Here is a 43675-nt window from a genome sequence, read left to right as displayed (position 1 = left end):
GGGGCGGCTCCGGCGGCGGGACGGGGCGCGGATGACAGGCGGCGAACAGGAGCAGCAGGAGGGCGGCGTGGCGCATGGGCGGGGGGAAACTCTACCTTGCACCCGTGATTCGGCGGCGCGTAGATTGCCCGGCGCTGCCATGGCCCGGGAAAAGGACAACATCGCGCTCTCCGACGAGCACAACACTCGTGGAATCGAGCTGGCGGACCGGGGGTGGCTCGACGAGGCCATCAAGGAGTTCAAGAAGGCCATCGACCTGGACCCGAGCTCCGCCCACGCTCACGACAACCTGGCCACCGTCTACGCGGAGAAGAAGCTCTTCCGCGAGGCCCTGTCCGAGTACCTCACCGCCCTGAAGCTGGAGCCGGACAGCGCCACCGCGCATTACAACCTGGCCTGCTTCCTCTCCACGCACGCCGGGGAGATGGCGGTGGAGGAGTACAAGGAGGCCATCGAGCTGGACCCGGAGTATCCGGACGCGCACCTCAACCTCGGCCTCACCTACGCGGACCAGGGCCGCGTGGAGGAGGCCATGCGCGAGCTCCAGACGGCGATTGAACTGGACCCGCAGGACGCCTTCCCCCGTCACGAGCTGGCGGCGCTGATGATGGACGAGGGCGACTACCGCTCCGCCATCACCCAGCTGAAGGAAGTGGTGCGGCTGGAGCCGGACAACTTCGAGGCGCAACTGGACCTGGGCATCTGCTACGCGCAGAAGGGCTTCTACGCGGAGGCCGAGCGCGCGTACGAGCGGGCCCGGGCGCTCAACCCCGAGGACCTGCTGCTCAACTACAACCTGGCGGCGCTGTACGCGCTCTGGGGGCGGCCGAAGGACGCGGTGCAGTACCTCCAGAAGTCGCTGGTGGCGGACCGCCCCAAGGTCCTGGGGTGGCTGTCCACGGACCCCATGTTCGACTCGCTCAAGGGCGACGCCGACTTCGAAGCCCTCTTCTGAGCCATGGGAATGGAATGGGTCTTCCTCGGACTGGCGCTCCTGTTGGTGGTGGCCAACGGGTTCTTCGTGGCGACGGAGTTCGCCATCGTGAAGGTTCGCGCCACGCGCATCCAGGCGCTCGCTGACGAGGGCGCGCCGGGCGCCTCCACCGCGCTGAAGATGGTGGAGCACCTGGACGCGTACCTCTCCGCCACGCAGTTCGGCATCACCCTGGCGTCGCTGGGGCTGGGCTGGCTGGGCGAGCCGGCCTTCGCGAAGCTCCTGGAGCCGGTGCTGGTGGGGCTGGTGCCGGAGGGCTCGGCGGCGACGGTGGCCCACACGGCGGCGGTGGTCATCGCCTTCAGCATCATCACGTTCCTGCACATCGTCATGGGCGAGCTGGCGCCCAAGAGCCTCGCGATTCAACGCGCGGAGGCGACGACGCTCGCCGTCGCCCTGCCGATGCGGGTGTTCTACTTCCTCTTCTACCCGGCCATCGTCCTGCTCAACGGGCTGGCGGCGAGGGTGCTGCGAGCCTTCGGCCTGCACTCGGCGGGCGAGGCGCACGAGGCCCACAGCGAGGAGGAGCTGCGCGTCATCCTGCACAGCTCGGCCCAGGCGGGGGCAATCACGACGGCGCGCGCGGAGCTCCTGGAGCGGGCGCTGGAGATGGCGCAGAAGACGGCGCGGCAGGTGATGGTGCCGCGCAACCAGGTGAAGTTCCTCGACATCGAGGAGCCGCTGGAGAAGTGCATCGCGGACGCGCGCGCGGCGGGCCACACGTGGCTGCCGGTGTGCCGCGGCAACCTCGACGAGGTCGAGGGCGTGGTGAACGCCAAGGACCTCTTCTTCCTGCTGTCGCGCGGGGAGCTGCGCAGCCTCGCGCAGGTGCAGCGGCCGGTGCTCTTCATCCCCGAGCACGCCACGCTGGAGCAGCTGCTGGCGGAGTTCCGCAAGCGGCGCCGCCAGACGGCGCTGGTGGTGGACGAGCACGGCGGCACGTCCGGCCTCGTGACGATTGCCGACGTGGTGGCCGAGGTGGTGGGCGACGTGGCCGAGCTGGGCCGCCGGGTGGAGGAGGTGCGCTCGCTGCCGGGCGGCCGCTTCGAGCTGCCGGGCACCACGCAGCTGGACGACCTCGAGGAGCGGCTGGACGTCAACTTCGAGCTGGACGAGGACGAGGAGGGCGAGGTCACCACCATCGCTGGCTACCTCATGGCCCGGCTGGGGCGCGTCCCGGAGAAGGGGGACACGCTGAAGCTCGACATGTGGCGCATCCTCGTGGAGGAGGTGGACGGGCCGCGCGTGGTGCGGGTGACGGTGGAGCCCCAGTCCCGCGCCACGCCCGCGCGCGCCACGCCGGATGCCGCGGCGGCGCCGTCCTCGGACTCACCGGCGGGGCCCTCCTCGGGCGAGACACCGCCGGTGGTGCCTCCAGGCGAGTCGGCTTGAGCCGACCCGCCGCCTGAGGCGTCCTCAGCCCTTCGGGTCCTTCTTCACCGCCACGGCCTTCTTCACCGCCTTGCCGCCCTTGGCCGCGGCCTTGGGGGCCTCGGCGCGCTCGACCTTGAGCAATTCCAGGTCGGTGCTGCCGGCCGTCTCCAGCTTGATGATGCCCACGCCGGGGGCGAACCAGAGGAAGCTCTCCATGGAGCGCCCCTGGGCGCCGGGCCGGCTGGAGCGCGCCGTGGTGATGTTCTTCACCTTCAGCGCCTTGAAGGTCCCGGCGGCGACGGTGACCTCCTCCTCACCCACCACCGTGGCCTCCTTGTCGAAGGTGGTGGCGATGGTGGGCCGCAGGCCCCCCGTCTTCGACGCGGGCGGCTGGAGCTTCACGGACAGGCTGTTCTTCCACGTACCGCCGGGCACCATCTGCGCGGGCGAGGGCACCACGACGCCCTCCGCGCTCACCACCTGCACGTCCATGCCGGACGCGGACAGGAGCGTGCCCTCCAGGCCGCCCAGGCCCGTGCGGATGCCCTCGGGCGTGCAGGTGGCCTCCGTCTCGCCGTGGCGGCTCTTCAGGTCCACCGCGACGGTGCCCTTCAGGCCCTCCGGCGCCGGCTTCACGTCCTTCGTGGAGAGCACCATCTCCGAGGACTTGCCTGCCCGGTAGGTCAGCTTGAGGCCGTCCTCCAGCGGGAAATAGGGGTGGGGGCAGGCAGCCGGGGCTGCGACTGCCGCCGTGTCAGACCGGGGTGCTACTTCCGGCGTAGGGGACGCTCCCACGAGGAGCGTCAGAGCAAGAAAGGGCTGGAACGTAGGCAACCTCCAGAAAAAGCAATTGGAAGGTAGGGTGGGGCTCCCACTTTGCAACCCCACGGCACGACCTGGCAGGGGCTCTGGCCGCCTCGTTGAAGGGCAAGCGACCAGACGTATGGCCACCTGATGCAGGGTCACGCTTGATCGCCAGGGGGGCGACTGGTACTCCTGCCGATCGTTCCGGGGCCGATTTTTCGGCCTCGCGCTCGCTTTCTCCCTCGTACTCCGCGCGTCCCCCAGGAGCCCGCTGGCATGCGAATCAAGCGGTTGGACATCACCGGCTTCAAGTCCTTCATGGAGCGGAGCGTCTTCACGTTCGATGAAGGAGTCACGGGCATCGTCGGGCCCAACGGCTGTGGAAAGTCGAACGTTGTCGACGCCATCCGCTGGGTGATGGGTGAGCAGAGCGCGAAGAACCTCCGTGGCCGCGGCATGGAGGACGTCATCTTCAACGGCTCGGAGAACAAGCCGCCCCTGTCGATGGCGGAGGTGTCGCTCACGTTCCTGGTGGACGAGACGGACCAGCTGGCCCCGCAGTACCAGGGCTTCTCCGAAGTGACGGTCACCCGGCGCCTGTTCCGCAACGGCGACTCCGAGTACCTCATCAACAAGACGCCGTGTCGCCTGCTGGACATCACCGAGCTGTTCCTCGGCACGGGCGTGGGCACCAAGGCCTACTCCATCATCGAGCAAGGCCGCGTGGGCCTCATCGTCTCCAGCAAGCCGGAGGACCGGCGCCACCTGCTGGAGGAGGCCGCGGGCGTCACCAAGTACAAGGCCCGCCGCAAGGCCGCCGAGCGCAAGATGGAGGCCACCGACGCCAACCTCCTGCGCGTCACCGACATCACCAACGAGCTGGAGAAGCGGCTCGACGCGCTGTCGCGCCAGGCGAAGAAGGCGGAGAAGTACAAGAAGCTCAAGGCGCGCATGCGGGACATCGACCTGCATGCGGCCACGCACCGCCACCTGGAGCTGCTGGCCGAGAAGAAGGTGCTCCAGTCCCGCCTGGAGAACCTGGGCTCCGAGGAGCGCGACAGCCTGGACCGCGTGAAGGAGCTGGAGGAGACGATTACCCGGCGCCGCGCGGAGCTGGACGCCGAGGCCGCCGCCCTCCAGACGCTGGCCGCCGAGGTGCACGCGATGGAGAGCAGCGTGCAGCGCGACACCCAGGAGCTGTCGTACGGCAAGCGGGATTTGGAGGAGACGCGCGCCCGGGTGGCCGCGGCGAAGGTGGAGCTGGACGGCCTGCTGGCGCGGCAGGCGGAGATGGCCGAGGCCATGGCCGCGCGCGAGGCGGAGCTGTCGGGCATCGCCGGCTCGTGGAAGGAGGACGAGGTCGCGATGCAGGTGGCGCAGGAGGAGCTGCGCCGCGTGTCCCAGCTGCAGACGGAAGTCGCGCTGCGCCTGGAGCAGGAGCGCGCCGGGCTGGTGGCCGTGGCGGGGCGCCTGGCCAACCACGAGAGCAACCTCGTCAACCTCGCCCGCCAGCGCACCGATTTGGAGACCCGCCGGGCGAAGCTCCAGGGTGAGCTGGAGAGCTTGCGCGCGCAGGAGTCCCAGCTGGAGGCGGTGCGTGGCGAGGCGGCCAGGCGGGTGGAGGACACCCGGCACCTCGCCGCGGAGCTGGCCGAGCGCAAGGGCCAGGAGGAGGAGGCCCTCAGCCGCACGCGCGCCGACTTCACGGAGAACGAAATCCAGGTCATCGCCCTGCGCGAGGAGCTGAGCGACAAGCGCAGCCGCCTGGCGTCCCTGGAGGACATCCAGAAGAACTATGACGGCTTCGACCGGGGCGTGCGCGCGGTGATGATGCGCGCCGGCGTGGCCGCGCGCGAGCAGGGCATCTTCGGCCTCGTGTCGGACGTCATCACCGTGTCCCAGCGCTACGAGCGCGCGGTGGAGGCGGCCCTGGGCGAGCGGCTCCAGCACGTCATCGTCGAGAGCCGCGACAAGGGCGTGGAGCTGGTGGAGTACCTCAAGGGCCACGCGGAGGGCCGGGGCAGCTTCCTGCCGGTGCCCGCGCTGGACTCGCTGCCGCCCCCGATGGAGCCGGACTTCAGCCGGCCCGGCGTGCTGGCCCATGCCCCGCGCGAGGTGACGTGCGAGGAGGCCCTCCAGCCGCTGGTGCGGCTGCTGCTGGGCGACGTGGTCATCGTCCAGGACATCGGCGCCGCCCGCGCGTACGCGGAGGCCGGTGGCCCGGCGTGCACGCTCGTCACGCAGGACGGCGAGGTGTTCCGTCCGGACGGCACCATCGTCGGCGGTGAGCGCGAGGGCGCGGCGGTGGGCGCGCTCCAGAAGAAGCGCGAAATCGCCGAGCTGGCCGCCGAGGTGGCCCGGGTGGAGGAGCGCTACAACGAAATCCTCACCCGGCACTACACGCTCCAGAAGCAGATGGGGCACGCGGAGAGCGTCCTCAAGGGGCTCGCCAAGAATCAGCACGCCGAGGAGGTGAATCTCGCCAGCCAGGAGAAGGACCTGCACAAGGCGGGCGAGGACCTGGCCCGGGTGCGCGAGCGGCTGCGGGCGCTGGAGTCCGAGGACGCCCAGCTGGCGCAGAGCCAGAGCGCGCTGGCCCACGAGGAGGAGACGAGCCGGGGCGAGGTGGCCCACGGCCAGGCGGACCGCGAGGGCCGCGAGGAGCGCGTCAAGCAGCTCGCCGCGGAGCAGGAGTCGCTGCGCCAGCGCGCGGAGACGGCCAACAATGACCTGACGGGCCTGCGCATCAAGGTGGCCGCCGGCAGCGAGCGCGGCGAGTCCGCCCGCAAGGAGCTGGAGAGCCTCGTCACCCAGCGCAAGGACATGGAGACGCGCGTCGCCCGCCTGCGCACCACGGTGCAGGAGGGTGGGGCGCGCACCGAGGAGCTGGAGCGCCGCATCTCCGAGACGGAGGGCGGCCTGTCCAAGCGCGCCGAGGAGCACCGGGTGGCCGCGGAGGGGCTGGAGGCCCGCCGCACCGCCCACACCACGGCCTCCGCCGAGGTGCGTGAGCAAGACACCCAGTTCCGCGAGCTGCGAAGCCGCGTGGACGAGCTGATGCAGGGCCTGTCGCAAATCTCCCTGCGCGAGCGCGAGATTGCCCTGGAGCTGGAGCACCTGGCCGCCGGCATCCGCGAGCGGCACCAGGTGGACCTGGCGCTGGAGCTGCACCGCTACCACCTGCTGGCCCCGCTGGCCCCGGAGACGGAAGCCGAGCTGAAGGACTTGCGCGCCCAGGTGGAGAAGATGGGGGAGATCAACCTCACCGCCATCGACGAGCACGCGGAGCTGGCCAAGCGCTACGACTTCCTCAACGCGCAGAAGAAGGACCTGCAGTCCTCCATCGAGCAGCTCAAGGAGGCCATCCAGCGCATCGACGCCACCAGCCGCGAGCGCTTCAAGCAGACCTTCGACGTGGTGAACGAGAAGTTCCAGGCCATCTTCCCGCGCCTGTTCGGTGGCGGCCGGGCCAGCCTCGTGCTCACCAACGGCGAGGGCCCCAACGCGGAGCCGGGCGTGGAAATCGTCGCCCAGCCGCCCGGCAAGAAGCTGCAGAGCGTCAACCTGCTCTCCGGTGGCGAGAAGGCCCTCACCGCAGTGGCCCTCATCTTCGGCATCTTCCTCATCAAGCCCACGCCCTTCTGCCTCCTGGACGAGGTCGACGCGCCGCTGGATGAGGGCAACGTGGGCCGCTACAACGACATGGTGAAGGAGATGAGCAAGCAGTCCCAGTTCATCCTCATCACCCACAACAAGCGGACCATGGAGGTCTCCAACACCCTCTACGGCGTCACCATGGAGGAGCCGGGTATCTCCAAGCTCGTCAGCGTGCGCATGCGCGAGGCCGGCGCCGCCAACGACGACAAGGTCACCGCCGCGTAGTGCCCGGAGGTGGGGGCACCGGGCCGCTCCGGTGCCTGCCTCCGGCGGGAAACACATCGAGGCGCGGGCTCCCGGCTCCGGGGCTCGCGCCTTCTGTTTTTTCCGGGCCCCGCCAGCACGCGCGCGGCCCCCTGAAACGCGCGAAGGCGCGGGCCCCTGGAGTCCGGGCACCCGCGCCTTCGTGCTTCTCGCGGCCGTCAGGCCGTGACGGCTACTTGTACGACTTCTTCGGGCAGGCGGCCTTGTCCTGCGCGGCCAGCTTCTGGGCCTCGGCGATTTCCTTCACCGTCTCGTCGAAGTTCTTCTGCGTGGCGGCCTCGGCGTCCGTCCAGCCCTCGGCGTCCTTGGTCTTCATCTCCTGGGCAATCGTCAGCGCGGCCTGCTCGGTCTGCTGACGGGCCTGGAGCGTCTCGACGATGCGGCCGTCGGCGGCCACCAGGGCGTTGCACTTGCTCTCGAGCTCGTCGAAGAGCTTGTAGTTCTTCGTCTTCTGGTAGCGCTCCACCACCTCGGCGAAGGCCTGGGCCGCGGCGGCGCGGGCGCCGTCGGCCATGGCCGCGTCCGCCGCGCGCTGCGTGCGGACCAGGTCCATCTGCAGGAAGCGCAACTCGGGGGTGAGGCTGGCCGCCGCCGTCTCCGGGGCGCCCGAGTTGAAGTGCACGAAGCGGTAGGCGAAGCCCAGCTCGTCGGAGGTCAGCTTCGCCGGCAGCGCCATCATCTTCTGCTGCAGGCACGCGGCCACCTGGTCACCCTCGGTGCTGCCGGAGGGCTCGAACGTGACTTCGGAGGGCGTCTGCTGCGCCTTCACCAGCTTCACCTTGGCCGTCAGCGTCGGCGGCACGCCGGCCTTGAAGTTGGCGTAGCAGTCGCACCAGGTCGGCAGGCCCAGGCGCACCGCGCCGGTGAAGTCCGAACCCTCGTTGATGCCGAAGGTGACGGAGTTCAGGCCGCTGACGGTCTGCTCGAAGGGAATGGTGGCCTCGACGGGCGCGGCGCCCTTGGCCAGCAGCGCCGGCTGCACCTGGGTGTCCAGCAGCTTCTGGATGCAGGCGGTGCCCTCGGGGGTGAGGTTCTCCCCGGTGACGGCGTGGGTGGTGGCCGCGTCGGTGACGGTGGTCTTCACCTGCAGCTTGGTGGTGGGCGCGGGACCCCGGTTCTTCGGGTCCACCAGGCACTCCTGCACCTGCGGGCGCACGGTCAGCAGCGCGCCGAGCACGACGCCCTGGCTGGTCTGCGCGGGCATCTTCGCCTCGCGCGGGAAGCAGGCCACCAGGTCGAACGGGGGCTGGTTGGTGATGCGGACGCGCTCCTCGGTGGAGGTCGGGCCCTGGGCGGCGGCGTCACCACCGGTCTTCTGCTGACCGGCACAGGCGGCGGTGAGGGCGAAGGAGGCTACGGCAAGACGGCGCAACATGCGGTTGTTCTCCCTGGGGTGGGACTGCGTGCGGGCATCCAACTACTTCTCCAGGCCCTCGGCGTTCTTCAGGTCCTTGAGACGAAGCCCGTTCTTCTTCAAGAGTCGGTAGAGGCTCTGCATCGACAAGCCGGTGCGCTGCTCGGCGGCCTTCATGTCGAAGCCCACCGTGCGCATCACCTCGGCGAAGTACAAGCGCTCGAAGTCCGCGAGCACCCGGTCCTTCGCCTCGTGGTACGGCATGTTGGTGACGATCGAGGCCACGTTGGTGGCCGGCGCCTGCCCCTCGGGGCGGCGCGAGGGCTGGGCGAGGAAGTCCAGCCAGCTGGTGTTGCCCGTCTCCTCCATGAGGGCGCCGCGCTCGAGCACATTGCGCAATTCGCGCACGTTGCCCGGCCAGTCATAGCCCTCGAAGAGGGCGAGCGTCTGCGGGGTGAGCGTCACGCTGGCGCGCAGCGACTGGGACAGGGCGCGGGCCAGCACGGGAATGTCCTCGCGCCGGGTGCGCAGGGGCGGCAGGCGCACGCGCGCCACCGCCAGCCGGAAGTAGAGGTCCGCGCGGAAGCGGCCCTGGCGCACGTCCTCCTCCAGGTTGCGGTGCGTGGAGGCGATGACGCGCACGTCCACCGCCACCGGCTGCCCGTCCAGCGAGGGCACCTCGCGCGTCTCCAGCACGCGCAACAGCTTGCCCTGCACCGGCAGGGGCAATTCGCCCACCTCGTCCAGGAAGAGGGTGCCGCCCCGGGCGGCCTCGAAGACGCCGCGCGCCTCGCGGTCCTCCGCGTCGGCCGCGCGCAGCCCGCCGAACAGCTCGCGCTCGGCCTTCTCCTCGGAGATGAGGTTGCAGTCCACGACCTTGAAGGGGCCGTGCCGCCGCACCGAGTGCTGGTGCACCGCGCGCGCCGCCAGCTCCTTGCCGGTGCCCGTCTCACCCTCGATGAGCAGGCTCATGTCCTCGCGGGCGATGCGGCGCAGCTCGGTGAAGACCCAGCGCATCTTCTCCGAGGCGCCCACCAGCGTGCCGAAGGACTCGGCCCCCGCCACCTCCACCTCGGTGGGGCGCGGGGCCACCTTCACGGAGAGCTTCGTCTTGCCCAGCTCCACCTTGTCGCCCGAGGCCAGGTACGCCTGCACCACCTGACGCCCGTCGAGGAAGGTGCCGTTGCGGCTGCCGGTGTCGCGCAGCAGGAGGCCTCGCGCCGTGCGCTCCACCTCCAGGTGGCGGCGGCTCACGGTGGCGTCCGTCAGCACCAGGTCGGCGGCGGGGTCCGAACCCACGCGGACGAGGCCGTCCGCCGTCGTCACCTTCTTGCCTTTGTCCGGGCCGGCCACCACCTCCACGGTCCACTCGTGGATGGGAATGCGCGTGGGCTGGCCTTCTTGTTCGCTCTGGGTGGTCTGGGTGACCTCGGGCCTGCGTTCCATCATGGATCCTCTTTAGGTGCGAGGAGACCGGGCGGGCAAGCCCGACGAGCGTCTCTTCACCTCTGAAAAACGTCAGGGCAGCTGGAGTGAAACAATCCTCCCCGAAGACCTCCTGACGCTTGCTTCGGCGGGAACTTGCATCATGCGCACGCGTTCCAGGGCCTGGGGCGGGGCGGGACGCCCGTCGAGCGAGAGGACCAGGTCACCCGCCGCCAGCTTCGCGCCCGGAGGCACCGCGCGCACATGGAGGCCCGCGGGGAGGCCCGCCAGCGCGTCCAGTTCGGCGGGCGCCACGCCCGGGTTGGCGAAGCGCAGGCGCTGCCGGCGCAGCACCTCCGCGTCGAGGAGGTCCTTGCCCTCCAGCTCCGCCGCCAGCCCCGGCGTCTCCCAGGGAATCCACGCCACCTCGGTGGCCAGGGGCGGGGAGGGCGCGCGTGGGGGCCGGAGCGCGCCGGACAGGCCCTTCAGGGCCTCGCGGGTGAGGTCCTCCATCAGCCGCGTCAGCTCCGGGGCGGGGTCCGCGCCGTCGTCCGTGACGTCCGCGAACGGGTCCGCGGTGGCTTCGCCGGACACCTCCAGCACCACCCGCTGGCTGGCCGGGTGCAGCACCTCCACCGTGCCCAGGTACACGACAGTCTCCTGCGCGCTCCTGCCCATGGTGCGCCCGTGACTGTCCACCAGTTCACGTTCTCCGCTCTGGACGCGCCGCTCCGCCCGGGGGCGCAGCACCAGGGCGGCGTCCGGCCGGACGCCATGCGGGGCCAGCACGGCCACCGCGTCACTGGCGGCCCAGGCGTTGTCCTCCTCGGGGCGGTAGACGCGCACCTCGCCGGGTCCGAAGAAGAGGGTGGCGTCGCCGGCCTCGGCCAGCCCCACGTCCACCAGCCGCTGGGACAGCTCCACCGCGCGCCAGGGAGGCGCCTGCCAGCGGAAGAGGAACGGGTACACCACCACGGCGGACGCGCCGAGGTCCTCGGGCACGTCGCGCTTCACCTGGACGGACGGCCCCCGGCACGCCAGGGCCGCGAGGGCCACCAGCGGCAGGAGTCCACGCGCGAGGAGGGACGGGCCGAGGCGTTTCACCGCCCGCCATCCAAGACGAACGTCCGAGAGGAATCCAGAAACCGGTGCGGGGCCAGGACCCTGACACGCCGGGTCACGGCCCCGTCAGGCGCCGCGCCTCAGTAGCGCGCGGGCGAGTCGCTGGCGGGGAAGGACTCCTTCGACTCCTCGTCCACGATGTCATCCGAGGCGTTGCCCCCGGACTGTACGCTCGCGTTGACGGGTGCCTTCACGGAACGGGTGGGCGCCTGCTTCCCGCCGCCCGCGCTGGCCTTGCGGCCGGTGCCGGCCTTCTGGCCCCCCATCATCCGGCTGCCCAGCAGGTTCTTCGCGCGCTCGGAGAGGTTGCGCTGCTCGTCCTGCCAGTCGCGGAAGAACTGGGCCAGCTCCTGGTCACCGGACTCCTCGGCGTCGCGGATGTACTCCTCGCACGTCGAGGCGCCCTTCAGGAGGTGGTACAGGGCGCTGATGAGGTTGTAGTGCTCGTCCCGGGTGCCCGTCTGCTGCTCTTCGCCTGCCATGGTCCGCCTCCCGTGAAAGGGTGTGTGTCACGGGAGGGAAGGTATTCATGACGCTCTCCGGGCAGCCGGGGGAGGGCACCCGCCCGCCTGCCTGTCAGGCCCTCAGGCCTGGAGCATCGGGTCCAGCTTGCCCTCGGAGTCCAGCCGGGACAGGTCCGAGTAGCCGCCCACGTGCGTGTCGCCGATGAAGATCTGCGGCACGGTGCGCTGGCCGCCGCTCATCTCCACCAGCTTGGAGCGCATGGAGTCGTCTCCGGTGACGTCCACTTCTTCGTAGTCCACGCCCTTGCGCTTGAGCAGGTCCTTCGCGCGGACGCAGTACCCACAGTAGGTCGTCGTGTAGATCTTCACGGGCTTCACAGGTCACTCCTCCTTCTTGCTTCCAAGTTAAGAGCCGCGAGCGCCCGCCGCCACCTCGGCCGCCATAAGCACGACGGCCCCCGGCTCCCCGCGAGGGAACCGGAGGCCGCTGTGTCAGGCAGTCACCCCGGCCTGGAGGCCGGGGTGGGGGGCAACTACATGCCCATGCCGCCCATACCGCCCATACCGCCCATGCCGCCGCCCGCCGGGGCCTCCTTCTCCTCCTTCGGGCGGTCCGCCACCATCGCCTCGGTGGTCAGCATGAGGGAGGCCACGGACGCCGCGTTCTGCAGCGCGCTGCGGCTCACCTTGGCCGGGTCGATGACGCCGGCGGCCAGCAGGTCCTCGTAGGTACCGGTGGCGGCGTTGAAGCCGAACGGGCCGGTGCCCTCCTTGACCTTGTTGACCACCACGCTGCCCTCCAGGCCGCCGTTGCCGACGATCTGGCGCAGGGGCTCCTCGAGCGCCCGGCGGATGATGTCCACGCCGAACTTCTCACCCACGGAGAACTGCTGGCCGTCCAGCGCCTTGAGGCAGCGGATGAAGGCCACGCCGCCGCCGGGCACCACGCCCTCCTCGACGGCCGCGCGAGTCGCGTTGAGCGCGTCCTCCACGCGGGCCTTCTTCTCCTTCATCTCCGTCTCGGTGGCGGCACCGACGTTGATGACGGCCACGCCGCCGACCAGCTTCGCCAGCCGCTCCTGCAGCTTCTCGCGGTCGTAGTCGCTGGTGGTGTTCTCGATGGTCGCGCGGATCTGCTTCACGCGCGCCTCGATCTCCTGCTGGCTGCCCGCACCGTCCACCACGGTGGTGTTGTCCTTGTCCACCGTGATGCGCTTGGCGCGGCCCAGGTCCTGGAGCGACAGCGTGTCCAGCTTGATGCCCAGGTCCTCGGCGATCATCTTGCCGCCCGTCAGGGTGGCGATGTCCTCGAGCATGGCCTTGCGGCGGTCACCGAAGCCCGGCGCCTTCACCGCGCAGACGTTCAGCACGCCGCGGATCTTGTTCACCACCAGGGTGGCCAGGGCCTCGCCCTCGACCTCCTCGGCGATGATGAGCAGCGGCTTCCCGGCGCGAGCCACCTGCTCCAGGATGGGCAGCAGGTCCTTCATCGACGAGATCTTCTTCTCGTGGATGAGGATGAGGGCGTCGTTGAGGACCGCCTCCATGCGCTCCGGGTCCGTCACGAAGTACGGAGACAGGTAGCCACGGTCGAACTGCATGCCCTCGACCACGTCCAGCGTGGTCTCCAGGCCCTTGGCCTCCTCCACCGTGATGACGCCCTCCTTGCCGACCTTCTCCATCGCGTCCGCGATGATCTGGCCGATGGTGGCGTCGCCGTTGGCGGAGATGGTACCGACCTGGGCAATCTCCTTCTTGTCCTTGGTCGGCTTGGCCAGCTTCTTCAGCTCGCCAACGATGGTCACCACGGCCTTGTCGATGCCGCGCTTGATCTCCATCGGGTTGTGGCCCGCGGCGACCAGCTTCGCGCCCTCGCGGAAGATGGCCTGCGCCAGCACGGTGGCCGTGGTGGTGCCGTCACCGGCGACGTCAGACGTCTTGGAGGCAACCTCCTTGACCATCTGCGCGCCCATGTTCTCGAACTTGTTCTCCAGCTCGATTTCCTTGGCGACCGTCACACCATCCTTGGTGATGGTGGGCGAGCCAAAGCTCTTCTCGATGACGACGTTGCGGCCCTTGGGACCGAGGGTCACCTTGACCGCATCGGCCAGGATGTTGACGCCGCGGAGGATGGCCTCGCGGGCGCGCACGTCGAAAAGAATGTCCTTCGCCATGTGGGTGATTCCTTGAAGGAAAGGGGTGGGAAGGGACGGACTACTTCTCGATCACGCCGAGCACATCCTCCTCACGGAGAATGAGGTGCTCCTCGCCATCGAGCTTGATCTCCGTGCCCGCGTACTTGCTGAACAGGATGGTGTCACCGGCCTTGATGTCCATCGGACGGACCTTGCCGTCCTCGAGCACCTTGCCGTTGCCCACGGCGATGACCTTGCCCTCGAGGGGCTTCTCCTTCGCCGTGTCAGGGATGAAGAGACCGCCCTTGGTCTTGGTCTCCTCGGCGACGCGCTTGACGATGAGCCGATCCTGCAGGGGACGAATCTTCATGATCTGCTCCTTTATGTGGCGCCCGTCCCTTGGATGCCCTCCGGCCGGGACGCCGCTTGGGGGTAATTGGGGTCGTGAGACCCGGGGCATTAGCACTCGCACCTCGTGAGTGCTAACGCCCAGGCGCGGCGGATAATAACCAGCGAAGTCGACCCGTCAAGCGATGCCGGACACGCGTCGCTTGTGCTGCCAAACGCCCGTCATTGCTGTGTTTTTCCTATTCCCAGTCACCGTGGCGACAGTGCGCCCGGACGCGCGGCCGGTGGGTCCGGATTAGCACTCGAAGGGGTCGAGTGCCAGCGCAAGTGCCCGGAATCATTGGGGCTCGCTTTTGCCAGCGTGGGAGCCCGTTGGTACCTTTCAGGGTGCGCTCCCGGGTGGATTCACCCGGGTGGAATGACGGGAGGTGTCAATGAGTGAACTGGTGGCGTCCCTGTCGCTGAAGGAGTTCTTCAAGTCGCTCCTGGACGAGGTCATCGGGCGGCAGCGGGTGGTGATTACCGAGGGGACCGAGTTCTACCTGGTCAACCTGCTGTCGGAGTTCGCCCTCACGGACAAGCTTTTCACCCGCGAGGAGGACGGCCGCAAGGACCACGAGCCCCTGGCGGTGCTGTACCACCGGGCGCTGCAACAGGAACGCAATGAGCGCATCCGCACGCTGCGCCGGCTGGGAGACGTCTCGCTGTACACGGCGGGCTTCTTCTCGGGCGCGCTGCAGGGCGGCGTGGTGGGCCCGGACTACTACATCCAGATGGGCGGCACGGCGTACGGGCAGGTGGCGGAGCTGTCCCCCGCGGCCCAGGTGTACCGCGAGCTGCATGACAAGTTCCGCGCGCTGGTGGAGGTGCTGGAGGAGATTGCCGCGCGCGGCATGGTGAAGGCCGGCCCCAGCGGGGCGCTCAAGGTCTACGAGTCCTGGGAGCGCACCGGGAGCGACCGGCTGGAGCGGGTGCTGGTGGAGGCGGGGATGATGCCCCCGCTCAAGGGGCAGCTGCCCAACTAGGTGTCCACGGGAGGGTGGCGATGATTGGTCGCGTGCAGGACCACCTGGAGGCCATCTACGGCTTCACGTGCGAGGCCCGGGCGGAGGTCTTCGTGGTGGACACCGAGGCCGCCGTGCAGCTCGGCGGCACCGGCCGGGGCGAGGAGGAGCTGCTGGTACACGAGGACGGGGACGCGCTGGAGCTGGCGCTGTACCTGTCCCCGGCGCTGCTCGACAGGCTGAAGCCCTACGCGGCGGGCCCCCTGGGGTACATGCTGGACGGCGACCTGGACGGGTACTGCCAGGTGGCCGAGGGCGTCAGCCACTTCCTCTACGTGGCGCACACGGCGGCGCACGGGCGGACGGTGTCGCTCCTGGAGCTGGAGGCCCAGGCGGAGGTGGACAAGTTCGCGGTGTGCCTGCTGCACCGCTGGGGCGAGGGCGTGGGGCCCTGGGCGGAGGAGCTCCTGAAGCGGCTCTTCGAGCGCGTCTCCTATCGGGAGCGGCTGTCCCCGCAGGAGCGCTGGCGCTACGAGGAGGCCAACCGGCTGTCCCGGCGCTTCTGCACCCGGCTGATGGGGCACGTCACCGGGCGCCGGCTGGACAGGCTGCTGGGGGACCTGCGCTACGCCTACCGGCTGGGGGCGGAGGCCAAGCTGCGCCATTTCGCGCACGGCGGGTGAGCACCTTTCCGCCCGCTTCGGCTAGGGTGGGCGGGCACATGCCACGCGAGGCGTCCGCAGGAGGGGTCGTCATCCGGGAGAGTGGGGGCACCTGGGAGGTGGCCGTCATTCGTCCCCACGGACGTCCTTTGTGGGCGCTGCCCAAGGGGCACGTCGATCCGGGAGAGAGCCCGGAGCAGACGGCGAGCCGCGAGGTGCACGAGGAGACGGGGCTCACCGCGACGCTCATCGCGCCGCTGGGGGAGATTCGCTACGTCTACCAGTTCCGCGGGCAGCGCATCTTCAAGCGCGTCCACTTCTTCCTCTTCCGCTACCAGGAAGGCGCGCTGGGGCCGCTGCCGGGGCCGCGCGTGGAGGTGGACGAGGTGCGCTGGGTGCCGATGGCACAGCTGGTGCCGATGCTCGGCTACAAGGGAGAGAAGGCCGTGGCGTCTCGCGCGGTGCGGTGGATGCGCTCGCAGGGTCTGCTCCCCGAAGCCCCCGTCCCGGCGGTCAGGACACCGGAGAAGGACGGGGGCTGAAGGGGTACGGCGGTACGGCTGACTACGGCTTGCCTTCGGCGGGGGTGTACTTGCCGGAGAGCGCCTCGCGCACGTCGCGGTCGAACTTTACGTGACCGGTGGCCACCTCGCGCAGGGACAGCACGGGGGGCTTGTTCTTGGACTGCTCGATGAGGGGCCGGGCGCCCGCCATGAGCTGACGCGCGCGCTTGGCCGCGAGCAGCACCAGCGCGAACCGGTTGTCGACGAGGGGGAGGCAGTCTTCGACGGTAACGCGAGCCATGGAACGTCCTTCGGATTTCGTTGGGACTACTGGAAGAGGGGGAACCTAAAGAGCACGTCCCGTCGAGTCAAGGAAGGACGCATGGGCAGGGCCGCCGGGCGGACAGGCGCCTCCAGGGCGGCTCAGGTGTACCACCAGGCCCAGAGGATGAGGACGCCCTGCAGGGGCAGCCGCAGCCACAGCAGCGCCCGGGGAATCTTCCGGAACTTCTCCGGCTGGGTCGCCATGTAGAGGTTGGCCGGGAACACGGCCACGAACAGCGCGATGAGCCCCCACGCCGCGAGCTGCTGTGTCCTCGGCACCACCAGCCCCACGCCCAGCAGCACCTCCGCGACGCCGCTCCAGAACACGAGCGGCCCGTGCCACGGCAGGTACGGCGGCATGATGCGCAGGTAGACGCGCGGGTTGACGAAGTGGTTCACCCCCGCGGCCACCATGAGCAGTGCGAGCAGGTACTGCAGGACGGGCTTCACGGTTTCCATGCGCGGGCGGGACTCCTCCAGTGCCATGCAATCGCGCCGGAGGGGCCGGGTCCAGCACCGCGTGGGCTCCCGCCGGTGAGCGCACCACCGACGGAGGAGCCCGGGTCCAGCACCGCGTGGACTACTTGCCGGCGAAGGCGTCGCTGACGATGGCGCGCGCCTCCTGGACGAGCGCCTGCAGGTGGGCCTCGTCGCGGAAGCTCTCCGCGTAGATCTTGTAGACGTCCTCGGTGCCGGAGGGACGGGCGGCGAACCAGCCGTTCTCCGCCACCACCTTGAGGCCGCCGATGTCCGCGTTGTTGCCGGGCGCGCGGGTGAGGCGCTGGAGGATGGGCTCGCCCGCGAGCGTGGTGGCCTTCACCGACTCGGGGGAGAGCTTCTTCAGCGCGGCCTTTTGAGCGGCCGTGGCCGGCTGGTCGATGCGCGTGTAGTGCGGCGCGCCGAACTTCGCGGCCAGGGCGCGGTAGTGCTCGCCCGGGTCCTTGCCGGTGCGCGCGAGGATCTCCACCGACAGCAGGTCCAGGATGATGCCGTCCTTGTCGGTGGTCCACACGGTGCCGTCGCGGCGGAGGAAGGACGCGCCGGCGCTCTCCTCGCCACCGAAGCCGAGCGAGCCATCGACGAGCCCGTCCACGAACCACTTGAAGCCCACGGGCACCTCGATGACGCGGCGGCCGAGGTCCTTGGCCACGCGGTCGATGAGGCTGCTGCTCACCAGCGTCTTGCCGATGGAGGTGCCGGGCTTCCAGCCGGGCCGGTTGGCGAAGAGGTAGTTGATGGCGACGGCGAGGTAGTGGTTCGGGTTCATCAGCCCCATGCTGCGGGTGACGATGCCGTGCCGGTCCGAGTCCGCGTCGTTGCCGAAGGCGATGTCGTACTGGTCCTTGAGGCGCACCAGGTTGGCCATGGCGTACGGCGACGAGCAGTCCATGCGGATCTTCCCGTCATGGTCCAGCGGCATGAAGCCGAACGTCGGGTCCACGGTGGGGTTCACCACCTGGAGGTTCAGCCCGTAGCGCGTGGCGATGGGCTCCCAGTACGCCACGTTGGAGCCGCCGAGCGGGTCCGCGCCAATCTTCAGCTTGCCGCCGCGCAGGGCCTCCATGTCGATGACGCTGCCCAGGTCCTCGACGTACGGGGTGATGAAGTCGTACGGCTTGACGGTGGGGGCGGTGCGGGCGCGCTCGTAGGGGATGCGCTGCACGCCCGCGTTGCCGCTGGCGAGCAGTTCATTGGCGCGGCGCTCGACTCCGGCGGTGACGTTGGTATCGGCGGGGCCGCCGTTGGGCGGGTTGTACTTGATGCCGCCGTCCTCGGGCGGGTTGTGGGACGGGGTGATGACGATGCCATCCGCGAGGCTGGAGGTGCGGCCCCGGTTGTACGTGAGGATGGCGTGCGAGATGACGGGCGTGGGCGTGGCGATGTCGCTGAAGCGCACCTGCACGCCGTTGGCGGCGAGCACCTCGAGCGCCGTCTTCTGCGCGGGGTCGGAGAGGGCGTGGGTGTCCATGCCCAGGTACAGCGGCCCGTCGATGCCCTGGGCCTTGCGGTACTCGCAGACGGCCTGGGTGACGGCGACGATGTGGGCTTCGTTGAAGCTGCGGCGCGCGGAGGAACCGCGGTGCCCGGAGGTGCCGAAGGCGACGCGCTGCTCCGCCACGTTCACGTCCGGACGGTCGGAGTAGTACTGGGCGCGCAGCTTCTCGGGGTCGATGAGGAGGTCTTTGGGAGCCGGCTTGCCAGCGAGAGGGTGGGCCATAGGGCCGCCACCATAAACACGCCGCGCCGGAGATGGATCCGCCTTGTGGGCGACCTGTACGGCGGTGCACCCTCGCGCTGCCTCCGGGGGCGTGTTGGCGCCCCGGGAAGGATTTGACTCAGCGCGCCTGGGCCGCGCCCGTGGTGGGGGCGGAGGGCGCCTCCTCGTCGGGGATGTGGATGGCGCCGGAGCGCGCGGCAATCGCCGCCGCCGTGAACAGGCCCACCATCACTCCGAAGATGACGATGCCCACCAGCGTCACCCAGTCCGTGGCGGACGCGGGCTGGAGCAGCGCCCCCAGGGCCGCGCCGAAGTCGAAGCCCCCAGCAGGATTGGTGCGCACCGCCTGCATCGCCGCGAGCAGCGCCGTCACCAGCCCGCCCAGCACGATGCCCGTCACGCTCGTGAGTACCGCCGTCGTCGTCAGCGCCCCGCGGCTCATCGCGCGCGCGGCAGGACGGACCTGGGCCTCGACGTCGAAGTTGGGGTCCTTCACGCCCGGAGGTACGAAGCGCGCCAGCAGCAGCAGGCCGGGGATGCCCGCCACCATGGTGACCCAGAAGAACTGTTCCCAGCCCATGGCGTGCACGGCGTAGCCGCTGATGGGCCCGGCCACCACGCGCGGAATGGAGAACAGGCTGGAGAGCAGCGCGAACTGCGTGGCCGAGAAGCGCTTCTGCGTCAGCCGCATCAGCAGCACGGAGAAGGCTCCCGTGCCCAGGCCCTGCGTCACCTGCTCGAAGCCAATGGCCGAGTACATCAGCAGCTCATTGGGAGCCCCGGCCCGCGCCACGAACACGTAGCCCACGTTCGAGACGATCTGCACCACGCCGAAAATCCACAGCGCCCGGCCCAGCCCCAGCACCGTGGTCCACGCGCCGCCGATGAGCGTCCCGATGATGGTGCCGAACAGGCCGATGGTGCCCAGCGCCACGCCGCGGTGCACCGCGCTGTAACCCATGTCCACCAGGAAGGGCCGCAGCAGCGAGCCGCCCAGGTTGTCCGCCAGCTTGTACGCGAAGACGAACGCGAGAATCTCCAGCGCCCGGTGCCGCGAGAGGAAGCCCACGAAGGGATACCAGACGGCGTCCTTGAGCGACCGGGGCGGGGGAAGCCGCTCCTCGGGCTCCGGCGCGAAGCGGGTGATGACGAGCATCGGCAGGTAGATCGCCGCAAGACCCACGGCCACCCACTTCCACGAAATCCGTCCCGCCAGCGTGATGGCCGCCGAGCCAGCGATGAACATCGCGGCCCGGTAGAGCGCCACGCGAGCACCCACCGCGACGCCCTGCTCGTCCTTGCGCAGCACCTCCACCGAGTACGCGTCGATGGCGATGTCCTGCGTGGCCGCCGACAGCGCCACCGCCATGGCCAGCGCGCCCACCACCCACGCCGCCTCCGGATGGTCGCTCACGCCCGCCAGGGCGAGCGTCGTCGCGAACAGCGCCACCTGTGCCACCGCCATCCAGCCCCGCCGCCGGCCCCAGAAGGGCGGCACGTAGCGGTCCATCAGCGGCGACCAGAGGAACTTGAAGGACCAGGGCGCCTGCGCCAGCGTGACGAGGCCCACCATGCGGATGTCCACGCCGGCCGTGCGCAGCCAGTCGGGAATGGCGATCCACACCAGGCCCAGGGGCAGGCCCGAGGAGAACGAGAGCAGCGTCACCGCGGCCGTCCGCCAGGACGCCATCGCCAGCGCCAGGCTCTTCAGGGTTCCCGGACGCTGTGCGCGCTCCTCGGTCTTCCGCCCATCACTCATGGCGCGGCACTATACCAGTCGCGTTTCGCGCAACAGGTTTCACGTTGGCCCTCGCCTGACGGGCTGCCAGCCCGTCGACACGCCGAGGCCGCCCGTCCGCTGCGTGACACCCCGGGGCGTGCGGCCGGGCACGCTCGCTCCTGGCTACTCGTCCAGCGCCGAGAAGTCCGCGCACGAGCCGCGGTCGCCCTCGGTCGGGTTGAAGAAGTCCCAGCTCCGCGCGAGGAAGGTGACGCGGCCGAGCGCGTTCCAGCACTCGGTGTACTTCGCGCCCTTGATGTCGCCGTCCAGCACCTCCAGCACGCCCATGCCCCGGCCGTCCGGGGCCCAGCGGGTGGTCAGCGCCACGTCCTCCAGCCGGCCGCCGACCACCAGGTCGATGTCCGGGAGCGTGAACCGCATCTCCCCCAGGCGTCCCGCCGCCTCGCGGTACATGTAGCGCGTGGGCTCCGTCAGGCTTCCGCGGGGCGTGAAGGCCATCTCCACCCGCGTGGGCAGCGCCTTCGTCTGGTAGTCGATGTCCAGCCGGTCCAGCGTGAACAGGCCGCCCACGGGGAAGGTCTCCTCCGTCGCGCGCTTCACGTCCAGGGACAGCGCCCCCACGCCCTTGCGGATGCCCGCGTCCGCCTGGAACCAGCCCATCAACAAGGCCCACCACGCATCGTCGCCCTCGCCCGTGCGCCGGTACTCCAGCCGGTAGTCGAAGCGCAGCTCCCGGCGCTCCATCACGAAGCGCACGTCGAAGCGCGGGTGGTCCTTGTCCTTGAACGGTCCCCACACCCGCCGGTCCGGCTCGCGCGAGGTGGGGGACGAGTTCCGGATGTTTTCCAGCAGCGACAGCAGTCCGTCCACCGCGCCGTTGAACTCGCGCCCCGTCTTGTCCGTGTCCCCGGAGACCCGTGACGCCTCGCCCAGCCGCACCACGAGCCCGTCCTTGCGCGTCGTCAGCCCGCCGCCCGAGCGGCCCTCGCTCGCGGCCGACAGCTTCACGGCGAGGTCCTCGCGCTGGGGCAGCGCGTTGAGGAACTCCAAATCATCGTTGGAGAAGTCGCCGCCGCACGCGGCCGCCGCCAGGCACAGACAGGCCAGAGCCAGGTGTCGCATCGCGTGCTCCCTCATGGCTGGTAGGTGACGAGCGCGCCCAGCTCCCAGTAGCCAAGCGAGCGCTGCTCATCGACGGTGTATTGGAAGAAGTGGGCCCGCGCGCGTCCGGTGACGTGCAGGCGGGGGAGGGGATTCCACCGCACGCCGGCCACCAGGCCCGGGGAGAACATCGCGAACTTCTGGTCCGGGAACGCCTCGTCCTGGAAGTCGCGCCGCATCATGAGGTACGCCATCCGCGCTCCCACGAAGGGGGCCAGGCTGCCCTTCGGCCACTCGGAGGTGAGCGTCGTGCCCAGGCTCGCCACCGAGTAGCGGTAGCCCGGCCCCGCCAGCGTCGGCAGCGCGAGCACCGCCTGCTTCCCGCCCACCGCCGCGTCCACGCCCCACACCCAGTCCTCGCGGAAGTAGTCGTGCAGCTGCGCCTCCACCCCCAGCAGGCCCACGGAGAGGAACAGCGTGTCGCGCGTGGGCGCGTCGAAGAAGGACTGCACGGTGCCGGAGAAGCCCAGCGTCCACCACGCTCCGCCGTCCCGCGCCACGCCCTTCACCGGGTCGTCCGAGAAGGGCGCGTCCCGCAGCCGCGCCTCCTCCAGCACCGCTGCCCGCCCGCGCTGCACCTGCACCTCGCCGATGCGCAGCCGGTCCGGCAGCCGACGCTTCACCCGATACGTGCCCGGCGCCAGCGCCACCCGGCGCTCCACGTCCGCCGCCTTGTCCAGCTCCGCCACCACCATGCCGCCCGGGTCCACGAAGTAGTACGTGCCCGGCGGCGCCGCGCCCGGCACCAGCAGCCCCTCGCCGCTGGCGCGCAGGTCCGTCAGCACCAGGTCCCCATTGCCCGCCAGGTCATAGCTGAAGGTGGGGTGCTGCGCGCCCGCGGTGCTCGCCGCCGTGTCCGCCACCGTGCGCGCGTACGCATGCGAGTACGCCTCGAACAGCGTCACCCGCCCGTCGCCGCTGCGGTCCGCGTCGCCCAGGAGGCCGCTGGCCAGGTGGTGCGAGAAGTAGCTGCCGCGCAGCGCGTCCGACTCCTGCGAGTCCTCGTCCGCCGCGCTGGAGGTGAGGATGACCAACCCCCGTGCGTCCCGCGCCGCGCCGGACTCAATCTCGAACGCGGGCGCACGCCGCGCGCCCTTCGTCCGCGTCAGCGCGCCGGAGCGGCACGAGTCGAAGATGGCGATGCGGATGTCCGCGGGCGCGCCCGACAGCCGGCGCTTCAGGTCCTCGAAGGGCAGCCGCGAGTCCCCCAGCCGCAGCGAGCCGTCCTTCGCGTGGCCGGAGTAGTAGACGAGCAGCGCGGTGCGCTCGCCCCGGGCCTGGGCCTCGCGGGCGCGTGCCTCCAGCTCCGCCAGTGCCGCCAGGAAGTCCCTCGACTCCTCGTCCAGCAGCAGCTTCGCGTCCCCGGGCGCCACGCCGCCCAGACGCAGCAGCAGCGCGTGCATCTTCCGCGCGTCCTCGCGCGCGAAGCGCAGGGGGCGCGTGCCACTGCCGCCCTCGTCGTTGCCCGCCACCAACGCGAAGCGGCGCAGCGTGTCCGCGTGCGCCACCGAGGCCACCAGGACGAGCGCCACGGCCAGCGCCCGGAAGGAGGAGGCGAGGGGAGTCATGGCTTGCGCAGCACCCAATGTGTCTGTTCACCCGGCACGTCGAGCGGCGCCATGCGCTCCACGTCGCCGCTGGCCGCCTGGAAGGCCCGTCGCGCCGCGTCCACCAGCGACTCCACGGCGAGGGGCGCGTCCGACAGCACCAGCACCACCCGCTCGCCGCCGGAGCCCGTCAGCTCCCAGCTCCCCGGCAGCCAGTGCATGTCCGCGCCGGGCTCCACCGGAGCGCTCTCGCCCGACTCTGGGTGCAGCGGCGTCACCTCGCCCGAGGCGTCCACCGACACCGCCGCCACATACCGGTGCCCGTCGGCTTGATACCCCAGCCGTACCCGCTCGCCCGGGGCCAGCGGCTCCGGCGCGTCCTTGCGGGCCTCGCGCTGCGGGCCCGCGCCACCGCCGATGCGCAGCTCCGCCACTGCGCCGCCCTTGATGCCATTGAGCCCGCGTCCCTCGTCCTGGTGGCTCAGCAGGGGCCGCGCCAGGAGCACCAGCAGCACCGAGGCGGCCATGGCCACCGTCGTCGCCACCCAGCGGCGGGGCGGCACACGGAGCGTCTCGTTCCGCTTCTGCCGCTGCAGCGCGCGCTCCACGCCGGCCTCGAAGCGCTCGAAGGGCACCTGCGCCTCGAGGGCGGTCTGGTCCTTTTCGATTCCGCGCAGGGTGGCGCCGCACGCCGCGCACCCGGCCGCGTGGGCGCGGATACGGGCGGCCTCGGCGGCGGCCAATTCCCCGGCGCTCAGGCGGCGCAATGTCCACTCCGACTCATGCGCGCTCATCGGACCCTCAATTCCTCTCCGCCCAGCTCGGCGAAGCGCTCCAGCCGCTTGCGGATGGTGGGGACCGAGCGCCCCAGCACCGCCGCCACCTCTTCCAGCGTCATGCCGTCCACGTGGTAGTGGATGACCGCCGCCTGCGTCTCCAGGTCCACCCGCGACAGCAGCCGGCGTACCAGATCCCGCGTCTCCATCTCGCCCTGACCACCGTGCCCCTCGGAGCGCGCCTCCGCGTCCCGCTGGAACCACTGCCTCCAGCCCGCCCGCTCCGAGCGGAGCTGGTTGAGACAGTGGTTGGTGGCGATCTTCATCAGCCACGTCAGCGGCGAGGCCTCCGCGCGGAAGTCCTCGCCGTGGGTGAGCGCGCGGGCGAAGACGTCATGCATCGCGTCCTCCGCCCGCGTCGCGTCCTTCAGCAGGTAGCGGCAGCGTCCCAGCACGCTGCCGCCGTATTTCGCATACAGCTCGCGCATGAGGGCCCGCCGGTCCGGGGCGGCACCACCTGGAATCACCTTGAGGACCGGCTGAGGGGTTCCCGTCACGCGGCGCAGACTACCGCGAGCGACCTCACGGCGTGGAGTACACCGCGGTGCTGAAGTTGCCACACGCGCTCACCGCGCCGTACCCGATGAAGGGGTTGTAGCTGGCCGTGTAGTAGACGCTGAGGAAGTTGCTGTCCCAGCACTCGCTGAGGGTGGCCTCGCCCCGCAGGTCACCGCCCGACAGCTTGATGTCCGAGCGGCCGGCCCCCGAGGCGCCCCAGCGGCTCTTGATGGCCAGGTTCTCCGGCGCCTGCTTGTCGGGGTTGCCCAGGTCGATGTTCTTCTTGATGACGAAGTCCAGCTCGCCCCCGGCGCCCGGGGCCTGCTTGTAGCGGTAGTTCGCGTCCACGCGGCCGCCCTGCACCGCCTCGTCACGCACCTTCTGGAAGTCCGCCTCCACCGACGCCACCGCCGCCGCGTCCGTGCGCGAGTAGCGAATCTCCCCCGTGCCCATCTCGTTCAGGTTCGCGCCGGGCAGGGTGAGGCGCCTCTCCCAGTCGATGAGGAACTCGCCGGAGCCGAAGCCCTTCATGCGCTCGCCGTCCGCGTTCACCGCCGCCGTGTGCGTGCCGGACAGCACCGTCACATAGCCCGAGTCATTCGCCGTCTTCGCCTTGCCGTCCATCACCCAGGAGTAGCTGTGGTCGTCCGTGCGCGTGACGGTCAGCTTCCAGGTGAGGTTCTCCGAATCGTCCGAGTACGGGCCCCACACCGCCACGTCTCCCTCGATGGAGGAGGGCGGGTACTTGACGATGGTCTCGATGAGGCCGAGCACCCAGAGCGTGCCGCCGTTGACCGTCACCGCCGCGCCCACGGTGAGCGCGAAGTGGTCCGCCGTCTGCCCCTCACCATAGAAGGCCGCCAGTCCCTGGCCGTCCTTCTTCGGCGCCTTCATCTCGACCATCTCGCGGGAGGGCAGGCCCTCGCGGAACGACGCCTCGTCGTTCTTCGCGTTGTCACAGCCGACGAACAGCAGGGCGGCACACAGCAGGCTCTTGCGCAGCATGGTCCTTCTTCCTTTCCGGCGGCCCCGGGAGGGCCGTGCGGCAGCGTGTTCGCCCCAATGGACACAGCCCGGCCGGAAAACAGAAAAGGCGCCTGCTCGGAGGAGAAACCTTTGGAAATTCAACGGGTTGAGCTTGCTCGTCCGCCCCCCAGGCATTTTCACCCGGCCTTCGGACGGCGGAATTCCGGCATCCCTACCTTTCGCCCATGGAAAAGCGACACCCCAATCATCCCGGGGAGATGGGAACGGATGCGGCGCTCGCCGAGCGCGACCGCATGCCCGACGAAATCAATGCCCGTGCCCGGGCGATTGGCCTGCTGAACGAGGCCGGGGTGCCCTTCGTGGTGGGCGGCGCCTACGCGTACGCCACCTATACCGGCATCTACCGGGACACGAAGGACCTGGACCTCTTCCCCAGGAAGCGGGACGCCCTGCGGGCGCTCGAGGTCCTGGAACAGGACGGCTGGCGCACCGAGCGCGCGGACGAGGTGTGGCTCTACAAGGCCTTCAAGGGCGAGTACTTCGTCGACTTCATCTTCTCGTCCGGCAACGGCGTGGCGGTAGTGGACGACGAGTGGTTCGAGCACGCGAAGACGTCCAACATCTTCGGACACCAGTGCCTCATCGCTCCCGCCGAGGAGATGATCTGGTCCAAGGCGTTCGTCAACGAACGCGAGCGGTATGACGGCGCGGACGTCAACCACCTGCTCCTCAAGGCGGGCCCCGCCATGGACTGGGAGCGGCTGCTGCGCCGCTTCGACCGGTACTGGGAGGTGCTGCTCAGCCACCTGATGATGTTCCGCTTCGCCTATCCCTCCGAGCGGGACCTCATCCCGGACTGGGTGATGGCGGAGTTGATGAGCCGCACGCTGCACACCATCCGCGAGGGCCGCTGGGAGGACAAGCTGTGCCGCGGCAACCTCATCTCGCGGGTGAACTACCACGTGGACATCCACCACTGGGGGTTCGGCGACGGGCGGGCCTGGGACGAGAACGACAGACAGCAGGGAGATGAGCGTGGCGCGCGACCCGAACTCGAAAATTCGGCTGGCGGCAGTCGGTGACCTGCACTGCCGCGAGGACCACCACGGACGCTTCCGACAGCTCGTCAAGCAGGTGAACGCCACGGCGGACCTGCTCGTGCTGTGTGGGGACCTCACCGACCGCGGAATGATTGAAGAAGGCAAGGTGCTCGCGGAGGAGCTGTCCGCGCTGCGGGTGCCGTGCGCGGCGGTGCTGGGCAACCACGACTACGAGCACAACCAGGCGAAGGAAATCTGTGGCGAGCTGGCGAAGGCGGGTGTCCACATCCTTGATGGGGACCACTTCATCTTCGAGAAGGTGCTGGGCGTGGCGGGGGTGAAGGGCTTCGGCGGCGGCTTCGGCAACGCGACGCTGCAGGCGTTCGGCGAGGGACAGACGAAGGCCTTCGTGCAGGAGGCCGTGACCGAGTCCCTCAAGCTGGAGGCCGCGCTGAGCCACCTCGACACGGACAAGAAGGTGGTCATCATGCACTACTCCCCGGTGCCGGAGACGCTGGACGGGGAGAACATCGAGATTCGGCCCTTCCTCGGGACGAGCCGGCTGTCGATGCCCATCGACCACTACGGCGCGGAGGCCGTGTTCCACGGGCACGCGCACCACGGCGCGCGCAACGGGAAGACGAAGAGCGGCATCCCGGTCTACAACGTGGCCATGCCGCTCTTGGCCAGGCACACCCCGGAGCAGCGGTACGTGCTGCTGGAGGTGTGAGCGGTCGCTCAGCCCAGCAGGCCCTCCTGGCGGAGCCGTCCGAGGACGTCCAGCCAGGGTGTCGTGAATCGCGTTGTTCACCTTGATGCGGCCCACCTTGCCGCGCAGGGTGACGTGGTGGAACCACGCGCCCCAGACAATCCGAACTCCTGGGTGAGCTTCAGTCGTGATTTCGGGCCCGCTGGTGGACGGCGATGCGTTCGAGCTCGGACAGGTCTCCGTGTACAGGAACGATCTCCATCTGCTGGATGCGCCCGAGCGGCTCCTGGTGATTCATGCCGCGCTGTGTCAGGTTGTGCGGCGAGGCCTCCGTGATCCCAATCGAAGCGATGGATGTCCCGGCCTCCGCGCCGGAAAGCCCGACTGACGCCGCACCACCGCCACGCGTGGGTGGAGGCCGTCTGGAGTTCGCCCTCGGCGTCCTCAACGGCGTGGTGGGGGACTACCTGCACCGGAATGACAACGGGCTGGCCACGCCCATGGAGTTGTTCCTCGACGGGCGTCCGCTCCAGGTGGAGCGCGAGTCGCTGCGGCGGGCATATCCCCGGTCGAAAGGACGGCTCGCGCTCTGGGTGCACGGGCTGGCGGTCACCGAGGCCGTCTGGTCCTTCCCCGGCGAGCCCGCGGTGACGTACGGCTCGCTGCTGGAGCGCGACCACGGCTTCACGCCGCTCTACCTCCGCTACAACACAGGCCTGCGCATCTCCGACAACGGCGAGTCCCTGGCGCGGCTGCTGGAGGAGCTCGTCGCCGCGTTCCCGGTGCCCGTCGAGGAGCTCGTCCTGGTGGGCTACAGCATGGGCGGGCTCGTGGTGCGCAGCGCGTGTCAGGTGGCCGCCGAGGCGGGCCACGCGTGGCTGTCCCGAGTCCGTCGGGCCGTCTACATCGGCGTGCCGCACCTGGGCAGCCCATTGGAGCGGATGGGCCGCGTCATCTCCCGGGTGCTGCGCGACATTCCGAATCCGTACACCCTGCTCATCGCGGACGTGGCGGACCTGCGCAGCAGCGGCGTGAAGGAACTGGGCGCGCCCCTCCAGAGTCGCGGTCATCCCATTCCGTTGCTTCCCGGCATCTCACACCACCTGCTGGTGGGCGCGCTGGCCGTCGAGGAGCGGCACCTGCTCTCCCTGCTGTTCGGCGACGGCGTGGTCCCCATGGCGAGCGCCGCGGGCAGGGCGGGGCGCGTGGGCCACGACCTGCTCGTCCCGCCCGAGAACGTGCAGGTGCTCACGGGCACCCATCATGTCGCGCTGGCACACGATGCCCGGGTCTACGCCCGGCTTCGGACGTGGTTCGAGGAGGCACCATGAGGATGAAGCGCTGGCGTGGGCTGAAGTCCCTGGTGCAGGACGTGGTGGAGCACGGCACGACGGCCGTCGAGGGCGTCCACAGGCGCACCGCGGCGGTGCCCTTCGCGCTGCTGCGCAAGATACGGCCGCTCGACGCGCCCGTCCGCCGCATCCAGGCGCTTCATGACCTGACCCTGTCGGTCTCCTACGGCATGGTCCGGCTGGTGAACCGCGTGGTCGGAAAGACGGTGGATGTCGCGCTCGACGTGGTGGAGCAGCGCTCGGGCGAGGCGCGCATTCGCGACGTGCCACCTCCCGCGCCGCTGCCGTCCTCCACGCGGTAGCGCGAAGGGCGGGCAGGCGGGCGGCGCTTCCCGGGCCGGGTGCTTCCGAACCGTCCCGTCCAACCCCACGTTGCTCGTGGGAGCGAGCACCATGGATTCGCAGGACCCATCCGCCGAGCTGGGGGCCGCGAAGGTCCCCCTGGTCTCCGCCGAGCGACACCAGCGCGTGCGCCGAACGCCCCGGGGCCAGAGGCCCTCGCTGCTGGCCCGCGGTGACTTCCGGAGCGTCGACGAGCGCATGGCCATGGGCCGCGCGCTGCGCAAGCACTGCCCCCGGAGCGCCCACGCGGAGTGGAAGCCCTCCGAGGGACGCGAGCCCCTGGAGCAGCTCCGCCGCTCGGACGCGACGCGGCTGCCCTGGCTCGTCCCCGTGCGCCACGAGCGCATGTCGCAGTCGAGCTTCGCCTTCCTCCGAGGCACGCCCTTCGTCATGGCGAGAGACCTGTCGCGGACGCCGGTGTGCGGCCTGCGCACCCAGCTCTGCGGTGACGCGCACCTGGCCAACTTCGGCCTCTTCGCCACCCCCGAGCGCCGGCTCATCTTCGACCTCAACGACTTCGACGAGACGCTGCCCGGCCCCTTCGAGTGGGACGTGAAGCGGCTGGCGGCGAGCTGCGTGGTCGCCGCGCGGCGGAACGGGCTCGGCCGCGGCTGCGGCAAGAAGGCGGCCCGCAGGGCCGTGAAGGCCTACCGGCGGATGATGCGCGAGCTGGCCCCGTGCGGACTCCTGGAGGTGTGGTCCCGGGCCGTGGACGCGAAGCAGCTCGTGCGCGACTGTCAGGACCGCGCCGGACTGGCGGAAGAGGCCGTGGAGAAGGCCCGCCGCCACACCAGCGCGCACGCCGTGGAGAAGCTCACCGTGGAGCGCGGCGGACGCAGGCACCTCGCGTACCAACCTCCGCTGCTCTTTCCGCTCGCCGCGGTGAAGATGGGCATCTCCGTGGGGGAGCTGCGCCGGCGGATGCGGCGGCTGGCCGCGGGCTACCTGTCCTCGCTGGACGGCGCCATGCGCGACCTCTGCCTGCGCTACCGCCAGCGCGAGTGGGGCTTCAAGGTGGTGGGCGTGGGCAGCGTGGGGCTCCAGGCCTACGTCGTGCTGTGCCAGGGCAACGGCGAGGACGACCCGCTGGTGCTCCAGGTCAAGGAGGCGCAGCCCTCCGTGCTGGAGCCCTACCTCGGCCCGAGCGGCGTCCGCAGCCCCGGTGAGCGCGTCGTCGTGGGACAGCGACGCATGCAGGCCTTCTCCGACCTGTTCCTCGGGTGGACCGAGGTGGAGGGCATGGGCGCCTTCTACGTCCGGCAACTGCGCGACATGAAGGGCGCGCTCGACGTGGAGAAGATGGCGCCCGACCTGTTCCTCGAATACGCCGAGTCCTGTGGCGCCACCCTGGCCCGGGCCCACGCGCGCACCGGGGATGCCGCCGCCATCGCCGGCTACCTCGGCGGCGGCACCTGCTTCGACGAGGCGCTCGCCGACTTCGCCTGCGCCTACGCGGACCAGGTGGACGAGGACTACGCCCGCTTCATCGACGCGCAGGACTCCCTGGTGGATGAGGCGCTGGTGCACTGAGCCGCGCAAGCCGCCAGGTCTCACAACCGGACCGCGGCGGCCCTACCCGCTGGCGGCTTGTCCTCCCGACGGCCCTGTGACGGGATTCAGGCCCAAGCCGAACACCCTGGAGAACCCTCATGAGCGTGGCACGGGCCCTGAGCCCCAACGAGGAGGAGTTCGAGTACTACAACCGCCGGCTGAGCGGCGCCCTGCAGATGCAGCTGTGCTTGCGGTTGGAAGGGCCGCTCACCTTCGCCATCGTCCAGCGGGCGCTGCGGCTGCTCCAGCAGGAGCACACGCTGCTCCAGGCGCGCATCACCTCCGTGGAGGGCCGCCTGCACTACGAGGTGGACCCCAACCTGCGGATTCCCGCGCGGCAGGTGGAGCGCACCGGGCCGGACCAGTGGCGCGAGGTGATACGCGAGGAACTCAACGCGTCACTCGCCTCGTCGGAGGGGCTGATGCGCGTCAGCTACGTCCCGGCCGGGGCCGGCACCGCGCTGCATGACGTGGTCATCAAGTCGCACCACGGCATCATGGACGCGGCGGCGATGATGCGCGTGTACGGCCGCCTGATGGAGCTGTGCGGTGAGCTGGCGGCGGGGAAGGAGCCCGCGCCGGTGGCGGCCCGGCCCATCTCGCCGCCCACCACGGAGCTGCTCCCCTTGAAGGGGCTGGCGCTGGGGCTCAAGAAGGCCCGCTTCATGGCGCACATGATGGGCACGATGATGACGAAGAAGCCCCGGCCCATGCCCATCACCGAGTTCGCGCCGGTGGAGCAGCAGCAGTCGAGCTTCGAGCACCTCCGGCTGCCGGTGGACGTGCTGGCGCCGCTGGTGGAGCGGGCGCGCGAGGAGCGCAGCTCCGTCACCGCGGCGCTCGCGGCGGCCATGCTGCTCACCATCCGCGAGGGCCTGCCGGGGGAGGGGCCGATGAACCTCGCCTGGCTCTCACCGCTCAGCTACCGCAACGCCATCCAGTCCGAGTTCGCGGACCCGTCCCACCTGGCCTTCGCCTTCGGCACCGGCATGTTCGTCAACGCGGTGGACGCGAAGGGGACGTTCTGGGAGCTCGCGCGCGCGACGAAGTCGAACATCGAGGACGCGCTGGCCAGCCAGCTCCACTACACCACGCCCCACCTGGCGAAGATGCGGCTGAGCTTCTTCGAGAAGGAGAAGCCCCCGGCCATGGTGCTGTCGTTCTCCAACATGGGCACCTTCCAGGTGGCCGACCACTTCGGCCCGCTGACGCTGAGGGAAATCCAGTTCACTCCCGCCATCCGCGGCTTCGGTCCCCTGTGGGTCGTCCACGCGTACACGTATCGGGACGAGCTCTACATCCACCTGGGCTTCGCTCAGCCCCTGCTGCGCCCCGAGGTGGCGCGGGCCTGGCTGGACTCCGTCGCCCACCGGCTTCGGGCGTCCCTGGCGAGGTAGCGGCCCACCCACCCGTGACGAGTGTGTGGAAATGGCCTTCCGTCTCGGGGCGGGCGTAAATACCTCGTGTACAGAGGCCGTGGGCTGGAAGATGCCGGAGTCTCGGAGCACCACGGTCGGGGACACCTACACCCTATGCTGCGTGTGAAGACGTACATCGCTCAGTCCGGCATCCACGGCATCGGCCTGTTCGCGGGCCAGTCCATTCCGAAGGGCACGGTGGTGTGGGGCTTCGACCCGCCCTTGGACCAGCGATTCACCCCGGAAGACGTCTCGAAGATGCCTCCGGTGATGAAGACCTTCCTGTCCCGCTACGCCTACAGCGACCGGGGCACGCTGGTGCTGTGCGGAGACCACGCGCGCTTCATGAACCACTCGCCCAAGCCGAACTGCGGCAACGACCCGACGCGGCAGTACACGCTCGCGCTGCGGGACATCGCCGAGGGCGAGGAACTCACCGACGACTACGTCACCATGGAGGACAGCTGGGAGCCGTTCGCGGGCATCATCGAGCCCGAGCGGATGTGAGCCCGGTCCAATGCCTCCCTGACTTCGGGTTACGCTCCCGGAGATGAAGGCCTTCATCTTCCTGCTGGCGTGCGCGGTGCTCACGCTGCCCACGCCCGCCGATGCCTGTAGCTGCGTGCGCGGCTCGCCGGACCTGCACGAGGCGCTGCGTGACGCCCTCTCCGACTCCGACATGGTCTTCCACGGGCGCGTGAAGTCCGTGGGCCCGCGTCTGAAGCTGCTGTCGTACCTGGGCGTGAAGACGGACTGGGAGGCCCGGCTCGAGGTCCTCGAGGTCTTCAAGGGCAAGCCCGGAGGCTCGTTGGTTCTGCCCAGCGGCCCCACGGCGAGCTGCGAGTACCCCTTCACCGAGGGAGACGAGTTCCTCGTCTACGTGAACGACTACGACGGACAGCCGGTGTCCACCATCTGCTCGCGCACGCGGCCCGCTTTCAAGAGTGACGTCGAGCTCGACTGGCTCCGGACGGGAGTGCTGCCCTCCGTCCCCGTCGCGCTCCAGCGGCAGAGCGTCCGCTGTGAGCCCTGCGACCTCGACACGGTGGCGGAAGAACTCGGCGACAAGGAGGTTGGGAACAAGGACGCCGAGAGCGCGCTGAAGACGGGGAAGCCCTTCTGGGTCAGCGGGTATTCCGACCACGAAGACCCCACCCGGCTGACGGCGGTGGGCCTCTCCCGGGATGGGCGCCCGTTCGAGCTGGTGCAGACCCCCTACAACGGTACGAACGAGGCCTGCCGCCAGCGGGTGACGCGGCGGTGGTGCGAGAAGCTCGTGCCGGCGCCCCGCGCGCGGAGGAACGTGCCGGCGCTCCAGTGCGTCAATCCGGGGCCCGCCGAGGAGGTCTGCGACGAGGAGAAGAGCCGCGAGGTGACGTGGCTCCCCCGGGAGTCCATGAGCGCCGCCACCTGCGAATGGCACTCGCCGACGGAGACGGCCTGCGAGCTGGCGAAGGAGCCCCGGCCGCTCGACGCGGGCGCGCCCACCTCGCCGCTGCTCTCGTGCAGGCCGACGAAGCCGCCGGCCCTGTCCTACGCGTGTCAGGTGCGGAAGGGGATGGGCGTGCCCTGAAGCACGCCGGGGCCGGTTTTCAGGGCGTGGGCGCCGCGGTGGCCGGCGTGCCCGCGTCCTCCGCGGAGGGCGGAAGCTCCAGCAGGTCCTCCGGCTTCGTGGGCAGCTGCACCCAGCCGACGGACACCTCCAGCACGTCCGGCCCGGAGCCGCGCGCGTACAGCGTGCCAGCCTTGTCCTTCACCTCGTCCCCCAGCCACAGCCGCGCCAGCTCCTTGCCGTCCGCGCCCTGCAGCACCGCGCCCCGGGACGCGTCGGAGATGCCGTACTTCGCCCAGTTCCTCGGCGCCGTCCCAGCGAAGCCCGTGGCCTTGAAGGTGTCCAGCGAGCCCAGCAGCGACAGCACCTTGAAGTGCTGCGCCTTGCCGCGCGTCGGGGACTCCACCTCCCACGTCCCCGCGCCGCCGTTGGCGCCGGCCACGTTCACCACGGTGATGGGGGGCGCGCCGCCGCCGGGGTGGAACACCACGCGCTGCACGTCCTCGCGGCGGAACGCCAGCACGCGCTTGTCCTTCAGCTCCGCCACGCCCAGGTCGAGCACCGCCAGCGCATGCTCGTACACCTCGCCCAGCAGCGCCCGCGAGCCCTGCTCGCGCAGCGCGTACACCTTCGTGACGCCGTCCTCCGTCACCTGAGACATGCGCACGCGCACCGGCTCGCCGACGCCCGGCGTGAAGAGCGCGTCCACCGCAGGCGTCTCCAGGCCCAGCTTCCTACGCATCTCCGGCGTGTCCTCGGGGAAGGACATGGCCCGCTGCTCCTTCAGCCCCATCAGCAGGTCCGCCACCCGCACCTCGTCGGCGCGCACGTTCACCGGCCGCACCAGCCGCCAGCCGGTGCCGCCCGTGTCCCGCTCCAGGCGGTACGCGTTCGTCTTCGCCTTCACCTCGATGCTCGTGAGCGAGGGCTCCTCCAGCGTCCCGAGGAACTCCTTGGAGCGCAGCGCGAAGGCGTCCTTGTCCAGAGACCAGCGCACCGAGCCCGGCGCGGCGTACACCTTCGGGTCTCCCTCGCGGCGCACGTACACGGAGCCGTCGAAGGGGTTCTCGATGCCACCGTGCAGCGTCACCGTGCGCTGGCGCGCCGGGTCCTCCGCGCCGCCGCCATTCGCGTCCGGCACCCAGGCCTGGGCCACCACGGAGAAGGACGGCGTCTTCAGGCCGTACTTCTCCAGGTCCGCGTCCGTGGGGGACTCCTCCACGGTGGAGGTGAACTTCGCCGAAGCCAGGGCGCTGGTGATGGACTCCACCGCGGCCTGCTCCGCGCCGGTGGACACCGGGGCGGTGACCTTCCAGGTGCCGTCCTTCTCTCGCGCCAGCTCCGTGGTGACGCCGCGCGACTTCAGCGTCAGCCGCGTGAAGACGGGGGCCGGAGGCGCGCCACCGTCCGAGCCCTTCTCGCCGGCCTCGTGCGCGGCGAAGAGCTTCTCGGACACCTCCTTGCGCTCGGTCTCTCGCGCGTCCGGCTCCTTCACGCCGTACCACGCGTAGAGCCCCAGCCCTCCCACGCCCACGGTAAGGGCGAGCAGCGTCACCAGGTTCTTGCTCTTCTGGTTCACTTGTTGCGCCTCGACAGCCAGATGGCCAGCCCCATGCCCAGCAGGGACAGGGGCAGCAGGTCCGTGGAGACGAAGCGGATGCCGTCCATGGCCGCCTCGTCCAGCTCCAGCGTGGACACCTCGCGGTCCGGCGGGCGGATGGTGATCTTCTGCACCTGGTTGGACGCCCACCCCAGCGCGTTCATCACCAGGTTGCGGTTGGGCTCGTGGCCCCAGTTCGGGTCCAGGAGCAGCTCGGAGTCACCCATCACCACCAGCCGTGCCTGGTCGAAGCGCTTGTTCTCGGCTTGGAGCGAGTCGCGCGTGGCGGCCACCACCAGCGTGAGCTGGCCCGTCTTCTCGCCGTCGGAGGGCATGGCGTTCTCCTCGGGCTTCGTCTCCACCCAGCCGTACTGCGAGGTGAGCACCACCGGCTCCACCTTCACGCCCGGCGCCAGGTTGCCCCGCAGCGCGGACAGGCTGCGCGGGGTGGGAATCTCCACGTTCAGCCCGCGCGCCCGCAGCGGCTTGCCAATCTCGTGCTCGCCGTAGAAGAGCGAGAGGATGACGTAGGGGTTGCCGCTGTTGAACTGCGAGTCCGCGGCGATGCCGTCATCCACCTGCACGCCGTACTCGGCCAGCAGCGCGTCCAGGCCGTCCTCCAGCCCCGCGTCCGCGAAGTAGAGCATCCGCCCACCGGAGGCGAGGTACTTCTGGAGCACCTCCACCTCCGGCTTCGCGAAGGGCGTGCGCGCGCCCGCGATGATGACGAGCGACGCGTCCATCGGCACCTCCGTGCGGCCCACGAGGTGCAGCAACTCCGGGCTGTAGCCCTCCTGCTTGAGCTGCTGCGTCAGCTCGGACAGGCTCGCTCCCGGGTCCGTGGGGGACGCCTGGGACTTCTCCAGCGGCCACTCGCCATGGCCGGTGACGAAGTAGACCTTCTGCAGGCCCACCGTCGCCAGCTTGATGAGCGCGTTGGTCAACTCCTGCTCGGACAGGGTGTTGAGCGTGGTGTGCGACGCGCTCTCGCCCTCGCCGCGCACCAGCACCACCGTCGTCTGCCCTTCCTTGAGCTGGTACTTCGCCGCCAGGTCCGGATGGCGGCGCGGGTCCTTGAAGGAGTACTCGAACTTCTCCGGCGCCTCCGCGTGGTAGCGCTGGAACAGCTCATCCAGGAGCCCGTAGTACGTGTGCGTGGGCGGGATGAAGCCGATGGCGCGCACCTTGTCCGGCATCGCGCGCAGCGTGGCCGTCGTCTGCGGCGCCAGCGTGTAGATCTTCTCCTTCGTCAAATCCCACCGCTTGTTCTTCTTGTGGGCGATGTAGTTGACCGCCACCAGACCGCCCAGCACGACGAGCCCGGTGAGCACGGTGGTGGTGAAGAAGAAGCTCGACCGGCTCGACGCGAACTGGCCGAACTGCTTGAAGTTGGTGGCGAGGTACGCGCCCAGCAGCAGCAGGCCGGCGCCCGCCTTCACGGCGGTGGCAACGGGGCTGCCCGAGGTGAAGAACAGCGTGAAGGGACTCGACAGCAGGAGCAGGAGTCCGAAGGCCCCCAGCACCTTTCCGATGTTGGTCGCTTTCATGGCGGTTCAGGCCCAGCGCTGCGCTTCCACCGTGCGGTGGGTGAGCAGCAGAGAGAAGAGGATGACGGAGGCGAAGAACACCATCGACTGCACGTCCATCACGCCCTTGAGCATGTTCTGCAGCTGCGAGTCGAAGGACAGGTACGCCAGCACCGAGCGCAGCGGCTCCTCCGTGGACTGCGCCACCCCGGACAGCAGCATCCACGGCAGCAGCACCACGAAGGTCAGCAGGGCCGCCAGCATCTGGCTCTCCGTGAGCGAGGAGATGAACATGCCCACCGCCATGCAGGTGGCGCCCCACACGAGCAGCCCCGCGTAGCCCAGGAGCACCGTGGACCACTCCAGCGCGGTGCCGGACTCGGCGCGGCCGAAGGAGGAGAGCAGCACCGGGAAGACGATGGTGAGCCCCAGCGTGGCGGAGATGATGCCCAGGCCGCCCAGGTACTTGCCCAGCACGATTTCGATGGGCCGCACCGGCGCCGTCATCAGCAATTCGAACGTCTTGTTGCGCTTCTCCTCGGCGAACAGCCGCATGGAGAGGAAGGGCGCGACGAAGAGGGTGATGATGAGGATGGTGCCCCACAGCTGCACCACCACCCCGTCCGTGAGGTTGCGGTAGACGTTGTAGTCCGGCGGCATGTGGTCCCACCCCATGAGGCGGGCCATGTCCTGCACCTGCTTGAACTGCTGCAGCAGGCCGACGAAGAAGAACGACGACAGCGCCACCATCGCCGTGAAGACCGCGTAGGCCCACGGGGTGGTGAAGTAGATGGACAGCTCCTTGCGGGCAATCGCCAGGGCGGTACGCATGACGGGTTCCTCGTGGGGCCGCTCAGGCGGCGGTCAGCTTGATGAAGATTTCTTCCAACGACACGTTCTCCGCCTGGCCGTGCAGATGGGCCAGCTTGCGGATCTCGTCGTAGGCGACAATCTTCCCCTGGTTGATGATGAGCACCTTCTCGCACGTCACCGTCACCTCCGGGAGGATGTGCGTGGAGAGGATGACGGTGTGCTTGCCGGCCAGGCTCTTGATGAGCGCGCGCACCTCGGCGCGCTGCGTGGGGTCCAGGCCTTCAGTGGGCTCGTCGAGGATGAGGACCGGCGGCGAGCCGAGCAGCGCCTGGGCGATGCCGACGCGCTGCTTGTAGCCCTTGGAGAGGTTCTGGATGACGCGGTCCATGACGTGCGTCACGCCGGTGAGGCCGGCCACCCGCTCCACCTCGGCCTTGAGGCCTCGGCCCGGCAGCCCCTTCAGCGAGCCGACGAACTGGAGGTACCCCCGCACCGTCATCTCCGGGTAGAGCGGCGGCGTCTCCGGCAGGTAGCCGATGCGCCGCTTCACCTCCAGCGGCTGCTCGAAGACGTCGAAGCCTCCCACCCGGGCGGTGCCTTCCGACGGCGGAAGGAACCCGGTGAGGATCTTCATCGTGGTGGACTTGCCCGCGCCGTTGGGCCCGAGGAAGCCGAGAATCTCACCCTCTTCGACCTGGAAGGTGAGGTCCTCCACGGCCACCCGGTCCCGGTAGCGCTTGGTGAGGTGCTGTACCTCGATCATCGGCATGGGAAGGCTCCCGTGAAGAAGCGATCAACCAGGGCCGCTGGCCGCTGAGCGTGATCGCCGGACGGCCTCGGAAAAAGGCGCGTGGAATATAAGGAAAACCCGCTTCGGGCTGTCAAGGCGAGCCCCCTTCGGGCGGGCGGCCCTTTCCAGGCTGGCCGAAGTCCTGCATGAACGCCATTCCGTGCGGCTTTCCGGACACGCCGAACAGGGGTAGTGGGGCGTCTATGCCAATCGTGGTGCAGAAGTACGGCGGCTCCTCGGTCGCCGACGTGGAGAAGATCCGCCGGGTGGCCGGCCGCGTGAAGGACAAGCGAGACGCGGGCTACCAGGTGGTGGTGGTGGTGAGCGCCATGGGCGACACCACGGACGAGCTGCTGTCGCTGGCCAAGAGCGTGTCGGCGGACCCGCCGCGGCGCGAGCTGGACATGCTGCTGACGTGCGGCGAGCGCATCTCCATGGCGCTGTTGTCCATGGCGCTCCAGGAGATGGGCGTGCCGGCCATCAGCTTCACGGGCAGCCAGAGCGGCATCATCACCAACGACGCGCACGCGCAGGCGCGCATCGTGGAGGTGCGGCCCTACCGCATCCACGACGAGCTGGCGCGGGGGAAGGTGGTCATCGTCGCCGGGTACCAGGGGGTGTCCTACAAGAAGGAGGTCACCACGCTGGGGCGCGGGGGCTCGGACACCACGGCGGTGGCGCTGGCGGCGGCGCTGGACGCGGAGGCGTGTGAAATCTACTCCGACGTGGACGGCGTCTTCAGCGCGGACCCGCGGGTGGTGCCGGACGCGCGCAAGCTGGAGTCGCTCAGCTACGACGAGATGCAGGAGCTGGCGAGCGCGGGGGCCAAGGTGCTCAACGCCCAGGCGGTGGAGTGGGCCAAGGCGCGGGGCATCGCCATCCTCGCCCGCACGGCGCACGGGCAGGGGAGCGGCACCGTGGTGCAGGAGCTGGCCGGCCCCGCGGACAACCGGGTGAAGGGAGTCACCGCCGAGCCGGAGATGGCGGTGCTGTCCGCCAGTGAGCAGGTGCGGCTGGAGGAGCTGCTGGAGTTCCTCGACGCGCGTGGGGTGCGGGGCCGGACGCTGGGCTTCGACGGGCCGCCGGGCGGCGCGAAGCACACCTCCATCGCCGTGCCGCTGGCGGACATCCACGGGCCGGAGGCGCTGCGCCGGGAGTTGTCCACGCGCTTCGGCGACGCGGTGTCGTGGCGCGAGGACCTGGGCACCGTCACCTGCGTGGGCGTGGGGCTGAACGCGGACTGGGCGCCGCTGCGGCGCGCGCTGGTCGCCGCGGAGGAACTGGGGGCGCGGGTGTACGCCGTCCACACGTCGCCGCTGCAGCTGACGTTGCTGGTGGACAAGGCGCACCTGAAGCCGCTGACCGCGCGCGTGCACAAGGAGTTGCTCGGCGGGTAACGCCGTTGCCCACGCTGGGGCCCACGGGTGGGTGGAGTGTTGCCCCACACCTACCTGGAGTGGAAGGGAGCTTCCATCCTCCGGGGTCGTGCCTACCCTCCGTGCCTGAACACCGCGGAGGGAGGGTGGGATGGCACGGGGACGCCGGTGGGGAATCGTGGCATGTGGGCTGGCCCTCCTGCTCGCCTGGAGCGGCTGTCAGGAGTCGGCGCCCAAGCGTCCGGATGTGGACATGGGGGACCGGCACGACGAGCCGCCCCTGAATGACGGCCATGACGGCGGCGATGGCGGGTACCACCCCGGCATCCTCGACTCGGGAACGGATGCCGGGCCGGGCGCGCCGGATGCCGGCCCCGAGACGCCCGACGGAGGACCCGGGCCCGGGCCGCAGCCCTCGCGAGACGCGGACGCGGTGCGCAAGGAGAACCTGCGCCCGGGGACGACGGCCTGGCGCATCAACCGCGACGCGAAGGAGCGGGTCGCCAACAACAACGAGATTGAGGGCTACGCGCTCGAGGCCACGCTGAAGCAGGGCGACACGCTGCGCGTGGCGGTGTCCGTCTCCGAGGCGAAGAGCTTCCGCTGGACGGTGTACCGGCTGGGCTACTACGGCGGCGCGGGCGGACGCGAGGTGGCGCGCGGCGGACCGGTGCAGGGCGTGAAGCAGGCGCCGTGCTCGGCGGACCCGGCCACCGGCGTGGTGGCCTGCACCTGGGCGCCCGTCCTGGAGATTCCCGTCAAGGAGGACTGGGTCCGCGGCGTGTACGTGGTGAAGCTGGCGCGCGAGGACCGCTACCACCGCTACGTGCCCTTCTTCGTGCGCGACGCCAACCCGCGCGCGGAGGTGGCGGTGCTCATCCCCACCGCGACGTGGGCCGCCTACAACACGTGGGGCGGCACCAGCCTCTACGACGACAAGGATGGAGTGATGAAGCCGCACGGCGTGAGCCGCGCCTTCCAGTCGTCCTATGACCGGCCGTACCACCGGCAGCAGGGCACGGGCCACCTGCTGGAGGACGACCTGAGCCTCGTGCAGTGGCTGGAGGCGCAGGGCCTGGACGTGGGCTACTTCACCGACGAGGACTTCGACGCGAGCTACGACTTCGTGGCCGGGGCGAAGGTGCTCTTCGTCTCCGGGCACGACGAGTACTGGTCCCTGCGCAACCGCGAGCATGCGGACCGCGCGGTGGCGGAGGGGCGCTCGCTCATCAACCTGGGCGCGAACAACGCCTACTGGCACGTGCGGATGGACCCGGCGGCGGACGGGCGGCAGCGCCGCATCGTCACCTGCTACAAGGGCCATCAGAACGACCCGCACAAGGACGCGCGGCGGACGGTGAAGTTCCGCGACGGCCCGATGGGGCGGCCGGAGAACGCGCTCTTCGGCGTGCAGTTCTCCAGCCGGTGGCACCAGTTCGGCTTCCCGATGGTCATCACCGCGCCCGAGCACTGGGCGCTGGCGGGCACGGGGCTGAAGGCCGGTGACACGCTGTGGCGGGCCAACGGCTACGAATTGGATCAGATCGTCAACAACGGCCGCTCGCCGCAGGGCATGGAGATCCTGGCGGAGTCTCCGGGCCTGTCGCTGCAGGGAGCCTTCGGCTTCGGGCACATGGTGGTGCGCAAGCAGGGCAACGCGTATGTCTTCTCCTCGGGCGGCATCGACTTCGTGCGCACGCTGGCCTCCGAGGACATGGCGGACCCGCGCGCCGCGCGCATCGTGGCCAACGTCCTCTACAAGGCCCTGGGCCGGCCGGTGCCGGAGACGCTGGTGGAGTTCCAGCGCAAGAACGTGGCGCAGCCGCAGGGGCCCTTCTCTCCGGGCGTGCGCACCGTGGCGGGGAAGCCCGGACAGCGGCCGCGCGCGTGGACCCCGGTGGCCGCGGACGCGCTCGGCGCGCCGGTGGCGGTGACGGTGATGCCGGACGGCGGCTGGGCCGTGGCGGACGCGCAGGCCAACGCGGTGAAGCGCGTGTCGCCGGACGGCACCGTGAGCACGGTCCTGACGGGGCTCAACGGGCCCATGGGCATCGCCGCGGACGCCGCGGGCAACATCTACGTGTCGGACACGGACACGTACGTCATCCGCCGCATCCCCGTGGACGGGAAGGCGGAGGTGTTCGCCGGAGGCACGCCGGGCCAGAAGGACGGGCCGGCGAAGGAGGCGGCCTTCGACCAGCCCGCGGGCCTGACGCTCACGCCGGACGGCAAGGCGCTGCTGGTGGCGGACATGAACAACGGAGTGATTCGCCGCATCGACCTGGAGGCCCCGGGCAATCCGGTGACGACGCTGCAGGGCGAGTGGATGTACCGGCCTTCCGCGGTGGCGGTGGCGCCCGACGGTGACACGCTCTACGTGGTGGAGACGGGCATGACGCGCGTGGTGCGCGTCCGCGGCGGCGTCACCTCGGTGGTGGCGGGCAGCAGCATCCATGGCTTCCAGGACGGCAAGCCGGAGAGCGCGCTGTTCCTGCCGTACCTGGGCATCGCGGTGCTGAAGGACGGCTCGCTGGCGGTGTCGGACCCGGGCAACTACCGCGTGCGGCGCATCCTCTTCGAGGAGGACGGCCGCGCGAGGGTGGTGACGACGATGGCCGGCAGCGGGCGCTACGGGCACCGCGACGGGCCGGGGGAGGACGCGGACTTCGTCCTCCCGGCCGGCCTGGCGGTGGGGCCCGATGGCAGCCTCTACGTGGCGGACGCTGGCAACGGGCTGGTGCGCTCCGTCACTCCATGTGGTCGGCCCGAGCGGCACTAGCCGCCTGCGCGGGGCAATCGGCTTCCACCGCGCCCACGTCCGGCGCGGTGCCGCAGTAGGGCAGGCCCAGGTCCATGCCCTGGTCCACCGCGTCCGGGCCGGGCGTCAGCTCGGCCGCGTCGGCCAGGGCGCTGGCGCTCTCCGTCGAGCCGGTGTCGCGGCCCGCCGCCTGCCACGCGGCGAGCGTGCCGCCCACCCAGGTGGAAGAGGGGACGAGGAAGTTGCCCGTGTTGAAGCCCGCGCCCGGCAGATAGAGGTTGGATTCCAGCTTCAGGCCCGGAGCGAGGGGCCCGAGGCTGACGGCGTTGCGGGTGGCGAAGAGGTTGTTGCGCACCGCCACGTTGGAGGAAGCGCCCCCCGTGCCATGGCCGATGACGAGCGCGAAGCCGTTCGTCCCCGTGACGGTGTTGTGCAGCACGCGCACGTCGACGCCGTTCTCGATGCGGATGCCGGAGCCCTCGGGCGTCTTCAGCCCGTGGATGCGGTTGCGGCGCACGGAGACGTTGGTGGGCGGCGCGCCCACGCGGTTGCCGCCCACGGCGATGCCCAGGGAGGAATTGGAGACGTCGTTGTCCTCCACGATGACGTTCTTCGCGGAGTAGTGCACCACCAGCGCCTCGCCGCGCGAGGTGGAGGACTTCGTGAAGCCGTGCATGCGGTTGCCGCGCACGGTGACGTCGTGACACGTCTTGATGTCCACCGCGTTCTCGCGGTTGTCATACATGTGATTGTTTTCGATGAGCACCCCGCGCGCGGGCGTGGCGTTGCTGAAGCCCTCCGGTCCCAGGCACTGCACGGAGTCCCCCGAGTTGTCATGGATGTCATTGCCGCGCACGGTGATGTCCCGGGACGTGGGGGCGATGACCACGCCATGGGAGTCGACGGAGCCGCGGGCGAAGTCGTGGATGTGATTGCCCTCGATGGTGACGCCCCGCGCGCTGTTGTCCGTGCTGATGCCGCTGCCGAAGGTGCCGTTGTGCAATTCATTGCCCGCGAGCACGGTGCCCTCGGTGTTGCCGGAGAACGTCACGGCGACCTGTCGCTGGCCGCGGACGTCCATCTCGAAGCCCTCGATGCGCCAGTGGGGCCGCTGCACGCGGACCATGAACCAGCCGCTGGAGGTGGGGACGAGCTTGGGCTTGCCCTCGCCGCGCAGGGTGATGAGGGCGGTGGCGGTGCCGGCCTTCACGCTGGCGTCCAGTTCCAGTTTCTCCGCGTAGGTGCCCTTCTGGACGCGGACGATTTCACCCGGGCCCACCAGCGACAGGGCCTTGGAGATGGTGCGCAGCGGCTTCTCGCGCGTGCCGGGCGCCGTGTCGCTGCCGGTGGGGCTGACGAACCACTCGCGCGAGTACTTCGGCGGGGGCGGCTCCTCGACGGGAGGCGGCGCGGGGGAGGGAACGGG

38 protein-coding genes are annotated in these 43675 nt (G+C 70.1%); 16 read left to right on the top strand and 22 right to left on the bottom strand.

Going from position 1 to position 43675, the window contains the following annotated elements:
- Positions 1–139: 139 nt before the first annotated feature.
- Together HG543_RS16445 and HG543_RS16440 are read left to right on the top strand one after the other, a co-directional pair.
- The gene (locus HG543_RS16445) at positions 140–955 is read left to right on the top strand and encodes a tetratricopeptide repeat protein (protein WP_169345719.1); all 816 of its coding nucleotides are present in this window, start codon (positions 140–142) and stop codon (positions 953–955) included.
- Positions 956–958: 3 nt separating this feature from the next.
- Positions 959–2386 (top strand): hemolysin family protein, encoded by a 1428-nt coding sequence (locus HG543_RS16440; RefSeq protein WP_169345718.1) that lies wholly within the window; start codon positions 959–961, stop codon positions 2384–2386.
- Positions 2387–2410: 24 nt separating this feature from the next.
- On the opposite strand, the gene HG543_RS16435 is transcribed toward HG543_RS16440, so the two are convergent.
- A complete protein-coding gene (locus HG543_RS16435) occupies positions 2411–3025 on the bottom strand; it encodes a TapB family protein (protein ID WP_246357070.1) in 615 nt (204 codons plus the stop codon).
- Positions 3026–3448: 423 nt separating this feature from the next.
- On the opposite strand from HG543_RS16435, the gene smc reads away from it, so the two are divergent.
- Positions 3449–7054 (top strand): chromosome segregation protein SMC, encoded by a 3606-nt coding sequence (gene smc, locus HG543_RS16430; RefSeq protein ID WP_169345716.1) that lies wholly within the window; start codon positions 3449–3451, stop codon positions 7052–7054.
- Between the two features lie 211 nt (positions 7055–7265).
- Here smc and HG543_RS16425 read toward each other — a convergent pair whose 3' ends face one another.
- From HG543_RS16425 to groES, 7 genes are all read right to left on the bottom strand, one after another.
- Positions 7266–8468 carry a hypothetical protein gene (locus HG543_RS16425; protein WP_169345715.1) on the bottom strand — a complete coding sequence of 401 codons (1203 nt, stop codon included), beginning with the start codon at positions 8466–8468 and terminating at the stop codon, positions 7266–7268.
- A 42-nt stretch (positions 8469–8510) separates the two neighbouring features.
- Positions 8511–9893, bottom strand: a complete 1383-nt coding sequence (locus HG543_RS16420; protein WP_169345725.1) for a sigma 54-interacting transcriptional regulator — start codon at positions 9891–9893, stop codon at positions 8511–8513.
- A 72-nt stretch (positions 9894–9965) separates the two neighbouring features.
- Positions 9966–10976 (bottom strand): hypothetical protein, encoded by a 1011-nt coding sequence (locus tag HG543_RS16415; RefSeq protein ID WP_169345714.1) that lies wholly within the window; start codon positions 10974–10976, stop codon positions 9966–9968.
- A 98-nt stretch (positions 10977–11074) separates the two neighbouring features.
- Positions 11075–11476, bottom strand: coding sequence for a hypothetical protein (locus HG543_RS16410; RefSeq protein WP_169345713.1), 402 nt, complete (start codon positions 11474–11476; stop codon positions 11075–11077).
- Between the two features lie 102 nt (positions 11477–11578).
- Entirely contained in the window at positions 11579–11836 is a 258-nt protein-coding gene (gene grxC / locus HG543_RS16405) for a glutaredoxin 3 (RefSeq protein ID WP_169345712.1), read from the bottom strand.
- Between the two features lie 155 nt (positions 11837–11991).
- Complete coding sequence (gene groL / locus HG543_RS16400) at positions 11992–13632, bottom strand: chaperonin GroEL (protein ID WP_169345711.1); 1641 nt, start codon at positions 13630–13632, stop codon at positions 11992–11994.
- Positions 13633–13672: 40 nt separating this feature from the next.
- Positions 13673–13963, bottom strand: a complete 291-nt coding sequence (groES, locus tag HG543_RS16395; protein ID WP_169345710.1) for a co-chaperone GroES — start codon at positions 13961–13963, stop codon at positions 13673–13675.
- A 412-nt stretch (positions 13964–14375) separates the two neighbouring features.
- On the opposite strand from groES, the gene HG543_RS16390 reads away from it, so the two are divergent.
- From HG543_RS16390 to HG543_RS16380, 3 genes are read left to right on the top strand one after another with little or no spacing between them, the layout of a single operon-like run.
- Positions 14376–14966: a hypothetical protein gene (locus tag HG543_RS16390; protein WP_171817863.1), complete on the top strand. Its 591-nt coding sequence runs from the start codon at positions 14376–14378 to the stop codon at positions 14964–14966.
- Positions 14967–14986: 20 nt separating this feature from the next.
- Positions 14987–15628 carry a hypothetical protein gene (locus HG543_RS16385; RefSeq protein ID WP_169345708.1) on the top strand — a complete coding sequence of 214 codons (642 nt, stop codon included), beginning with the start codon at positions 14987–14989 and terminating at the stop codon, positions 15626–15628.
- 38 nt (positions 15629–15666) lie between these two features.
- A complete protein-coding gene (locus tag HG543_RS16380; protein WP_169345707.1) occupies positions 15667–16149 on the top strand; it encodes an NUDIX hydrolase in 483 nt (160 codons plus the stop codon).
- Positions 16150–16171: 22 nt separating this feature from the next.
- On the opposite strand, the gene rpoZ is transcribed toward HG543_RS16380, so the two are convergent.
- From rpoZ to HG543_RS16335, 9 genes are all read right to left on the bottom strand, one after another.
- A complete protein-coding gene (rpoZ, locus tag HG543_RS16375; protein WP_169345706.1) occupies positions 16172–16411 on the bottom strand; it encodes a DNA-directed RNA polymerase subunit omega in 240 nt (79 codons plus the stop codon).
- Between the two features lie 122 nt (positions 16412–16533).
- A complete protein-coding gene (locus HG543_RS16370; protein ID WP_169345705.1) occupies positions 16534–16893 on the bottom strand; it encodes a DoxX family protein in 360 nt (119 codons plus the stop codon).
- Positions 16894–17014: 121 nt separating this feature from the next.
- Positions 17015–18652 carry a phosphoglucomutase (alpha-D-glucose-1,6-bisphosphate-dependent) gene (gene pgm, locus HG543_RS16365; protein WP_169345704.1) on the bottom strand — a complete coding sequence of 546 codons (1638 nt, stop codon included), beginning with the start codon at positions 18650–18652 and terminating at the stop codon, positions 17015–17017.
- A 118-nt stretch (positions 18653–18770) separates the two neighbouring features.
- The gene (locus HG543_RS16360) at positions 18771–20411 is read right to left on the bottom strand and encodes an AmpG family muropeptide MFS transporter (RefSeq protein WP_169345703.1); all 1641 of its coding nucleotides are present in this window, start codon (positions 20409–20411) and stop codon (positions 18771–18773) included.
- 144 nt (positions 20412–20555) lie between these two features.
- A complete protein-coding gene (locus tag HG543_RS16355; protein ID WP_246357068.1) occupies positions 20556–21515 on the bottom strand; it encodes a hypothetical protein in 960 nt (319 codons plus the stop codon).
- 11 nt (positions 21516–21526) lie between these two features.
- Positions 21527–23122, bottom strand: coding sequence for a caspase family protein (locus tag HG543_RS16350; protein WP_169345701.1), 1596 nt, complete (start codon positions 23120–23122; stop codon positions 21527–21529).
- Complete coding sequence (locus tag HG543_RS16345; RefSeq protein ID WP_169345700.1) at positions 23119–23895, bottom strand: zf-HC2 domain-containing protein; 777 nt, start codon at positions 23893–23895, stop codon at positions 23119–23121. The genes HG543_RS16350 and HG543_RS16345 overlap by 4 nt, the downstream gene beginning before the upstream one ends.
- On the bottom strand, positions 23892–24434 hold the full coding sequence (locus tag HG543_RS16340; RefSeq protein WP_343073376.1) for an RNA polymerase sigma factor: 543 nt from the start codon (positions 24432–24434) through the stop codon (positions 23892–23894). Before HG543_RS16340 ends, HG543_RS16345 begins: the two co-directional genes overlap by 4 nt.
- A gap of 25 nt (positions 24435–24459) precedes the next feature.
- Entirely contained in the window at positions 24460–25440 is a 981-nt protein-coding gene (locus HG543_RS16335) for a hypothetical protein (RefSeq protein ID WP_169345699.1), read from the bottom strand.
- 206 nt (positions 25441–25646) lie between these two features.
- On the opposite strand from HG543_RS16335, the gene HG543_RS16330 reads away from it, so the two are divergent.
- The 8 genes from HG543_RS16330 (at position 25647) to HG543_RS16295 (ending at position 33407) form a co-directional block, all read left to right on the top strand.
- On the top strand, positions 25647–26504 hold the full coding sequence (locus HG543_RS16330) for a nucleotidyltransferase (protein WP_371876502.1): 858 nt from the start codon (positions 25647–25649) through the stop codon (positions 26502–26504).
- A complete protein-coding gene (locus tag HG543_RS16325) occupies positions 26488–27192 on the top strand; it encodes a metallophosphoesterase family protein (RefSeq protein ID WP_169345723.1) in 705 nt (234 codons plus the stop codon). Before HG543_RS16330 ends, HG543_RS16325 begins: the two co-directional genes overlap by 17 nt.
- A 386-nt stretch (positions 27193–27578) precedes the next feature.
- On the top strand, positions 27579–28502 hold the full coding sequence (locus tag HG543_RS16320; protein ID WP_169345698.1) for a lipase family protein: 924 nt from the start codon (positions 27579–27581) through the stop codon (positions 28500–28502).
- Positions 28503–28504: 2 nt separating this feature from the next.
- Positions 28505–28825 carry a hypothetical protein gene (locus tag HG543_RS16315; protein WP_169345697.1) on the top strand — a complete coding sequence of 107 codons (321 nt, stop codon included), beginning with the start codon at positions 28505–28507 and terminating at the stop codon, positions 28823–28825.
- Between the two features lie 91 nt (positions 28826–28916).
- Positions 28917–30395, top strand: coding sequence for a DUF2252 domain-containing protein (locus HG543_RS16310; protein WP_211193965.1), 1479 nt, complete (start codon positions 28917–28919; stop codon positions 30393–30395).
- Positions 30396–30514: 119 nt separating this feature from the next.
- On the top strand, positions 30515–31813 hold the full coding sequence (locus tag HG543_RS16305; protein WP_169345696.1) for a phthiocerol/phthiodiolone dimycocerosyl transferase family protein: 1299 nt from the start codon (positions 30515–30517) through the stop codon (positions 31811–31813).
- A gap of 135 nt (positions 31814–31948) precedes the next feature.
- Positions 31949–32341: an SET domain-containing protein gene (locus HG543_RS16300; protein WP_169345695.1), complete on the top strand. Its 393-nt coding sequence runs from the start codon at positions 31949–31951 to the stop codon at positions 32339–32341.
- Between the two features lie 43 nt (positions 32342–32384).
- Positions 32385–33407 (top strand): hypothetical protein, encoded by a 1023-nt coding sequence (locus HG543_RS16295; RefSeq protein ID WP_169345694.1) that lies wholly within the window; start codon positions 32385–32387, stop codon positions 33405–33407.
- A 19-nt stretch (positions 33408–33426) separates the two neighbouring features.
- On the opposite strand, the gene HG543_RS16290 is transcribed toward HG543_RS16295, so the two are convergent.
- From HG543_RS16290 to HG543_RS16275, 4 genes are read right to left on the bottom strand one after another with little or no spacing between them, the layout of a single operon-like run.
- The gene (locus HG543_RS16290) at positions 33427–34965 is read right to left on the bottom strand and encodes a DUF4340 domain-containing protein (protein ID WP_169345693.1); all 1539 of its coding nucleotides are present in this window, start codon (positions 34963–34965) and stop codon (positions 33427–33429) included.
- Entirely contained in the window at positions 34962–36533 is a 1572-nt protein-coding gene (locus HG543_RS57145; protein WP_169345692.1) for a GldG family protein, read from the bottom strand. The genes HG543_RS16290 and HG543_RS57145 overlap by 4 nt, the downstream gene beginning before the upstream one ends.
- Positions 36534–36539: 6 nt before the next feature.
- On the bottom strand, positions 36540–37343 hold the full coding sequence (locus HG543_RS16280) for an ABC transporter permease (RefSeq protein ID WP_169345691.1): 804 nt from the start codon (positions 37341–37343) through the stop codon (positions 36540–36542).
- 22 nt (positions 37344–37365) lie between these two features.
- Positions 37366–38088 (bottom strand): ABC transporter ATP-binding protein, encoded by a 723-nt coding sequence (locus HG543_RS16275; protein ID WP_169345720.1) that lies wholly within the window; start codon positions 38086–38088, stop codon positions 37366–37368.
- A gap of 230 nt (positions 38089–38318) precedes the next feature.
- On the opposite strand from HG543_RS16275, the gene HG543_RS16270 reads away from it, so the two are divergent.
- Both HG543_RS16270 and HG543_RS16265 read left to right on the top strand, forming a co-directional pair.
- Complete coding sequence (locus tag HG543_RS16270; RefSeq protein WP_169345690.1) at positions 38319–39512, top strand: aspartate kinase; 1194 nt, start codon at positions 38319–38321, stop codon at positions 39510–39512.
- A gap of 130 nt (positions 39513–39642) precedes the next feature.
- Positions 39643–42270, top strand: a complete 2628-nt coding sequence (locus HG543_RS16265) for a N,N-dimethylformamidase beta subunit family domain-containing protein (protein WP_169345689.1) — start codon at positions 39643–39645, stop codon at positions 42268–42270.
- On the opposite strand, the gene HG543_RS16260 is transcribed toward HG543_RS16265, so the two are convergent.
- Positions 42239–43675: right-handed parallel beta-helix repeat-containing protein (locus HG543_RS16260; RefSeq protein ID WP_169345688.1), on the bottom strand; the 1437-nt coding region annotated here is incomplete at its 5' end. The two genes, HG543_RS16265 and HG543_RS16260, sit on opposite strands and share 32 nt — an antisense overlap.

Origin of the sequence: Pyxidicoccus fallax (assembly GCF_012933655.1) — a bacterium.
Classification (GTDB): domain Bacteria; phylum Myxococcota; class Myxococcia; order Myxococcales; family Myxococcaceae; genus Myxococcus; species Myxococcus fallax.
The sequence above is the reverse complement of the archived record's forward strand: the minus strand, read 5'-3'. Positions and strand labels throughout refer to the sequence as shown.

Excerpts from the sequence above, each read along its gene's own strand:
- HG543_RS16300 (WP_169345695.1), top strand. The coding sequence starts at position 31,949 with ATGCTGCGTGTGAAGACGTACATCGCTCAGTCCGGCATCCACGGCATC.
- rpoZ (WP_169345706.1), bottom strand. The coding sequence starts at position 16,411 with ATGGCTCGCGTTACCGTCGAAGACTGCCTCCCCCTCGTCGACAACCGG.
- HG543_RS16275 (WP_169345720.1), bottom strand. The coding sequence starts at position 38,088 with ATGATCGAGGTACAGCACCTCACCAAGCGCTACCGGGACCGGGTGGCC.
- HG543_RS16355 (WP_246357068.1), bottom strand. The coding sequence starts at position 21,515 with ATGCGACACCTGGCTCTGGCCTGTCTGTGCCTGGCGGCGGCCGCGTGC.
- HG543_RS16390 (WP_171817863.1), top strand. The coding sequence starts at position 14,376 with ATGAGTGAACTGGTGGCGTCCCTGTCGCTGAAGGAGTTCTTCAAGTCG.
- HG543_RS16315 (WP_169345697.1), top strand. The coding sequence starts at position 28,505 with ATGAAGCGCTGGCGTGGGCTGAAGTCCCTGGTGCAGGACGTGGTGGAG.
- HG543_RS16335 (WP_169345699.1), bottom strand. The coding sequence starts at position 25,440 with ATGCTGCGCAAGAGCCTGCTGTGTGCCGCCCTGCTGTTCGTCGGCTGT.
- groL (WP_169345711.1), bottom strand. The coding sequence starts at position 13,632 with ATGGCGAAGGACATTCTTTTCGACGTGCGCGCCCGCGAGGCCATCCTC.
- HG543_RS16360 (WP_169345703.1), bottom strand. The coding sequence starts at position 20,411 with ATGAGTGATGGGCGGAAGACCGAGGAGCGCGCACAGCGTCCGGGAACC.
- HG543_RS16280 (WP_169345691.1), bottom strand. The coding sequence starts at position 37,343 with ATGCGTACCGCCCTGGCGATTGCCCGCAAGGAGCTGTCCATCTACTTC.
- groES (WP_169345710.1), bottom strand. The coding sequence starts at position 13,963 with ATGAAGATTCGTCCCCTGCAGGATCGGCTCATCGTCAAGCGCGTCGCC.
- HG543_RS16440 (WP_169345718.1), top strand. The coding sequence starts at position 959 with ATGGGAATGGAATGGGTCTTCCTCGGACTGGCGCTCCTGTTGGTGGTG.
- HG543_RS16370 (WP_169345705.1), bottom strand. The coding sequence starts at position 16,893 with ATGGAAACCGTGAAGCCCGTCCTGCAGTACCTGCTCGCACTGCTCATG.
- HG543_RS16295 (WP_169345694.1), top strand. The coding sequence starts at position 32,385 with ATGAAGGCCTTCATCTTCCTGCTGGCGTGCGCGGTGCTCACGCTGCCC.
- HG543_RS16345 (WP_169345700.1), bottom strand. The coding sequence starts at position 23,895 with ATGAGCGCGCATGAGTCGGAGTGGACATTGCGCCGCCTGAGCGCCGGG.
- HG543_RS16385 (WP_169345708.1), top strand. The coding sequence starts at position 14,987 with ATGATTGGTCGCGTGCAGGACCACCTGGAGGCCATCTACGGCTTCACG.
- HG543_RS16425 (WP_169345715.1), bottom strand. The coding sequence starts at position 8,468 with ATGTTGCGCCGTCTTGCCGTAGCCTCCTTCGCCCTCACCGCCGCCTGT.
- HG543_RS16410 (WP_169345713.1), bottom strand. The coding sequence starts at position 11,476 with ATGGCAGGCGAAGAGCAGCAGACGGGCACCCGGGACGAGCACTACAAC.
- smc (WP_169345716.1), top strand. The coding sequence starts at position 3,449 with ATGCGAATCAAGCGGTTGGACATCACCGGCTTCAAGTCCTTCATGGAG.
- HG543_RS16350 (WP_169345701.1), bottom strand. The coding sequence starts at position 23,122 with ATGACTCCCCTCGCCTCCTCCTTCCGGGCGCTGGCCGTGGCGCTCGTC.
- HG543_RS16330 (WP_371876502.1), top strand. The coding sequence starts at position 25,647 with ATGGAAAAGCGACACCCCAATCATCCCGGGGAGATGGGAACGGATGCG.
- HG543_RS57145 (WP_169345692.1), bottom strand. The coding sequence starts at position 36,533 with ATGAAAGCGACCAACATCGGAAAGGTGCTGGGGGCCTTCGGACTCCTG.
- HG543_RS16380 (WP_169345707.1), top strand. The coding sequence starts at position 15,667 with ATGCCACGCGAGGCGTCCGCAGGAGGGGTCGTCATCCGGGAGAGTGGG.
- HG543_RS16420 (WP_169345725.1), bottom strand. The coding sequence starts at position 9,893 with ATGGAACGCAGGCCCGAGGTCACCCAGACCACCCAGAGCGAACAAGAA.
- HG543_RS16270 (WP_169345690.1), top strand. The coding sequence starts at position 38,319 with ATGCCAATCGTGGTGCAGAAGTACGGCGGCTCCTCGGTCGCCGACGTG.
- HG543_RS16310 (WP_211193965.1), top strand. The coding sequence starts at position 28,917 with ATGGATTCGCAGGACCCATCCGCCGAGCTGGGGGCCGCGAAGGTCCCC.
- pgm (WP_169345704.1), bottom strand. The coding sequence starts at position 18,652 with ATGGCCCACCCTCTCGCTGGCAAGCCGGCTCCCAAAGACCTCCTCATC.
- HG543_RS16435 (WP_246357070.1), bottom strand. The coding sequence starts at position 3,025 with ATGGTGCTCTCCACGAAGGACGTGAAGCCGGCGCCGGAGGGCCTGAAG.
- HG543_RS16265 (WP_169345689.1), top strand. The coding sequence starts at position 39,643 with ATGGCACGGGGACGCCGGTGGGGAATCGTGGCATGTGGGCTGGCCCTC.
- HG543_RS16305 (WP_169345696.1), top strand. The coding sequence starts at position 30,515 with ATGAGCGTGGCACGGGCCCTGAGCCCCAACGAGGAGGAGTTCGAGTAC.
- HG543_RS16445 (WP_169345719.1), top strand. The coding sequence starts at position 140 with ATGGCCCGGGAAAAGGACAACATCGCGCTCTCCGACGAGCACAACACT.